Here is a 52674-nt window from a genome sequence, read left to right on the forward strand (position 1 = left end):
GGAGCACTCGCCGTCGCGGGAATCGCGGTGAGCACTGCCGCGGCGCGGCGGAAATCCGCGGACCAGCCGAACCGCTGGCTCGGCGTTACCGTCAACCTGCCACCCGACCAGGTCGAAAGCGACCCACGACTGCGGGATGCCTTCGCCGCTCTCGCCGAGGAGGCCGAGACGCGCGTGCGTCCGGCGCCCGGCGGCCGCGGGACGGAGCTTGCGGCCAGACCGCTGGAGCCGGCCCCGACCGGCTTGAGCGGCGCCGCGAAACGGCTGGCCGGCCGCGATCCGCGCCAACCCGTGCGCAGCGCGCTGCGGGACATCAAGTCGGTGCTGGAGACGGGCGAAGTGATCCGTCCGGACGCGCCGACCACCGGGCACTCCACGCCGGGCGGTGCGCTCGTCCGCCTGGCCACCCGGCGCGCCGGCGGGGAGGGACGGCTGTGAAGGCACTGTGCTGGGAGGGCGTGAACGAGCTTTCGGTCGAGCAGGTCCCCGACCCGGAGATCCGCAACGAGCAGGACGTGATCCTCAAGGTCACCGCGACCACTACGTGCGGCTCGGACCTGCACCTCATCGGCGGGTACATCCCGGCCATGGAGGCCGGGGACGTGCTCGGCCACGAGTTCCTCGGCGAGGTCGTCGAGGTCGGCTCGGCGGTGCGCAAGCACAAGGTGGGCGACCGCGTGGTCGTCTGCTCGTTCATCGGCTGCGGCCGGTGCTGGTACTGCACGCACGATCTGTGGGCGTTGTGCGACAACAGCAACACCAACCCCGGCATCGGCTCGGCGCTGTTCGGCTACGAGCCCGGTGGCATCTTCGGCTACTCCCACGCGATGGGCGGTTTCCGGGGCAGCCACGCCGAATACGTCCGCGTCCCCTTCGCCGACTACGGCGCGTTCCCCGTGCCCGAAGGCCTCGACGACGACAGCGCGCTGTTCGCGTCCGACTCGGTGCCGACCGGCTGGATGGGCGCCGACCTCGGCGGCGTGCAGCCCGGCGACACCGTGGCCGTGTGGGGTTGCGGCGCGGTCGGGCAGATGGCGGCCAAGGCCGCGATGCTGCTCGGCGCCGAGCGGGTGTTCTCCATCGACCGCTACCCCTACCGGCTGCGGGCGACCGAGCAGCACATCGGCTCGGAGACGATCGACTACTCGAGCACCGACGTCGGCGCCGAACTGCGTGAACGCACCGGTGGCCGTGGCCCGGACGTGTGCATCGAAGCCGTCGGAATGGAAGCCCACAGCGCCGGCGCGCACCACCTGTACGACCAGGTCAAGCAGCAGCTTCGCCTGGAGACCGACCGGCCGGACGCGGTCCGGGAAGCCATCTACTCGTGCCGTAAGGGCGGCACGGTGTTCGTCCTCGGCGTGTTCGCCGGCGTCGTCGACAAGTTCCCGCTCGGCGCGATCATCAACAAGGGCCTCACGATCCGCGGCTCGCAGCAGCACGGCCAGCGCTACGTCCCGATGCTGCTCGACCGGATGACTCGCGGTGAGCTGCCCACGGCCCACCTGGCCACGCACCGCCTGCCGCTGGAAGACGGTCCGCGCGCGTACGACCTGTTCAAGCACAAGAAGGACGACTGCCTGCGCGCCGTCCTGCACCCCTGAACCCCCAGGAAAGGAAAGAAAGTCATGTCAGCAACGAGTCCCACCCGCACCCGGACGCCGGTACAGGTGACCGCCATGGCCGTCTCCGTCGTCTTCCTGCTCGTCGGCGTGCTCGGTTTCGTCCCGGGCGTCACCACGGACTACGACCAGCTGAGCTTCGCCGGCCACGACTCGATGGCCATGCTGCTCGGCGTGTTCATGGTTTCGGTGCTGCACAACATCGTGCACCTGCTGTTCGGGATCGTCGGCCTCGCCTCGGCGCGCACCGCACGAGGTGCGCGGACGTTCCTCATCGGTGGTGGCGTCGTCTACCTCGTGCTCTGGCTCTACGGGCTGCTCATCGACCACGACAGTGACGCCAACTTCGTGCCGGTGAACACCGCGGACAACTGGCTGCACCTGGGTCTGGGCGTCGGCATGATCGCGCTCGGCCTGCTCACCGCCCGCGCCGGAGCGCGTTCGCGTGCGGCCCGCGGCCCGGGTCTCGGCTAGCCACCACGCATCGCGTGGTCACCAGGGACGTCGGCGGTCGCTCTCCACAGCCCGCCGACGTCCCGAGCGCGGTCAGGCCGGTTTCCGCGGTGCTTTCGGTCTTCTCCGACGAGTCAACCGCCGCGCTGGACGACGGCTGTGGTGAGCGTCGCCGCGATCAGCTCGAGCTCGTCGTCGGTGGGGTCCTCCCCATCCACCCTCGCCCGCAGGTCGGCGCGGGTGATGACGTCGCTCGCACCGGCGGTTCCGCCGTCGGCCGGCTCGATCTCCATGCGGCCGGCGGTCAGCACGAGTACCGGGTCCGGCAGCGAAGACCCGAGCAGGCGGCGCAGGTCGTCGATGGTCACCTTCAGCATGTCGTCCTCCTGTTTTGTCGGTCGAGGTGCAGGCAGGCGGCGAGGTTGCCGGCGACACAGCCGGCGAACAGCCACGGCAGGTCCACGAAGATCCCGGCGGCCACCAGCGCCACGGTGGTGGCGTCCAGGCCGGCGCGCAGCAGGCGCCCGGTGGTGCCGGACCTGCCGTCGAGACCGCGTTCGATCCCGCGCAGCTGACGGCGTTCCCGGGGCGTGAGCCGGACGGACTCGGGCAGGTCGGTCATGGCGTCACCGTCCCCGCGGATCCTGGCTCTCGCCTTGGTCGTCGGGTTGGAGGGCGCCCGCGGCCACCTCCGCGGGCGATGCCTTGCCTGCCGGGTGTCCCTTGGTGAGGTGCGCTTCGGCGCGCATCCGTTCGATCATGTGGGGGTAGTGCAGTTCGAACGCGGGTCGTTCGGAGCGGATCCGGGGCAGTTCCAGGAAGTTGTGCCGTGGCGGCGGGCTGGTGGTGGCCCATTCGAGGGAGTTGCCGAAACCCCAGGGGTCGTCGGCGTTGATGGGTTCGCCGTAGCGGTAGCTCTTGACGACGTTCCAGATGAACGGCAGCACCGAGAGCCCGAGCAGGAACGCGCCGATCGTCGACACCGAATGCATCCAGGTGAAGTTGTCGCTGGAGAGGTAGTCGGCGTAGCGGCGCGGCATGCCGGCGTCGCCGAGCCAGTGCTGGATGAGGAACGTGGTGTGGAAGCCGAGGAACGTGGTCCAGAAGTGCCACTTGGCCAAGCGCTCGTCGAGCATCCGGCCGGTGATCTTGGGGAACCAGAAGTAGATCCCCGCGAAGGTCGCGAACACGATCGTGCCGAACAGCACGTAGTGGAAGTGCGCGACGACGAAGTAGCTGTCGTGGACGTGGAAGTCCAGCGGGGGTGAGGCGAGGATGATGCCGGTCAGGCCGCCGAGCAGGAACGTCACCAGGAACCCGATCGACCACAGCATCGGGGACTCGAACGTGATCGAGCCTTTCCACATGGTGCCGATCCAGTTGAAGAACTTGATCCCGGTCGGCACGGCGATGAGGAAGGTCATGAAGGAGAAGAAGGGCAGCAGCACGGCGCCGGTGGCGAACATGTGGTGCGCCCACACCGCCACGGACAGCGCGGTGATCGCGATCGTCGCGAACACCATCGTTTTGTAGCCGAAGAGGGGTTTCCGGCTGAACACGGGGATGATTTCGGTGACGATCCCGAAGTAGGGCAGCGCGACGACGTAGACCTCGGGGTGCCCGAAGAACCAGAACAGGTGCTGCCACAGGATGGCGCCGCCGTTTTCGGGATCGAAGACGTGCGCGCCGAGGTGCCGGTCGGCGAGGAGCCCGAACAGTGCCGCGGTCAGGATCGGGAACGCGAGCAGGATCAGCACGGAGGTGAACAGGATGTTCCAGGTGAAGATCGGCATGCGCCACATGAGCATCCCGGGACAGCGCAGGCACACCACGGTCGTGATCATGTTGACCGCGCCGAGGATGGTGCCGAGGCCGGTGACGATCAGCCCGGTGATCCACAGGTCTCCGCCGACGCCGGGGGAGTGGATGGCGTTGGACAGCGGGGTGTAGGCGGTCCAGCCGAAGTCGGGTGGGCCGCCCGGGGTCAGGTAGCCGGAGAGGACGATCAGGCCGCCGAAGAGGTAGAGCCAGTAGGAGAAGGCGTTGAGGCGGGGGAAGGCGACGTCCGGGGAGCCGATCTGGAGGGGCAGGACGAAGTTGGCGAAGCCGAACAGGTTGGGGGTGGCGTAGAGCAGCAGCATGATCGTGCCGTGCATGGTGAACAGCTGGTTGTACTGCTCGGGGGAGAGGAACTGCAGGCCTGGCCGGGCGAGTTCGCCGCGCATGAGCAGTGCGGTCAGGCCACCGATGAGGAAGAAACCGAACGACGTCGAGAGGTACAGCACGCCGATCGTCTTGTGGTCGGTGGTGCGGAGTGTTTTCAGGATCACCGAGCCGCGTGGGGCGCGCCACGCCGGGCGGTGCGGGATCGGCTGGGGACGCGCCACTGTGTCGGTCATCGAACATGCACCTCGCCGAGGCCGCCGGAACAGGTCGGCGCCCGCATACCCGGGTCGACGCCGGATACACCGGACAGCTTCGGTCTCGCTTCCGCGCGAGCCGCGCCGCTGCGCGGGCGGAAGTCATGCTCGCTTTCGATTGCGCGTCGGGCGTGTGGATCAAGTGCCGGAATAATTGTCCACAGTGAGTACCTGGGCCAGGCCCGATGCGTCACCGTTTCGGGCGGCGTTGCCGCTGTCGTTTCAATCGGATGCCCGTCGTTTCGACGTTCCCTGCTCTAGGCCGTCTGGGTGACATGAGCGAATGGGGGCGTGTCGTGGGAGCCGTCGGGTAGCCGCCGCGCGATCGATGCCCACCAGGAGTGCCGCCTCATGCCGAATCGGATCGTCATCAGCCCCAACGCCAAACCCATTCCCTGCGACCAGTGCGGCTGGGAGACGCTGTACGTCGCGAGAGTGATTTCCCACGACGGGAACGTGCTCGGACGGACGATCGTCTGCACCGCTTGCCGTCCACAGCCTCATGCCCACCGCGCCCGGCGTGCCGCCTGAGGAGCGAGTCGACGGCCGGATCACGGTCCGGACTTCGAACCGTTCGTCGGTCACGAACCGGACGAGCAGGCGGACGCCTTCCGCGGCCCGGCGCGGGATTGCCGCCGGTTAGCGGGACATCGGCCGGGTACCCGAGCCGGAGGGATTCTCCGGGACCGGTTCGGAAGTGATGTCGCATGGGCACTGAGCAACCGCTTTTGGACGAACTCGCGGGGGTTTTCGCGCGGATGTCCGGTCTGTTGCTGTCGGGGGAGACCGCCGGGTCCGTGCTGCGGCTGGTGACGACCCTCGCGCAGGAGACGATTCCGGGCAGCGCCGGGTCCGGGCTGAGCATCCTGGACCCGGCTGGGAAGCGGACGACGACCGCGGCCACCGGTGATCTGGTCGAGCGAGCGGACCGGATCCAATACGAGAACGGCGCGGGTCCGTGCCTGACGGCGTGGGCGGACCGGACGACCGTACGGGTGGACGACCTGAACCAGGACCGGCGTTGGCCGGACTGGTCGCGCCGGGCATACGCACTCGGTCTGCGAGCGTCGTTGAGTGCGCCCTTGGTGGCGGGCGACAGCGCTCTGGGAGCGATGAAGGTCTACGCGAGCCGGACCGGCGCCTACGGTTCGCGAGAGGAGTCGCTGCTGCGGATGTTCGCGACGCAAGCCGCTGTGCTCGTCGCGAACGTCAAATCGTTCGAGGACGCGCGCCGGGTCAGTTCCCGGCTGCAAGCGTCACTGCGCGGACGCGACCTCGTGAATGTCGCGAAAGGGATCGTGATGGCCCGCGACCACGTCGACGAGCACACCGCCTTCCTGCATTTGGCGAACACGGCGCGGCAACGCCGCAAAGAGTTGCTCGAGACCGCCGAGGACTTGGCCAAGGCGACCCGTCGGCCTCGGCGGTGACATGGACGACAACGGTGCCCGGCAGCAGCAAGCGGCTTTCGCGTCCGCCTTCGCGCGTGCCGAACTGACACCCGAAGAGCTGTGGTTGCGGTACTTCGCGCTGGGCGGCAGCTACGGATTGCTGGAGGTCGAGGGCTACCTGCACGGACTGCTCGATCTTCCGGGGTTCGACCGGGACGTCGTGGCACACGCGGTGAACGAACGGCTGGACGAGCTGGCGTGGCACCGGCGCGCCTCCTACACCCGGACCTTGCGGGATTCGGTGCCGCTAGGTGCGCCACTCGCGGCGTTGACCTCCCTGCTGGAGGGTGCGGAACTCGCGCCTCCCGAACGGTTGCCCGCTTTGGTGGCGGCTGCCGGGAAGGAGCTGGGCATCCGGCTTACCGTCTACGTCGTCGATTACGAGCAGCGTCACCTGCGGCTGGTACCGCCCGCGGCCACTTCATTCGAAGCGACCAGCCTGGACCTGGAGACGACCTTGGCCGGCCGGGCGTTCCGCCGGCTGGAGATCCTGCCCGCCGAGAGCGATCCACCGCGGTTGTGGGTGCCGCTGCTGGACGGCGCGGAGCGGGTGGGCGTGCTGGCTGCCGACGTCGCCACCCACGACGACCTGTACGACCCCGGGCTGCGGACCCAGTGCCGCTGGCTGGCCATGCTGATCGGCCACCTCGTGGTGCTGATGGCGAGGTACGGCGACAGCGTCGATGTCGTTCGCCACCAGCGCGCCCGGACGGTCTCCGGCGAGCTGGTCTGGTCGATCCTGCCGCCGCTGACCGCGGGCGTCGACGGATTCGTCGTCAGCGGCGCTGTAGAGCCGCGCCACGCGGTGGCCGGCGACGCCTTCGACTACGCGTTGTCGGAGGACACCGCCCGGCTGCTGATCCTCGACGCGGTCGGCCACGACCTGCGCAGCGGCCTCATCGCGGCCACCGTGGTCGCCGCGTACCGGGCGGCCCGGCACGCCGGCGCCGGCCTTTACGAGCAGGCCCGGCTCATCGACGAGGTGGTCGAAGGGACCTTCGGCGATGCCGCCTACGCCACCGCGGTGCTGGCCGAGGTCGACCTGCGGAGCGGCTGGCTGAGGTACGTCAACGCGGGCCATCCGCCACCGTGGATCATGCGGGCCGGCCGCGTGGTCAAGCCACTGCCGGGTGGGCGGCGGCTGCCGCTCGGATTGGGGCAGAGCCGTGAGTTCCGCCTGGGCGAAGAGCGGTTGCAGCCCGAAGACTGGCTGGTGCTCCACACCGACGGGGTCACCGAAGCCCGGGACTCCGGGGGTGAGTTCTTCGGTGACGACAGGCTCGCTGACTTCTTGGAACGGGAGGCCGCGGCCGGCTACCCGCCTCCGGAGACGGTCCGCAGGCTCGTCAAGGCGGTGTCGGCGCACCAGAACGGCCGGTTCCAGGATGATGCCACCGTCCTGCTCGCTCGGTGGACGGATTCTTCGCAGATCTTGCCTTGACGAGAGGACGGTTGCCGGTGACCGCCCCCGGCCGTCAGCGCCCGTGGTGATGTCCCGGGTGTTCCGGAGCACGCCCAGACGACCTTCCCGCTGCCCCACGATCTGCGGCAACCCCGAGCCTGGGCGACCTGGGCGGGACTTCAGTCCTCGTTCCAAGCGGCTCGCGCGTGGCTTACGAACTCGGCGCGGGTGCCCGCGGCGATCGCGTCGATCCGGGTGCGGTAGCAGTCCAGCACCGCGTCCGAGCCGATGGTGTGGAGGAACTCGCACACGGCCCGCCGTTGACCGATGACGACGCGCAGGCGAGTGTCGCCGACAGCATCGTGTGCGGTGTGAATCGCCCGAACCCCGGCGACGGAGAGGAACGACAGCCCCGACAGGTCCAGGACCAGCACCTCCGGCCGGGGTTCGGCCGCCAGCACCTGGATGGTGGCGCGCGTCAGTTTCGGAGTGGTGACCATGTCGAGTTCGCCGTACAGCGCGATGACGACGACACCGGGCTTGCCGAGCGTCCGGATCACTTCGAGACGTTCCGATCGGGAGGAACCCACGTGTACCCCCTCCGCGCCACCGTCGCGGCTAAATACCCAGCACGCGTGAGCGGCAAACGCCGGCCGACCGGCGTTCGGCCTGGTGAACGGCAACATCTGTACGTCGCGATGACCCGTACACCGCGCGGTCGTCGATCCCCACGATCGGGAAAAGCCCCGATAGTGGGTCACCGATTGCGTCCCGTCGCCGATCAGTTTTAAGGTGGTTGACCTGGCGGTTCAGCCCGGAGCCGTGTCCGCGCACGTGGGTCGCACGGGGGGAGACTGGTGCCGGTGTCGATGTTTTCAGGCGAATACTCGCCCCCGGGTGGCCTCCGGGTCATCCGTGCCAACCGGAATCCGCCTGTTCTGGCGTTGAGCGGCGAACTCGACCTGGCGACCGTGCAACGACCGGTCGACGCGGTCGTGGCGGTGTTGACCCAGCCGGCGCCCGAGGTGCTCGTCCTGGACCTGACCGGACTGGCTTTCCTCGGCGCGGCCGGGATCCGGACGCTGCTGGCGACCCAGGACCACGCGTCCGCTCGTGGGGTCGGCCTGCGGATCGTGACCGGCGGGAACCCGGTCGTCGAGCGCTACTTGAGCGTGGCCGGGGTGCGACCGGTGTTCGATGTCTACCCGGACGTGCCTTCGGCGCTCGCGGTCGTGGACAAGGGAAGCTTCCTCGACGTGGCCGAAGGGGCCTGGACCGAGAATTCCTGAATCCGCTTCGCGGTCTCAACCGCTCGCGTCCCAAGCGGCTCGCGCGCGGCACGTCAGCGCGGCGGCGACAACAGCGCGCGGTCCCGGTTTCGTGACTGTCTCGGGCATGGCAACCCCCTTGTTCGCCCGAGTCTGGGGCACCACGACGGCCGAACAGGCGGAAGTCGTCCTGAAACCGGGGTGAAACCAGGGTCGCGCACCCTCGTCGCAGGTCGTGGTCATCGAGACCACGACAGGCGAGAGGAGCACCGTGACCACCCCCGCGATAGCGGCCACCGGGCTGCGCAAGTCCTTCGGCGGGCAAGCCGTGCTCGGCGGCATCGACCTGGCCGTCGCCGAAGGCACGATCTTCGCCCTGCTCGGGCCCAACGGCGCGGGCAAGACCACCGCCGTGCGGATCCTGTCCACGCTCATCCACGCCGACGGCGGGCAGGCGTCGGTCGCCGGGCACGACCTGGCCACCGACCCGGACGGGGTCCGCGCGGCGATCGGCGTCACCGGCCAGTTCTCCGCGGTCGACAACCTGCTGACCGGCCGGGAGAACCTGCTGCTGATGGCCGACCTGCACCACATCGGACGCGCCGAGGGCCGGCGGAAGTCGGCTGAGCTGCTGGAGCGGTTCGACCTCGGCGAATCCGCCGGGAAGCTCGTCTCCGCCTACTCCGGCGGGATGCGACGGCGGCTCGACCTGGCGATGACGCTCGTCGGCACGCCGCGGATCCTGTTCCTCGACGAGCCGACCACCGGTCTCGACCCGCGCAGCCGGCACACGATGTGGCGGATCATCCGCGACCTCGTCGCCGGTGGTGTCACCGTCTTCCTGACCACGCAGTACCTGGACGAGGCCGACGAGCTGGCCGGCCGGGTCGCCGTGCTCGACCACGGCCGCGTGGTCGCCGAAGGCACGCCCGACGAGCTCAAGCGCCGCGTCCCCGGCGGGCACGTCCGGCTGCAGTTCGCCGCCGCCGAAGACCTCGACGCCGCGGCACGCGCCCTCGGCGACGGCACCAGGGACGACTCCGCGCTGACCCTGCAGGTGCCCGGCGACGGCGGGATCCGGTCGCTGCGCGCCCTGCTCGACCGGCTGGACGGTGCGGCGGTCGAGGTCGGCAGCCTGTCGGTGCATACGCCGGACCTCGACGACGTCTTCTTCGCCCTCACGACCACCAAGGAATCCGTCCGATGAGCACCTTGTCCTTCGCCGCGCGCGACTCGGCGACCATGCTGCGCCGCAACCTCACGCACCTGCGCCGCTATCCCGGCATGATGATCATGTCCCTGGGCATGCCGGTGCTGCTCCTGCTGCTGTTCGTCAGCGTGTTCGGCGGCGCGATGCAGGTGGGGGTCGGAGGTGGGGCCTACATCGATTACGTGGTGTCCGGGATTCTGCTGATGACCGTGGGCTACGGCGCGTCGATGACGGCGCTCGCGGTCAACCGGGACATGACCGAGGGGGTCATCTCCCGGTTCCGGACGATGGCGATCGCCCGGGTTTCGGTACTGACCGGGCACGTCCTGGGCGCGCTGCTCCGCACGGTCGTCAGCGCCGTCCTGGTCGTCGCGGTGGCCTTCCTGTTCGGGTTCCGGCCCGCCGCGGGGCCGGGCGGCTGGTTCGCGGCGCTGGGGATGGTCGTCCTGCTGGCGCTCGCGCTGACCTGGCCGGCCGTCGCGGTCGGGTTGCTGGCGAAGAACGCCGAGGGCGCGAACCTGTTCATCCTGGTCGTGCAGGTGCTGCCGTTCGTGAGCAGCGCGTTCGTCCGGCCGGATTCGATGTCGGGAGCGGTGCGGTGGTTCGCCCGCAACGAACCGTTCACGCCGGTGATCGACACCGTGCGCGGGCTGATGCTGGGCACCCCGGTCGGCGGCAGCGCCTGGGTCGCCGTCGCCTGGTGTGGCGGGTTCGCGGTCGCCGGCTACCTCTGGTCGCGGGCCCTGTTCAGGCGGGATCCCGTGCGCTGAGCCGTTCGCGCGCTCGCAGGAGCGTCCGGGCGACCTCGAGCAATCCCACGCGGTCGAGTCCGGCGTAGGCCGCAACGGCTGCGGCGTAGGCCGGGCCGTCGGCCTGCTCGGCGTCCGTCCGGGCGCGGGCGCCGGACATCGTCGGCTGGAACCCGCGGGCGAACCGGAGCCGTTCCGCGAGCGCGCTCATCCGCACCGCGAACACCGTCCTCTCGGGATCACCGATGACGAGGTCTGCGGTCGCCAGCGCCAGCAGAAGCGCGCCGTAGACGGAAAGACCGGCCTGCTGAGCCGATTCGGCGGCCACTGTGGCGGGCAGGCTCGCGACGAGGTCGTCGATCAGGTCGAGCCGCCCGTGGCGGGCGTGGGCGATCACCGTGACGGCCTGGATCTCCCACGCCCAGGCTGCCGAGCCGGGCGCCGCGTCGCCGGCTCGGCGCTCCCGCAGCCGTTCGGCGGCGTGGCGCCACAGGCGCAGCCCGGCCTCGACGTCGCCGCGGGCGAGCCGGATCTCCGCGCGGACGCCGACGTCGACCATCGACGTCCCGTCCTGGTCGCCGTCCCCGCTGAGCATCGCCTGGTCCAGCCAGTGTTCCGCCTCGTCGGTGGCGCCGAGCAGCAGGTTGGCGAACACCAGCGCGCCGCGGACGCGGGCCGCGCCGGACCACGTCCCGAGCTCGTCCAGCACCGACAGCGCGGCGGTCAGCGCCCGCCGGGCCTCTTCACCCTGTTCCAGCTGCAGGCACAGTTCCCCGACCCGGGCGTGCGCGACGGCCAGCATCCACGGCGACCGGAGGTCCTCGAACGCCGCCACCATGCGCCGCGCGGCGACGAGCGCGCCCGGCAGGTCTTCGCTCTCGAGCAGGTAGCCGGCGACGCCGTTGGCCATCCCGGCGAGCACCGCGTCGCCGCTACCGCACAACTCGAACAGGCGGACGGGATCGGCCCCGGTCACCGCGCGCAGGACGACCTCGGCGGCGCCGGCCAAGGTGCCCGGCGGCGCCGGGGGCAGGCGCCGCAACGTCGCCAGCGCGCGCAGCGGACTCGGGCCCTGCAACAGGAAACTGTTCACCGCACACAGCACCGACGCGGTGCGGGTCGCTTCGACCAACGGCGGTTCCGGGTGGAAGTGCGAAAGCGTCCAGGCGGTGTCAGCGGCCAGCGATGCCATGCGGGTGAAGCTCGATTCGCAGGTCCACAGCCCGGCCAGCGCCGCGCACGTCGCAGCCACCGTCGCACCGTCCGGACGATCCAGGCCGAGCCGCAGAGCCAGGACGAGGTTGTCCTGTTCGGCGCGCACTCGCGCCATGGCCGTGGTGAGCCCGTCCCCGAAGAGCGCGTCGCTGTGCTGGACGCCGAAGTCGCGGGCCCAGGCCAGGAACCGGTCGGTGACCGATTCGGTCTCCCCGGCTTCTTCGCGGCGCCGGGTGCTGAACTCCCGCACGGTTTCGAGCATCCGGAAGCGCGTTCCGGTGTTCGTGTCCTGCACCTTGAGCAGCGAGTGGCCGGCAAGGTGCTCGAGCACGTCCAGGACGTCGTCGCCGAGCAGCCGTCGGGCCGCGTCCGCGGTGAAGCCGCCGGGGAAAACCGACAAGGCGCGCAGCGCGGTCTGGCCCCGGGGTTCGAGCAGGGCCCAGCTCCAGTCGATGACCGCGTGCAGGGTGTGGTGCCGCGCCGGCGTGTCCCGGGGCCCACCGCGCAGCAGCGCGAACCGGTCGTCGAGGTGGTGGGCGATCTCGGTGACGGACATGACGCGGACCCGGGCCGCCGCGAGCTCGACGGCCAGCGGCAGGCCGTCGAGGTGGGCGCACAGGTCGAGGATGACGCCCTCGGGCAGTTCGACGTCCGGCCGGGCCGCCCGCGCGCGGGCGCGGAACAGCTCGGCGGCGGTCTCCGGGCTCAGCTCGGGCAGCGGGTACACCGACTCCGACGACAGTCCCAGCGGCGCGCGGCTGGTGGTCAGCACCCGCAGCTCGGCGGTCGTCGCCACAAGCGCGCGGACCAGTTCCGCGACGCCGTCGACGACGTGCTCGCAGTTGTCCAGCACGAGCAGCCCGGGGCCGGGTTCGAAGGCCTTGGCGATCCCGTGCAGGACGCTGTCGCGGCCGGCGCTTTCGCGGAGCGTCTCGCCGGAGCCGACCGCCGAGGCGACCTCGGCGAGGACGTCGTCATCGCCGGAAACCCCGGCGAGTGAGACGAAGTGGACGATCCGCTGCTCCGCCCGGCGGCTGACGGTGTGGGCGAGCCGGGTCTTCCCGAGCCCGCCGGCGCCGACGATCGACGTCACCCGGGACGTGCGCACCAGCCCGGTCACCGCGGCGAGGTCCGCGTCCCGGCCGAGCAGCGGGTTCGGTTCCTGCGCGACGCCGTGTCGCGCCGGCGGTGTTTCGCCTTGCAGCAGCCGCTGGTATGCCTCCTGCAGCGCCGGACCGGGGTCCGTGCCGAGGTCGTCGCGCAAGGCTCGCCGGTAGGCCTCGTAGCGGGCGAGTGCGGCGGAGGGTCCGGTGGTCTCCGCTTCGCTGCGGAGCAGCTCGATCAGCAGTTCCTCGTCGTGCGGTCGATCGGCGGCCAGTTCGAGCAGGGTGTCGAGCGCCTCGGCCGCCCGGCCCAGCCGCGAGTGGCAGAGAGCCTGAGCGCGCACCAGCCACCGGCAGGTCGACGCGCGCGCCGCCCGCAGCGCGGCCAGCGGGTCGTCGCCTCCGGTCTCCACAAGCGCGTTCCCCAGCGCGAGGCCCCCTTCGGCATGGGCGAGTGCGGCTTCGTGGTCGCCGGCGCGGGAGAGCCGGGCGCACGCGGTGGCGCTGAGCAGCAGGGCGGAGGCGTCCACCTGGTCCTCGGCCAGCGCGAGCCGGTAACCGGCCGGGGTCGCTTCGATGACTCCGGGACCAAGCTGGGCCCGAGCGCGGGAAACCAGGATCTGCAACGCCTTGGCCGGGTGCTCCGGTTGCCGGTCGGACCAGATTCCTTCGATCAAGCGAGCGGTGCCGCAGCCGGTGCGCAGGTCGTCGGCGAGCAGGGCCAGCAGCCCACCGAGGCGGGGGCTGGTGATCTCCCGGCCCCGGTGGGCGACCCGCGGCAGCAGGACCAGCTCGATCGTCACCGGCCCAGGCTAGCCCGGGACCCGGAACCGCATCCGGCACACGACGGCGTCGGAACGCCGCCGCGGCGCCCGGGCGCGTCCGGCCGGGGCGGACTACGCACGACCGGGCCACGCCGACGCCGAACTGGTTGCCGACGTCGCCGATCGGGTGGTTCGCGTAGGCTGAGCGCGGCGCGCCGGGAAGTCTGGTCGGCATCCGGAATCCGGATCGGGAGGACCAGCTGTGCGCGGAGTGGAAACCGTCTTGTTCCTGGTGGTCGTGGCGACCGTCGTGGCCACGTTCGCGCGGCGGCTGCGCATTCCCGCGCCGTCGCTGCTGGTCGTCGTCGGCGTGGTCGTCGGGCTGCTGCCCGGTGTCCCGGCGGTCCAGGTGACCCCGGACGTGATCAGCCTGGTCGTCCTTCCCCCGTTGTTGTTCGCCGCGGGGGAGGAGCTGCCGTGGCGGGACCTGCGCGCGGTCGTCCGCCCGGTCGCGGTGCTGTCGGTCGGGCTGGTGCTGCTGTCGGCGGCCGCGGTGGTCGGGATCGCGGTGGCGGTGACGCCGCTGCCGGTGGGCATGGCGTTCGTGCTCGGCGCGGTGCTGGCGAGCACCGACCCGGTCGCGGTGACGGCCCTGGCGCGGCGGTTGGCGTTGCCGTCGCGGGTGCAGGCGCTGATTCAGGCCGAGAGCCTGTTCAACGACGCGACCAGCCTGTTGCTGTTCCGGGTGGCGCTGTTCCTCGCGGTCGCCGGCGGAGCCGCGTCGTGGGGCCGGACGGTGGCCGAGTTCGCGGTGCTCGCCGGGGGCGGTGTCGCGGTCGGGGTGCTGACGGCGATCGGGGCGTTCCTCATCCGCCGGCGTACCGAGGATCCGGTGCTGGAGACCGTGATCTCCCTCGTGACGCCGTACGCGGGATACGTGGTGGCGGAGTCGATCGGCGGCTCGGGCGTGACCGCGGTCGTCGTGGCGAGCGTGATCCTGGGGACCCAGGCCGAGCGGTTGACGACGGCGCGGATCCGGCTGCAGGTCGGCGCGGTCTCCCAGACCGTGGTGTTCCTGCTGGAGAGCGTCGTGTTCGGCCTGATCGGGTTGCAGCTGCCCGAACTGGTGCGCCGGGTCGCCGGCGGCGGTCCGTGGTGGCTGCTGCAAGCCCTGGCGATCGCGGCGACACTGGTGCTGGCGCGGCTGGCGCTGGTGTTCGTGCTGTCCGCGCTGCGCCAGCGCCGGCAAGACGGCCGGATCTCCTGGCAGGTGCCCGCGGTGGTGTCCTGGGCCGGTGCGCGCGGGGTGGTGCCGCTGCCCGTGGTCACCCTGGACGGTTCGGCGCTGCCCGGGCGCGACTTGGTGCTGCTGCTGACAACGGCGGTGATCGTGCTGACTCTCGTGGTCCAGGGCTTCACGCTCGCCCCGCTGGTGCGGCGGGCGGGCATCGCGCTCGACCCGGCCGACCTCAAGACCGAGTACGCCGACGCACGACGCAAGCTCGCCGAAGCCGGGCTGTCCCATTTGGACCACCTCGTCGAGACCGAGTCCGCGCCGGCGTTCGTCGTCGACCAGCTGCGGGCGGGCTGGCAGGCCCGCCTCGACCGCGTCCGGGCCGACACCGAGGAGCGCGGCACGGACCTGGTCCGCGGGATCGACTACCGGGCCCTGCGACAGGAGCTGATCGACATCGAGGCGGCCGAGCTGGCCCGGTTGTTCGAGGCGGGCGAGATCACCGACGGCACGCGCCGGCGCATCCAGCGGCTCCTCGACCTGGAACACGCCGGGCTCGAGGACTGAGCGCCCAGCGCGGCAAACGCGCGGCCGTCGTGCTCGCCGGGTCGGGGATCTTCGGCGCTGCCTTGTTCTTCGGCGACAGCATGATCACCCCGGCGATCTCCGTGTTGTCCGCGGTCGAGGGCCTCAAGGTCGTCTCGGACGACCTCGACGCCTGGATCGCGCCGAGCACCGCCGTGATCATCGTCGGGCTGTTCCTGGTGCAGCGGCGCGGAACAGCAACAGTCGGACGGGTGTTCGGGCCCGTCATGATCGCCTGGTTCGTGGTGATCGCGCCGGGATCGCCGGGCACCCGGAGATCCTCAAGGTGCCGATCAGTCATCCTGGTATCTCTTGTGAAGGAGTTGCGTTCGACCGAGTGACCATGGTCCGGGCCTGGCGCTGCAAGGCGCGACGACGTGCGTTACCCGAGGCCGGTCGTCTTGGTGCTTTCAGGTTAACCGGGCCGGTTCTGGTGCCGGGTTTCGGGAGGGTGGGCTTGGATGAGCCGATGTCGGTCGAAACCGCGCTGATCGCGCTCGGCACCGTCGCCGTGCGGACGGCCACCAAGCTTTGGCTCGGTGAGCACAAGATCGCCTCGGAGGTCGGGGGCGCCGTGGTCGACCAGCTGTCCGGGCAACTGGGGAAGGAGCGGGACCGGCGCAGGTTCGCGCGGCTGCTGGACAACTTCGCCGAGGCTGTCGTCGACCGCATCGAGCCCATCCTCGAAGTCGAGTTCCGAACGCTCGCCGAGAACGAGAAGCTCGCCTCGGTCGAGGCCGTGCGTAACACTTTCGACATGGCATCGCTCGACGATGCCGATCTGTTCGCGGCCGACCTCGATGCCGGGCACCTGGATCGCTCGATCCGGCGCCGCGTCTCGTCGCGGACTACGTTGCTGTCGGTGGACGGGACGGCGCTGTATGACCTGTTGCTGCGCGAGTGCTGTGGCTACGTCATCGAGATTTCGCGCGGGCTGCCCGCGTTCTCGGCGAACGCCTTGACCGAGGTACTGCGGCGCGACCGCGAAATGCTCGACGGCATCCGCGAGGTATTGGCCCGCCTGCCGCAGCGCGAACGCGACGCCGGCTTCGACTACGACTACCGCCAGCTCGTAGCCCGGAAGTTCGACCAGGTCGAGATGTTCGGCGTGACGCTGGGCGACGCGAGCCGCCGGTACCCGCTATCCGTGGCCTACATCGGGCTTACCGCGTCCAGTGGCGAACCCGGCCCGGTGCGACGGGTCGAGGGTCTGCTGGCCGGTGCGCAGCGGGTCTTCATCCGGGGCGAGGCGGGGCTGGGCAAGACGACCCTGTTGCAGTGGGTCGCCGTTCGCAGTGCTCTGGGCGACTTCCCGGACCAGCTGGCGGGTTGGAACGGGACAGTTCCCTTTTTCGTCCCACTGCGTCGTTACGCTGGCCGTGACCTGCCGGGACCAGCGCAGTTCCTTGACGAGGGCGGCAAGTACATCGCTGACTCGATGCCACCGGGGTACGTCCTGGAGAAGCTACGGGATGGCAGCGCCGTACTGCTGGTCGACGGCGTGGACGAGCTTGTCGCCGACCGCCGAGACGAGGCGCGCACATGGTTGTGTGACCTCGCTGCCGCGTTCCCGCGGGTCAGGATGATCGTCACTTCCCGTCCGGCCGGTGCCGATCCACGGTGGTTGACCGACGCCGGGTTCGCGGTCCTGGATCTGCAGCCGATGAGCCGCGATGATGTTCGCCGCTTCGTCGGACGCTGGCACAGCGCCATGCGGTCGACGCGCGCCGACGACGAGTCGCGCCAAGCTCTTGACGACTACGAGGTGCGGCTTCTCGAGCAACTGGAAAGCCGCAGCCACCTGCGCAAGCTGGCGGGGTACCCGCTGCTGTGCGCGTTGCTGTGCGCTCTGCACCAGGATCGCCGGGCGACCTTGCCCAGCAATCGCATGGAGTTGTACGACGTCGCGCTGCAGATGCTTCTGGAACGCCGCGATGTGGAGCGCCGGATCACGCCCATCGACGGGCTCGGCCGCACGGAGAAGACGTTGCTGCTGGCCGACCTCGCCTATTGGCTCATCCGCAACGGCTACACCGATGCCGAGGCGCCCCGCGTGCTCTATCGCATCTCTCAGCGGGTTCACCGGATGCCGCAGGTCAAGGCCGGTAACGAGGATGTCTACCGGCACCTGCTGGAACGGTCAGGCCTGCTTCGCGAGCCGGTGCAGGGCCGGGTCGACTTCATTCATCGGACGTTCCAGGAGTTTCTGGCGGCGCAGGACGCGATGAACACCGACGACGTCGGCACGGTCGTGCAGAACGCACACCTCGATCAGTGGCATGAGGTTGTGGTGATGGCGGTCGGGCACGCGTCCCAGAAGCAACGTGAGGAGTTGCTGACTCGCTTGCTCGGACGAGGTGACCTGAATTTGCTCGTGTTGGCGTCCCTGGAAACCGCGCCCGAACTGAGCGGTGACTTGCGGCGCGAGATCCAAGTCAAGACAGCACGGCTACTCCCGCCGGCTTCGATGCACCAGGCACAGAAGGTCGCGACGGCGGGTGAGTACGTCCTCGATCTGCTCGCGGCGTGCCAGCCGCAGACCATCGACGAGATCACCGCGACCATGCGGGCACTGGCCGAGACGAGGCTCGAAGAAGCGCTGCCGCTGATTGCGAAATTTGCTTCCGACCCACGCCATCGCGTGGTCGAAGAGGTCCTCCACTGCATGTCACGGTTCGACGAACGCGCGTTCGGCGAGGCGGTGCTGGCGAAGTCGTCCCGGACCAGTCTGCGGGTGACTGATACGCGCGATCTCGTTCCGGCGCAGTATATGAAGTCGCTCAAGCAGTTGGAGCTGGTCTACTTCGACGCCGACGATTCGCTCGCGGAAGGGTACAGCTGCTTGCAGCATGTGCCGGACCTGAGGCTCTACGGGTGGCCGCAGGACAAGCTGTGTCTGATCGGTACCAGGTTCCGCCTGGAAACCCTCAGCCTCCGCTTCATGGAGCTGACCGACCTCGCCTGCCTAACCTTCGTCGAATCGGTGGAAGAACTCAGGATCGAGGGCGGCGAGCTGCGCTCCTTTTCCGGCGCTGAGCGATGGCTGAAATCCCTCGATCGGGTTTCGATCGCAGGCTGTCCCACCGCGAAGGAGGCGCTCGACGTCTTCAAAGCGCGGCTGGCCGCGGAGGAGTGATCCGGGGCTCGCCGACCTGATCAAACTCGTCTTTGTGCGGTAGCCGGAAGCCCGCGATCGGCGAAGGGGGTGGTGGAGCTGAGCGCGAACCCTGACGTGTCGGATGGTGCGCGAGCCGAAAGCGTGTGGGCCGGCATCTTCTTCAGCCCGGCGTCAAGCCAGCGATGGCCGGATTGGCCCCACAGCCGCTCCGATATCGTCCGCAAGGCCGGGGCCACCTCTCGCTGCAGTGTTTCCTGCTCCCGGCCCTGTCCTGTCCCGGCGATCGCCGCGGCCAATTTCCTCGAGTGCGGTGGACATCGGTCCACCAGTGAAGCCGCCCTGCGCCGCTGCGCGAAGCGGGAAGGTCGTCGGCGCGCCGCGCTCATCCTGACGGCGACGCTCGCGTCGCCGGCCTCGGCGGGAACCGTGGCCACCGATCCTGAACCCAACGACTTCTACACCGATTGCACGGACTGGATCCCCTGTGAAGGTCAGGTCTTCTTTCCGTGGAGGCCTACGCCGGTACCACGAAGATCGCCGGCACGACGAGGACCGCATCCGACTTCGAGGACAAGTCTTTCAACTTCGTCATCGGTGACCCGAACCTGGTGGGCGGCATCAACCGGATCAAGCTCCAGGTCTGCTGGACGGGACCCTCGTACTGTTCGGTGCCCAGCACGCGCACCGTGACGGGGCACCCGAGACTCTGCCCTGGCCGAAGTAGGCAGGTCCGCCGGCGGGACCAGCGGGTTCGCTCGCATGATCGGCGCGAACCCGCTGGTACCGAAACCGAGGTCGACCCAGTCGGTCAAAGCAACCAGCCGATCAGCGGCCACGCCTGCGGGATCTCGCCGTTGATCAAGGCGGGCCAGTGCTGGTGGGCGTCCTTGGCGAACCGCTCCTCGTCGCCGAGCACCCGCTTCGCCAGTTCGAGGCTGGTGACGGACCAGGCGAGGACACCGCCGGGCAGTTCCACCCTGGTGACCGGACCTCTCGCGCGAATTCGGGCGCTCTCCGCATGGACGTCCGTGCCGGCTCTATCGAGCACGATCGGGCACTGATGCTCATCCATCGGATACCTCCGGCGTTTTTCGACAATGGCAGGCCACTCATTCACTTTAAGCAATCCGCCCGAAATTCTCTTCTTCGAGGTTGCTCCACCAGTACAACTCCGAGATTGCGCACTCGGCCGACGGAAACCTGCTCGACGGAATCCTCGGTACGCTGAGTTTCCATGGAGCGATTCCGCGTCGACATTCCCCAGGAAGACCTGGACGATCTGCACCGCAGGCTCGCTGCCGCCAGGTGGCCTGCCGAGATTCCGGGCTGCGGCTGGACTCGAGGCGTCCCTCCGGCTTACCTCAAGGATCTCGCCGAGTATTGGCGGACGAGCTTCGATTGGCGCAGCGCGGAGCGGCGGCTGAACTCTTTTCCGCAGTTCACCGCCGAGATCGACGGAACCGCAATACACTTCCTTCATGTGCGCTCGAAACACGCGAACGCGGTTCCGATCATCCTGACCCACGGCTGGCCGGGTTCCTTCGTGGAATTCGTCGAAATCATCGATTCGCTGACCAGTCCGGCGGACCACCGGGATGCCTTTCACGTGGTCATCCCGTCGATTCCGGGGTTCGGGTTCTCCGGCCGGCCCGCCGAACCGGGCTGGAACCTCGCCCGGACCGCCAGGGCGTGGTCCGAGCTCATGCGACGGCTCGGCTACGACCGCTACGCGGTCCAGGGCGGCGATTTCGGCGCGCTGATCTCGCTCGATCTGTGCCGGGCCGAGCCCGCCCACGTGCTGGGCGCACACGTGAACTTCCTGATCACCCGGCCGCACCCGGAGATGGGCGAGCTCGGCGAATCCGACCGGGACCGGTTGCGGGATGCGGTGCGCTTCGACACCGATCCACCCGCGTACATCAGGGTCCAGGCGACCAGGCCGCAGACCATCTCCTACGGACTGACCGATTCGCCTGTCGGGCTGCTCGCCTGGATCGTCGAGAAGTTCCAGGCGTGGACGGACTCGGCGGAGTTCCCCGAAGAAGCTGTCGACCGCGACCAGCTCCTCACCAACGTCGCGCTCTACTGGCTGACCGCGAGCGGTGCGTCGTCCGCGCACCTCTACTTCGAGGTGGCCGCGCAGTTCCGGCGCTCGCAGGACGCGGAACCGCCATGGCAGGTGCCGGTCGGGGTAGCTGTCTTCCCGCGTGACTTCGTCCTGCCGGTGCGCTCGCTGGCCGAGCGTGCCATCCCCACGATCACCCATTGGACGGAATTCGATCGCGGTGGCCACTTCGCCGCGATGGAGCAACCGCGGCTGTTCGTCGAGGACGTCCGCGCGTTCTTTCGCTCCTGCCGCTGACCTGATCATGGCGAAGTCGGTGGCCGGCCTCATCGCCGGCCACACGACACCGGTTCCCGGCGACTTCACCGACCCGGAACTCGAAGCCGCCCGCTCCAGCACGGACAGCCGCATCCGTGACGTCGTGTACCGCACGCTGAGACCCTGCGGGCGGTCCGCCACGCGCGGGTGCACTCGACAGCGGGGGAGATCCGACCTACTCTCGATACGAGACAGTCTCGTTTCGTATCGGAAGGGGCAGTGTGCCGGGAAGACCGCGGGACACCAGTCGCGACGCCGTCATCTTCGACGCGACGCTGGAGTTGCTGACCGGTGTCGGCTACGACAAGTTGTCCATGGACTCGATCGCGGCCATGGCCGGGGTGGGGAAGGCGACGATCTACCGCCGCTACTCCGGTAAAGCCGCGCTGGTCGCTGCGGCCGTCGACCACCGCGCGGGCGCGACCCCGCCCGCCGTCGAAGCCGCCGACCTGCGCGGCGCGCTGCTGGAGATCGTGCGGTGGCTCGCGCGGGAGATCGCCGAGCAGGAGATCGGGCTGCTCGGCGCGCTCTTCGCCGGGATGCGTGGCGATCCGGACCTCGCCGCGGCGATGCGCCGGATCGCCCACCGCGACCAGGCCGCGATGACCCGGCAGCCGCTCGACGACGGACTCCTGGACCCGCGCGGAGCTGCGCTCTTCGCCGAGATCGTTCCGGCGATGGTCGTCCACCGGCTGGTCATCGTCGGTGAGCCCTGCGACGAGCGCTTCCTCGAACACCTCGTCGACGACATCCTGTTGCGCTTGCTGAAGGAAGGCTCACGACCATGATCGTCATCACCGGTGCGACCGGCGCCCTCAACGGAGCCACCCTCGAACACCTGCTCAAGGTCGTCCCGGCCGAGGAGATCGGCCTCAGTGTGCGCGATGTCGTGAAGGCGCGGTCCTTCGCCGAACGTGGGGTGCGAGTGCGGCGCGGCTCCTACGACGACCAGGCTGCCCTGCGAGATTCGTTCGAAGGTGCGGACCAGGTCCTGCTGGTCTCGTCCAACGATCCGAACGCCGACGGAGTAGCCCTGCACCGCACCGCGATCGAGGCCGCCGTCGCCGCGGGCGCCCGGCGGATCCTCTACACCAGCCACCAGAACGTGCGCGGCGACAGTGCGTTCGCCCCGGCGCGGGACCACGCCGCTACCGAGGAGATCCTCGCCGGAACGGGTGTCGCGTGGACCTCGCTGCGTAACGGCTTCTACGCCCATAGCCTGGGCTGGCTGCTCGGCCCGTGGCGGGAAACCGGCGAGATCACCGCACCGGAAGACGGCCCGGTTTCCTGGACCCACCGTGCTGACGCCGCCGAAGCGGCCGCCGTCATCCTCGCCGGCGGGCAGTCCTTCGAGGGGCCCGTCACCCTCACCGCCGGCGCCGTCACCTTCGACGACATCGCCGCGATCGCCGTCGACCGCACCGGCCGCCAGGTGAAGCGCGTCGTCGTGGAGGACGAACGATGGCTCACCGACCGGATCGCGACCGGCACCCCCGAGCCCATGGCGCGCATGCTCCTGTCGTTCTTCCTCGCCGCGCGGCGAGGCGATTTCGCGGAAACCGGACCACGTCTCGGTGAACTCCTCGGCCGCGAGCCACTGACCGTCGCCGAGGCGATCACCGCAGGATGACGCCCTCGGCAGCGGCCCGTCCGGTCGCGCGCACAAGATCGTCACCCGGGACGGCAGCCGGAACACGTCGAGTGGGGTTGTGCCGAAGTCCATGTCACGCGTTCCCGACCGCGGCGGCCTCGCCCACGAGGAACACACTCCGGCCGTCGACACGTCAGCTGTATGAGCAACTGATCCGCGACTATCTGCAGCCGCGGTTGGGTGGGCTTGCGTTGTCGGAGCTGACGATCGGGAAGGTGCAGGCGGCGTTCACGGCGTTGCTGCGGGCGAACGCGGTGCGGTCGCGGCCGTTGTCGCCGGATGGCGCAGGACCGGGGAACGTCCTGCGGTCGCTGTGTGGACGCCGAACAGACCGCGAGGTTCCTTGAGCAAGTCCGCGATCATCAGCTGTACCCGCTCTATCACGTGGCCGCCCTGTTGGGGTTGCGCCGCGGGGAGGTGGTGGGGCTGCGGTGGTGCGATGTCGACCTCGCTCTTGGAGGTGGGCAGCATGACCGCGAGCAGCCCGAGCTGCTGGGGGCTGGTGCGCGAGGTCTTGGTCGCTTGGGCGATGTAGAGCCTCGCGAGGACAGGTAGAGGGCCACCAAGACGATCTCCGGAGGCGCACCGGGCTCCCGTTCCGAGCCGGATCGGGAGCCCGGCCTACCTCAGGAGACAGCCGGGCCTGATTCGGAACTGCCCGACAGTTCCTTGATGAATTCGTGGCATTGCCGGGCGCGCGCCGAGTCCTCGTCCATCACTTTCCGGAAGAAGTCGGCGATGTCCGTGCGGCCGGCGTTGTCGGCGTCGCGGACGTACTGGCCGTAGTCGTGCCCGGCCTTCAAGGCGTGGTACTGCACGGATACGAGGTCGAACGTGACGTCGTCGAATCCGGTTTCTCCGGTGGCCATGGGTGTTTCCTTTCGAGTCAGTTCTTCTTCTTGGCCTTGGCCTTGCCCTTGGCGGTGCCCTTCGCGTCCTGCAGCGGGGCGTAGGTGCCGTAGAGGGCGGGGTCGGGCTTCGGCGCGGTGCCGGGGCCGCCGAGCGGTTTCGGGTCCATGAGGTATTCGATGCCCGCGTCGGTGGTCCAGCTGGTGCCCTTGGCGCCGTCGGGGCCGTCGGAGAGGTGCCAGATGGTGTGGTTGTGGGTCTGGTCTTCTTCGTCGAGCAGGGCGTTCGGCACGATTTCGTCTTCGAGGCCGTCGGCTTTCAGCTCTTCGATGGCGGCGAGCCATTGCTTCTGGTGGACGGTGTCGCGGGCGAGGTTGAACTGCAGCATGGCCTTGACGCCGGGGTCGTCGGTCATGTTGTAGAGCCGGGCGGTCTGCAGGCGGCCTTGGGCTTCGGCGGCGACGTTGGCGCGGAAGTCGGCGAGCAGGTTGCCCGAGGCGACGATGTAGCGGCCGTTCCAGGGGTAGCCGTTGCTGTCCGCCGGGAGCGCGCCACCACCGGCGACGATGGCCTGCTGGACGTCCATGCCGCCGAGGGTGGCGGCCATGACCGGGTCTTTGACGGCTTCGGCGGTCATGGTGGCGGGTGCGCCTTCGAGGAGGCGGGCGACCATGGTGGCGAGCATTTCGACGTGCCCGATTTCTTCGGTCGCGGTGTCCATGAGGAGGTCTTTGTACTTGCCTTCGATGCGGCAGTTCCAGCCTTGGAACAGGTACTGCATGGTGACGCTCATCTCGCCGAACGCGCCGCCGATGAGTTCCTGCAGCTTGTGCGCGTAGACGGGGTCGGGCTTTTCGGGCTTGGCTTCGAACTGCAGCAGCTTGGTGTGACGGAACACGTCATCCCTCCGTGGTTACAGGTGGCGTAGAACGTTCTCCCGAGGAGGTGTGCCCGGTTAGCGGACGGTTAACCGTGCGGGGCGAAAGCGGCCGCACATCGTGTGAAAAGGGAGTACGGGGGTACCAGGGGGCAGTTCCCGCATCTGCCGACAAGGAGCCAGCCGTGTCCCAGCCCGCCCAGCAACAGAACCCGCCCGGCACGACCGCGCAGATGTCGCCGCGGCCCGACCACGGGGAACACACCTACCGCGGTTCCGGCAAGCTGACCGGGAAGGCGGCGCTGATCACCGGCGCCGACAGTGGCATCGGCCGCGCGGTGGCGATCGCCTATGCCCGTGAGGGCGCCGACGTCCTCATCTCCTACCTCGACGAGCACGACGACGCCGAGGAGACACGGCGCTGGGTGGAGGAGGCCGGGCGCAAGGCGGTCGTCGTGCCCGGCGACGTCGCCGACCCGGCGCACTGCCGGGCCCTGGTCGCCCGGGCGGTCGAGGAGTTCGGCCGGCTCGACGTGCTGGTGAACAACGCCGCGTTCCAGATGAGCCACGAGACGATCGAGGAAATCTCCGACGAGGAGTGGGACCGGACGCTCGCCATCAACCTGAGCGCGTTTTTCCACCTGGTCAAGGCGGCCGTTCCCCATCTGAAGCCCGGGGCGTCGATCATCGGCAGCTCGTCGGTGAACTCCGACAACCCGAAGCCGCAGCTGCTGCCCTACGACGTGACGAAGGCGGGCATCGCGAACATGACCGCGGCGCTGGCGCAGCTGCTGGGGCCCCGGGGGATTCGCGCGAACAGCGTGGCGCCGGGTCCGATTTGGACCCCGCTGATCCCGTCGACGATGCCCGAGGAAGAGGTGAAGTCGTTCGGGGAGCAGGTGCCGCTGGGCCGAGCCGGGCAGCCGGCGGAGCTGGCCCCGGTGTACGTCCTGCTCGCGTCCGGCGACGGCAGTTACGTGTCCGGGGCGCGCGTCGCGGTCACCGGCGGCACGCCGATCCTCTGAGCGGAGACCCACGATGGCCGAAGATCTCTACTCGACGGAGGCGACGTCGAGCCGTGGCAGCGTCCGGGTCGACGGACGTGGCGACCTGGCCTACGCGGTCGGAGAGCCGGGCGACGGAACGGCGGATCCGCTGAACCCGGAGCGCCTCTACACCGCGGCGCTGGCGACCTGCTTGCACCAGTCGCTGACGATAGCCGCGACCTCGCTGGGGGTGGAGACGGGCGAAAGCGTCGTCACCGTCAAGGTCACGTTGGCGGCGCGCGGCGACGGTGGCTACGAGCTGCGCGCGGCGGTCGAGGTGTACCTGCCCGGCGCGAGCACCGATTCCCTCTACGACGCCGTCACGCGCGAGGCGCTGCGGCTGTGCCCGCTCGTCGGCGACAAGGTCGCGGTGACGCTGGACCGAGAGCGCGGTCTGGCCCTCCAGCACCACCGTGGCCCCGCCGATCCCGGGCAGAACTGACCGTCGTGCTGGTAACCCGTCGGGTACGGCACGGGCTGGTGCGGGCTCTCGCCGCCGGCACCGACCGGACGGACCGGAAGCCGGTGGTGCTCCTGCCCGGCCTCGGCGCGCCGGGGTATCTGGTGGACACGCTGCACGGGTGCGCGGCGTCGGCGGCATCGTTCCTGCTCGACGTGCCCGGGTTCGGCGCGGGGCCGATGGCGTGCGAGCCGGAATTGGGGGCCCTGGTCGACGTCGTCACCGGGTGGCTGAGCGACGTGCTGGACCGGCCGGCCACCCTCTTCGGGCACTCGACCGCCGCGCAGGTGGCGATGACGGTCGCGGCGCGGCGGCCGGAACTCGTCGGCGCGCTGGTGCTCGCCGGCCCGACGTTCCCGCCGCCGCTTCGCCACCTCGGCCGGCTGTCGGTCGCTCTGCTCCGGGACCTGGTCCACGAATCGCCCGCGGCGCTGCCCGGCACCGTGCCGTACTACCTCCGGGCGGGACCTCGACGGCTGCTGCGGTTGATCGAATCCGCCCAGCAGGACGAACCCGAACGGGTCATGCCGTTCGTGCGGTGCCCCGTCTTGGTGCTGCGAGGCCGGCGCGACACGTTGAGCCCGCAGGGGTGGGCGCGGTCGCTGGCCGACGCGGCGGTGCACGGAAGCCTGGTCACGGTGCCCGGCGCGCACACGTTCCCCGCGATCGCCGGCGGCTTGACGTCCCGGTTGATCACGGAGTTCGGCGACTCCGGGTGACGCTCAGCCGCCACGCAGGCACCCGTTGTGCTTCGGGTCGGTACGGCGGACGATTGACTGCCCGCTCACCGGCCGCACGGCCGGCGCCGCGCCCGCTCTGTGCGGACTCCGCAGTGGACATCGTGCGGATCCGCTTTCCACCAACGGGGTAACCGGGGTTCACCGGGGTATCCCGCACGATGACGACGGCAACCGAGCGGCCGGCCTACGTCTTGCCGCTGCGCTGTGAGGACGACACCGACGGTCGCGCGGTGACCGCCCGCTGTGTGGACTCGTCACCATGAGCCGGGGCGGCACCGCGAACTCGCGGTGCCGCGCCGGTCAAGCGTGCGCGTGGTTCGACCTGATCCGGGCGTCGATCGTCGCCTGAAAGTGCGGGCATTCCGCGATGTCTTCGTGGTCGCAGTCGAGTGCGCAGTCGATGAGGTCCAGCGACGCCTGGGCCGCCGCGATCCGGGCGGCGAGTTCGGCTCGGTGGCGGCGCAGGATGGTCGTGCGGCCGGCCGGGTCTTGCGCGGCGAACATCTCGCGGATGTCCTCCAGTCCGAAGCCGGCCTCCTTCGCGCGCAGGATCACGGCGATGCGGTAGAGGTCCGCGGGCCCGTAGCGGCGGCGGGACGCGGTGACCCGCGCCGGAGTCAGCAGCCCCATCGACTCCCAGTGCCGCAGCACGTGCGTGGCGAGACCGAACCGCTGCGCGATCTCGCCGATGCTCATGGCCGCCTCGCTTGACTTCATGTCGACATTAAGTCGCAGCATGGCGATCATGTCCAGTACGAAGACCATTCAGCCCGACGACGCCACGGCGTCGCTGATCCGGCTGCTCGACGCCGTCGACGCACTGCCCGGCGCGGCCGACCTGCGCGCTCACACCTACGACCTGCTGCGAGTCTCACCCGGCCAGGTGGTCGTCGACGTCGGCTGCGGTGCCGGGCGCGCGGTTTCCGAGCTCGCCGACCGAGGCGCACACGCGATCGGCGTTGACCCGGATCCGCAGATGCTCGCAGCGGCGCGGGGCCGGTGGCCGGACCTCGACGTCCGCGAAGGCTTCGCAGGTGACCTGCCGTTGGACGACGGTGCCGTGGCCGGTTACCGCGCCGACAAGGTCTTCCACGAGATCGCCGATCCGGGCGCGGCGCTGGCCGAGGCGCGTCGGGTGCTCACCCCGGGCGGGCGGATCGTCCTCATCGGCCAGGACTGGGACACCGTCGTCATCGACACCGACGAACCGGAGCTGACCCGGACGATCGTGCACGCCCGCGCCAGCACGGTGCCCAGTCCGCGCGTCGCACGGGGCTACCGCTCGCTGCTGCTCGACGCCGGCTTCGACGACGTCGCCGTCGAGGTGCAGACCGCGATCTTCACCGACCGTCTGGTGCCGGCGATGCTGAGCGGGTTCGCCGCCGCGGCCTGCGAGGCCGGAGCCGTCGGACGTGAGGAGGCGGACGCGTGGCTGGCCGGGCAGGCTCAGCGTGCCGAGACGGACCGTCTGTTCGTGGCCGTGCCCCTGTTCATCGCCTCCGGCGTCGGCTGACCAACGGCGTCAGGCCGGGCGTCGCAGGCCGTCCAGGGTGAGGGCGGCCAGGCGGTGGGCCGCGGCGAGGGAAGGAAGGGTGCCCGCCGCGGTCAGGGCGTGGAGGCAGTAGGTCGCCAGCTCGTCGGCGGCCACGTCGTCGCGGATCTCGCCGGCCTCCGCCGCTTCCGCGACCAGTTCGCGGAACAGGGCGTGCAGGTGCTGCTGGGCGTGGGCGACGTGGTCGCCGCGGTGGAGGAGCGTCACCAGCTCGGTGCCGTGGTGGTGCCGGGCTCGTTCGTGGTGAATCACCGCGTAGGCGTCCAGCACCTTCTCGAGCCGTTCGCCCGCCGTGCCGTCCTGAGCGCGGATCTCGGTGAGCTGGGCGAGGTGGGCGCGGATCTGGCGTTCGTGCCAGGCGGACAGGATCGCCTCGACGTCGGGGAAGTACTTGTACAGCGTGGCCCGGCCGATGCCGGTCTTCGCGGCGATCTGCGACATCTTCACGCCGGTCAGTCCGTGCTCGGCCACGAGTTCCGCGGTGGCGTCCAACGTCGCGTCGCGCACCGCCTCCCGGTGCGCCTCGATCGTCTCGTTCCACAGCTTCGGCACGACCTGAGCATACATAACGACGCGCTAGAGACGTTATGCATTGACAGCGACAGACTGTCTCGATAAAACTGAGCACCTCCTGAAGAAGGGCTCATCCCGATGACCGCTGCGCCACACCACTCCCGCCGCCCAGGCGGTCCCGACGACCTCTATCGCACCCCGCCGCCCTGGGACATCGGCCGACCCCAGGGCGCGTTCCGCGCTCTCGCCGAGTCGGGCGCGATCCAGGGGCGGGTCCTCGACGCCGGGTGCGGAACCGGGGAACACGTGCTGATGTGCGCCGCGCTCGGCCTGGACGCCACCGGCATCGACCTGGCGTCCGCGGCCCTTCAACGCGCCGAAGAGAAAGCGCGCGAACGGGAGCGGACGGCGAGGTTCCTCCGTCGTGACGCCCGCGAGGTGGCCGAGCTGGCCGAGTCGTTCGACACCGTCCTGGACTGCGGCCTGTTCCACATCTTCGACGCGCAGGATCGCGCCGCCTACGTCGCCGGCCTCGGCACCGTACTGCGGCCCGGCGGCCGCTACTTCCTGCTCTGCTTCAGCGATCGCCAGCCGGCCGGCAACTGGCCGTGGGTACATCGCGTGAGTCAGGCGGACATCACCAGCGCCTTCGCCGACGGGTGGCACATCGACTCGATCGAACCCGCCACCATCGACATCACCACTGACCCCGACGGCATCCGCGCCTGGTTCGCCGCCATGACGAGGATTTGAACGATGCCGGTCGCCGAAGCGCACATCGTCACTCCCCGCGCCGAACGGTTCCTCGCCCAGCTGTGCCGCCACGCCGAGGCCATGGGCGGCAAAGCCCGGCACCTCCACGGCGGGGACGGGCAGGCGCGTCCCGAAGTGGTGAAGGTCGAGTACGCCGAGAAAGAAGGGAAGATCACCTTCAGCTGGGGCGAGTGCACCCTCCGATCCACTTCGGACACTTTGGCGGTGCACGTCGAGGCCGACGACGAGGACAAGCTGGCGCGGCTTCAGGGCATCCTCGCCGCAGACCTCGAGAGGTTCGGCCGGCGTGACGATCTCAAGGTGAGCTGGCAAGGCCACGCAGGCCACAGCGGCGAAATCGGCGTCGCCCGCCGGTCTCGCGGCACGACCATCGCGCTCGTCGTGGCCGTGGCGCTGGCCGTCGTCGCGCACGTGGTGTTCGGCGGCGCGGCCCTGGCGGCCTGGCGCTGGACGAGCGTGGTCGCCGACATCGTCCTCGGCCTCGTGATCCTGAAGATCGTCGTCGTGGCCTTGTTCGCCCGGCACCGGCTTCGGGGGCACGGCATCGGGTTGGCCGCGCTCACATCAGCGCGAGGTCGCCGCGGAACAGCGCCAGCAGAAGACCGGCGAGCGGACCCACCACGACCGACGCCGCAGCCGTGACATAGGCCGTGGTCTCCGACCACCGGTCGAGCTCGGGCGCGGTCTCGGTGGAAGCTGAGCGCAACGCGCCCACGATCCACCGCAAGTAGTAGAAGAGGCTGGCCACGGTGTTCACGGCGGCCACGACGACGAGCCAGGCGTACCCGCCGTCGAGGGCGGCGGTGAAAACCGTGAGCTTTCCGGCGAACACCGCGGTCGGCGGGGTGCCGACCAGGCCGAGCAGGCACACCGCGAGGCTGATCGCGAGCCACGGCTTGTGACGCAGCAGTCCGCGGTAGTCCTCGATCGTCTTCAGCCGAGGGAAGGCGCAGACGACGGCGAACGCGCCGAGATTCGTCAGCGCGTAGGCGGCCAGGTACAGCAGCATGCCGGGCAGGGCGAGGGAGCTGCGGGTCGCGACGGTGACGGCCATCAGCAGGTACCCGACCTGGCTGATCGTCGAGTAACCGAGCAGCCTGCGCACGTCCTGCTGGAAGAACGCGGCCAGGTTGCCGAGCGTCATCGTCGCCGCCGCGATGATCGCCAAGAGCAAGGGCCAGTCGACCGCGGTGTCGTCCATTGTGGACGCGACGAGGCGGTAGGCGGCGATGACCGCGCCGATCTTGGGCACCGTCGTGAGGAACGCGGCCGCGGGTGGCCGGGTGCCTTCGGTGACGTCCGGGACCCAGAAGTGCGCCGGAACCGCGCCCATCTTGAACAGCAGCCCGGCCAGCACGCCGACGAACCCGACGGCGACCGCGGCCGCGGGCGCGGCCTCGAGCGGCTTGGCGATCTCGGCGTACGCGCTGGCACCGCCGACGCCGAAAAGCACGGTCGCTCCGGCCAGCATCGTGATGCCCAGCAGTGCGCCGAGGAGGTAGAACTTGAGCGCGCCTTCGGTGCCGAGATCGTCCTTGGCGAACCCCGCGATGGCGTAGAGCGGGATGCTGGCGAGCAGGTATCCGGCCACAAGCAGCAGCAGGTCGTTGGCGCCGGTCAGCACGATGGTGCCGAGGGCGGCGAGCAGCACGAGGACGTACAGCTCGCTTTCCCGCGGCGAGGACCGGAACTCGCCGGTCAGCACCCCGAGCGTCAGCAGAACGGCGACCAGGACGATCGCTCGCCCGGCGTTGGTGGCCACGTCGATCGCGTACGTCGTGCCGAACACCGTCCGCGGCGCGTCGGACCAGACCGTGACGGTAGCGACGAGGGCGCCGATGCAGGCGAGGGCGGTCAGCAGCCGGACCGGCCATTGCCGCCGACGGGGGAGGTAGGACCCGAGCAGGAGCCCGGCGACCGCGGCCAGCGCGAGGATGATCTCGGGCAGCAGCGCGAGGGGGTCCTCGTTCATCATCTCCACGGCCGCGTCACCTGGCCAGCAGGTTCAGGACCGACCGCGACGCGGGTTCGATCAGGTCGAGCAGGAACCGCGGGAAGACTCCGATGACGACGGCCAGCGCCAGCAGCGGCGTGATCGACACGCCCTCGGCGACCGTGAGATCGGTGGCCGGTGTCCCCGGTTTGCCGAGGAACACCTTCTGGAAGGCCCGCAGGAACAGCGCGGCAGTGATGAGGATGCCGAGAAACGCCAGCACCGTGGCCACGGGGGCGGCGCCGAGCGATCCGGTGAAGATCTGGAACTCGGCGATGAAGCCGGAGAAGCCGGGCAGCCCCAGCGAGGCGAACGCCGCCGCGGCGGTCAGCCCGGCGAACCGCGGTGCGCTCCCGGCGAGCCCGCCGTAGTGGTCCATGTCGTAGGTGCCGCCGCGCTCGTACAGCACGCCCGCGAGGAGGAACAGCGCGCCGGTGATCAAGCCGTGGCTGACCATCTGGGTGACCGCGCCGGTCACGGCGAGCTGGCGCGCCTCGGCAGCGGAGTTCGCCACGAGCCCGGCCGCGCCGACGGCCAGCACGATGTAGCCCATGTGGTTGACCGAGGTGTAAGCGATCAGCCGCTTGAAGTCGCGCTGGCCCAGGGCGACGAGCGCGCCGTAGAGCACGCTGACGACGCCGACCACGACGAACACCAGCGCGTAGCGGCGCCAGGTGTCAGGCAGGATCGGCATGGCGATCCGTACAAAGCCGTAGGTGCCCATCTTCAGCAGGACACCGGCCAGGATCGCCGACCCGGCCGCGGGGGCCTCGGTATGCGCGGGCGGGAGCCAGGTGTGGAACGGCACGGTCGGCGTCTTGATCGCGAACCCGACGCCGACGGCCAGCAGCACCAGCCCGGCGGCCCACCCGCCACCGGCCAGCGGCATCTGCCGGGTCAGCTCGACGATGTCGAAGGTGTGCGGTGACGCGCTGACGTACAGCGCGATGAACCCGACCAGCAACGCCAGCGACCCGACGAAGGTGTAGAGGAAGAACTTCAGCGCGGCACGGGCGGCGTCGCGGTGGCCCCACCCGGCGATCACGAAGTACATGCCCACGATCGACAGATCGAAGAAGACGAAGAACAGGATCAGGTCGAGCGCGACGAACAGCCCGAGGCACACGGACTCGAGGAACAAGAACAGCACCGCGAAGGACCGGATGCGGTCGTCCTGCCGCAGCGAATACACCGCGCAGGCCAGGAAAAGGACGGCGGTCAAGGCGATCAGCGGGAGGCTCAGGCCGTCGACGCCGAGGTGGTAGCCGGAGCTGACGCTGGGGATCCACCGCAGGTTCACCTCGTAGGCGTAGCCTTCGCCGCCCTGGTAACCGGCCCACAACAAGACGATCAGCGCAAGCTCCACAGTGGACGCGCCGATCCACCACCAGCGGACGAACCCGCCGGCGGCGCGCGGCACCGCGAGCAGGACCACGGCTGCCACCACCGGCAGGAACACCACGACGCTGAGCACGCTCTACCTCACGTTCGTCAGAGAACCAGCAACAACACGGCGAGCACACCCAGCGCGACGGCGGCCTGGGCGTAGTAGTGGTGCAACTGCCCGGTCTGCAGGCGCGGCGCCTGCCTCCCGAGGGCACGCGCCCCGGCGGCGATCCCGCGAACGACGCCGTCGATCGACACCTCGACGCGCAGGGTCGCCAGCCGCCCGAGAGCTGCACCCGTGGCTGCGGCGGTGCGCACGCCGCCGTCGACGACCCGGTCGTCGAACCGGGCGAGCGCGCCGGCCAGCCACACCACGGGCCGCGCGATGCCCACCTGCGCGGCGCGCTCCAGGTGCAGCCAGTCGGCGAGCACGCCGCCGCTTTCCGGCGAGACCTGCCGCGAGCGTGCCCAGGCAGCTGCGGCCACCACACCGACCACGGCGATCAGGCCGGACGTGGCCAGCTCCCACCACGTTGGCGCGGGAACCGCAGGACCGCCGACGAGCCGCGAGAACCGGTCGGCCAAAACCGGCAGACCGCCGACCCCGAGCAACGCGGCCGCGGCCGCGAGCACCGGCAACGGCCACAGCAGCAGCCGGCTCAGCGGGCTCGCGGAAGCAGCGTCGGCCGGTCTCCACACGATCACCAGGACACGGCCGACGTACACGCCGCTCACGAGTGCGGCCGCCAAGCCGACGACGTACAACGCCGGTGAATCCGCCAGGGCCGTGGCGAGGACGGCGTCCTTGCTGACCCAGATCGACAGCGGCGGCACACCAGCCAGCGTTAGCGCTCCGAGGGTGAACACGATCCCGAGAAGCGGATAACGCCGGGCCGCGCCCTCGAGCCGCCGGAGGTCCTTGGTGCCGAGCCCGACGAGCCAGGCACCGGCACCGAGGAACAGCAGGCTCTTGGTCGCCGCATGCGCCACGAGCTGCCCGGCCCCGGCTACCGGACCACCTGCGCCTGCCGCCAGCAGCATGAACCCGATCTGGGAGCACGTCGACGCGGCCAGCACCTGCTTGAGGTCGCACTGCACCACCGCGACCGCGCCGAGCACGAGCGCGGTCAGCACGCCCAGCCACGCCACCACGGTGGACGCCCACGCCGTCGCGGCGAGCAGCGGCTCCAGCCGGAGCAGCAGGTACGCCCCGGCCGCGACCATGGTGGCCGAGTGCAGCAGCGCCGAGACCGGGCTCGGGCCGTCCATCGCCCGAGAGAGCCAGAAGCTGAACGGTAGCTGCGCGGACTTCCCGGCGGCCGCCAGCACGATCCCGGCCGCGACGACGTCGCGCCAACCGTCCGCCGCGGTCGGCAGGCCGGCCAGGGAAAGACCTGCGACGCCGCCCGCCAGCGCGGCCCCGGCCGCGAGGTACAGGCCGAGGTCGGCCGTGCGGGTGGTGAGGAAGGCGACGGCGCCGGAACCGACCCGGTGTTCCTCGCGCCACCAGAATCCGATCAGGGCATACGAACAGGCGCCCATGACTTCCCACGCCATCAGCAGCACCACGAGGTCGCGGGCGGTGACGGTGACGAGCATGGCGCCGGCGAAGACCAGCATCAGCCCGTGGAAGCGGGCCCGCGGCTCCTCAGCGCCGAACTCACCGGCTGCGAACACCAGCACGGCCACCAGCACCGCGGTCACGGTGAGCACCATGACCGCGGACAGCCCGTCGACAGCGAGCCCGATCCGCAGCCCCGCCAGCAACGGCGCGGAGACCTCCGGGCGGGTGATCGCGGCGACGATCGCGAGCACGACGGAGACGGCGGCGGCTGCGACACCTGCCGCGGGGGCGATGCGGTCGGCGGGGCGGCCGGTGACCAGCAAGGCGGTCCCGGCGACCAGGGGAAGTCCGATCAGCAGCCACAGCGTCATCGGCTCAGCCCTTGAGGTCCGTGGCGGAGTCGGTCAGGTCGACGTCGCGGCGGCGGAAGATCGCGGTTGTCACGGCGAACCCGATCGCCATGTCGACCGCCATCAGCGTCACCGCGACGAGGACGACGACCTGGCCGTCCGGACGGGCCGGGGAGGCGAAGTACCAGAACGCGGCCCCGCCGACGATCACGGCGTTGGCCATCAGCTCCAGCCCCATCATGATCATCACGATGGACTGCTGGGACAACGCGCCGTACAGGCCGACGCTGAACAGCGCCGCGGCCAGCAGCAGATACTCTTGCAGCGTCACCGGTCCAGGCCTCCTCGCACCGGGTCCTCCGGCCGTTTCGCGCGGAGGGTGTCGCCGTAGCGGTCGTACCGGCCGCGGTGGTGGGCCAGCACGACGGTGGCGACCATCGTCGCGAACAGGCACAGCCCGAGCACCATCATCACCAGCATCTTCGAGCCCATCAGCGCCTCGCCCAGCGCGCGCGTCGAGTCCACCGGGCGTGGCTGGTCCGACGTCGGCCAGGGGACGAGCAAGATGCCGGCGGCGAGCGCGGCGAACACCCCGCCCGCGATCGCCAGCGAACCCTTCTGGTTGTGCACCATCGTCATCGGCATCAACCCGGCCGGATTCATCATGTACATCAGCATGAACACGACCATCACGACCATCTCCATGATCATCATGAGGACGACGAGCACGCCGAGGTAGGCGAGGTTCAGCAGCAGGATCGTGCCCGCGGCGAAGAGGAACGAGGCCAGCAGCGCGAACGTCGCGCGCGCCATCGAGTCCACCCGGAACACAGCGATGCCGGTCACGACCGATCCTGCCGCGCACACCCAGAAGACGACTTGTGTCCACATGCGACGGTGCTCCTTCCTTCAGCGGGCGAGGACGACGACGGCGACCACGAGGGCCTGGACGAGGGTCAGCGGGATGAGCACGATCCAGGCGATCTCCTGGTAGCGCTCCAGTCGCAGCGTCGGCAGCCGCCGCTTCGCCCACACCAGCACCGCGAGCACGGCCAAGGTCTTCACCAGCGACCACAGCCACGCAGGCAGCACCGGGCCGGCACCGCCGCCGAGGAACAGCGGGACCGCGAACGCCGCTCCCGAGGTCAACAACAGCCAGCGGGCGGCGGTGAACACCAGCCGGTCCACTCCGGAGAGCTCGGCCGCGGCACCACCGGCCGCGTCGACGCCGACCGGTTGGTCGAAGGGGCCCCAGAAGGACATCGCGAGCACCGACAGCAGGTAGACGACGAACGCGATCGGCATCCACACCACGAACCACACCGAACTCTGTGCGGCCACGACGTCGGCCACCCGCAGGGAGCCCGCGCCGAGCGCCGCGGTGATCAAGGCGAACATGTGCGGCAGCTCGTAGGCCAGACCCTGCGCGATGAACCGATAGCCGCCGAGAAGGCCGTACGCCGAGTTCGCGCCCCAGCCGACCAGCCAGACCGCAGCCCAGGCGACGACCTCCATCGCGTTGAACCAGGCGACCCCGATCGACAGGTCCGCCACCGCCCAGTGCCCGAGCGGAGTCACGAGCGACGCGAGCACCGCGGCCAGCAGCAGCGCGAGGGCGCCGCCGCGGCCCAGGAGGACGTCCGCGGCGAGGGTCCGGCGGCGTTGCTGGACGAGCAGCCCGCCTGCCTCGCGCAGCGGAAGCGTCATGGCCGCTCGCCAACCGGGGCCACCGCTTGCCCGGTCGTGCAGGACCGCGTCCCACGAGGCCGTGGCCGTGGCCAGGACCGCGAGGACGACTGGCAGCAGAAGGCCGCCCCACCAGGGGAGTTCGTCAACCACGGGCCACCCGCACACGCTCGAGGTCGGGGTCGAAGCTGGCGACGATCAGGCGGGCGGTCGTGAACTCGGCGCCGGCCAGCAGGCCTGGCAAGGCGTCGAGGATCGCGGTCGGATCTTCGTTGACCGGGTTGGCGGCCTCGGCCTCGTCGATCCAGCGGGTCAGGCGATCCCACGCATCGCCGGCGCCGATCTGGACGCCGATACCGCCCAGGGACCACCGCAGGACTCGCGAGCGGCGGACCTGCTTCGCCCAGCGCGTGAACCGCGGGCCGGGTTCCTGGCCGGCGAGGAGGTCGTCCCGCAGCCGCGCGGCCGTGACCGCGGCGTGTTCCCAGCCCGCGACGGTCAGCAGCCGCGCGCAGCTGTCGAACCGGCGCGCCGCGATCCGACCGGATGCCACACTGTCCCAGAACGCGGGCGTCCCGTGCCGCGGAGTCATGACGGTCTCGACGATCGCCTCCTGCACGACATCGCCCTGCATGAGGGTGCGCACGAGCAGGCCGGCCGGCCACGCCGGGAGCACCGGTCCGAGCGGCACAGACAGCCGGTCGAGCTTCAAGCCGTCGCGGTCGTCGGCCCGGTCGGCCATCGGGATGCCGCCGGGCATCACCATGCCGCCCATGTCGTGCCCGTGGTGGTGGCCGTGCTCCTCGTGGCCGGAATGGTCCGCCTCGCCGTGCTCGTGGTGCGACGCATGTCCTTCGTGCTCGCCACTCGCCTGGCCCAGGTCGTGATGGGCTGCGGTGCGTTGCCCATCCCGCGATCGCAGCCGCCGCTCGGCGGCGGTCAGCGCAGCCGCGATCTCGGAGGTCGCCGCCAACTCGATTCGCACGCGAGGCGCCGGGATGAGCTGCCAGACCGCGTCGACGAACGGAGTCATCGCCGGGTCGGCCGGGCCCGCGACGACCAGCAGGTTCGCTTCCGCGGCGTTCAGTGCGGGTCGCCAGCCGCGCCGGCGGATTTCATACTCGACGGCCAGGCGGACGCCCGTCCCGCCGACCGTGGTGACGACCAGCGGCCGGACTGGCGTCCGGCCGAGCAGCCAGGTCGTCAGGTCCATCGGAAGACGCCTTCGCGCCAGGCGTACCAGACGCCGGCGAACAGCACGGCGAGGAAAGCGAACATCTCGACCACGGCGGGGGTACCGACCTCCGTCACGACGAGTGTCCACGGGTACATGAAGACCATCTCCATGTCGAAGGCCAGGAAGACCATCGTGATCGTGTACCAGCGGGCGTGGTAGCGGGAGACGGCGTGCTCGGCAGGGGAGCCGCCGGACAGGAAGGGCAGGACGTCCCGGGCCGCCGGCGCCAGCCGAACCAGCCTCGCGACGCCGTAGACCGCGGCGACCAGGGCGAGGACACCGACGAGCACTACGAGTGCACCTTGCACCGCACCTCCTCGGATTGCACCGGTCCACTACGGAGCCTAGGGGGCCGAACTGTTTCGAGCAGCTCGGAACGGGATCATACACATACCCTTGGGGGGTAAGTCGACGAAAGATGTCCCGGACGCGAAACCGGGGCGGCATCGCGAGAGTGCGATGCCGCCCCGACGTTGTCCTCCGAACTCAGGCCGTGGGCCGGGTCGCTCCGGCGTACTGGCTCTGCAGTGGCGAGATCTTCACGACGTCACCGCTGGTCGGAGCGTGGACCATCTTGCCGTCGCCGATGTACATGCCGATGTGGGAGACCGGTGAGTAGTACGCCACGAGGTCACCGGGCTGTAGCTGGTCGCGCGGTACCGGTGTGCCGTACTGGGCTTGGGCCGCGGAGTTGCGGGGGAGCGTGATCCCGGCCTTCTTGTACGCCCACAACAGGAGACCCGAGCAGTCGAACGAGCTCGGCCCGGTGGCGCCCCACACGTAAGGACTTCCGAGCCTGCCCAGGGCGGCGTCGACTGCGGTTTGTGCAGCCGCCGTCGGCGCCTTGACGTTGGGTGCCTTTCCGCCGGTGTCGCGCTGCGCGGCTTTGTCCGAGGCACTCAGGCTCTTGTCGGCCGCCTTGACCTGCTCGATCTGGTCGTTGAGAGTCTTCTGCTTGGCCTTGATGTCCTCGGTCAGCTTGGCTGCCGAGTCGCGAGCGTCCTGAGCCCGCTTCGCGGCGTCCGATGCTTTGTTTGTCGCGTCGGTCGCCTGCCGCACTGCGCCGGTGAGGTTGTTCATCGCGGCGTTCTTGTCCGTGGCCAGCACTTCGAGTGCCGAGGACCGATCGAGGAAGTCCTGTGTGGACGTGCCGGACAGGAGCGCCGACAGCTTGTTCAGCTGAACGCCGCTGGTGAACGACGCACCGGCGAACTTGTCCACCTCGGTCTGGTACTTCTTCTGATTTTCCGCGGCACTGGCGCCTTGGTCCTTCGCCGCGTTGACATCGGTGTTGGCCTTGTCGAGCTCGCCTTGCCTGGTTGTCAGGTCGTTCTGTGCCTTGAGCAGATCTTCGTTGAGCTTCTCGGCCTGCGCCGCGAGTTCGCGGTACTTGGTGAGGGCGTCCGAAGAGCTGGGTGGGGCTTGGGGTGCGGGGACAGGGGCGGCGGTGGCCTGAGGCTGGGCGACGGTGATCACGAGGATCACCGAGGTCGCCGCGAGAATGCCTGAGACCACCCGCCGGATGGGCTGCGACTGCACGGTCGCGCAGGTCTCCTTCGTTCGTCGCCCGCCGGCCGTAACCACGGACGAAGAGGCCGGGATCTCTGCTCGTCGTCCCACCGCGTCAGGCCCTGCCGCCCTCTTGGGCAGCGCGGGCCGCACCAGGTGATGCTCGCGGTGTGGTTCCGGTTCCCGGCTTCCCGACAAAGCCGTCCCGGCGGTGATCCCGCGTTGCCGTCCAGTCGACGGCAGCAGCCGCGAGATCTCGGCCAGGCTACGAAAAGACTTCGATGGTGTCCACCTTCTGTCGGAAGAAAGTCGTTACGAGCAGCCAAGTCACGCTGTGCTATCGGTCATAGTACTGTCTGCTATAGTGGATAGTAGGTCGGCTGACCGGACCTCGGCTCGCCGGCCACGCGGGAGTGGATCGGATGCCCGCGTGGCCTCGCTGCGCACGGCGACGCCGCCCGTTCATCGCTCTGGCTGTCCGGCTGCTCGTCGAGCCGTCGTCGATCGACGACGCCGATGTCGCCTCGATCCGCGAGCACGGCTGGAGCGACCGCGTCCTTGGCGACCTTGTGGTCCTGGTCGCGCTCAATCAGCTGACCGGCAGCTTCAACCTGATGGCCGGGCTCGGGGCGGACGAGAGCCAGCTCACTTGAAACCCATACCCCCTAGGGGTACCGTGAAGGTATGAACGGCTACAGCGGCGACAAGGACGGCTTCCTGCAGCGCATGCGCCGCGTCGAAGGTCAAGTCCGCGGCATCGCCAAGATGATCGAGGACGACAAGTACTGCATCGACGTGCTGACCCAGGTGTCCGCGGCGACGAAGGCTCTCGAAGCCGTCGCGCTCGGGCTGCTCGAAGACCACCTGCGGCACTGCGTCGCCGAGGCGGCCGCGGAAGGCGGCGAGCTTGCCGAAACCAAAGTCGCCGAGGCCGGCGCGGCCATCGCGCGCCTCGTCAAGTCCTGACCCGTCATCCGCGAAGGAGAACGCCAATGAGCACCAGCACCTACACCGTCACCGGCATGACCTGCTCGCACTGCGTGGCTTCGGTCAGCGAAGAGGTCGGTGGCCTCGACGGTGTCACTGACGTCGCTGTCGATCTGCCCACCGGGGCCGTCACCGTCACCAGCAACCGGCCGGTCGACGACGCGCAGGTCCGCGCAGCCGTCGAGGAGGCCGGCTACCGGCTTGCCGGGTAGACCCGGCCTCACACGAGGGAAGCAGACATGAACACCACTACACGACTCGCCGCGTTCGGCGGAGCAATCGTCTTGCTGGCAGCCGGGGGGTTCGCTTTAGGGAATGCGGTCAGTCCGGTTTCGGCCGCGACCAGTGAAAACGCGGGTCACGGCGACATGGGCGGCGAGCACGCCGGCATGACCGCTCCCGTGGACGACCTACCAGGCGGGCTGGCGTCGAGCAAGGACGGCTACACGTTCACTGTCGCCGACACGACTCCTGACCGCGGCCGGTTCTCCTTCACGATCACCGGCCCGGACGGCAGGCCGGTGACGGGTTTCGACGTCGAGCACGAGAAGAAGCTGCACCTGATCGTGGTTCGCCGCGACACCTCGGGCTTCCAGCACATCCACCCGGAGATGGCGCCGGACGGCACGTGGAGCGTCCCGCTCACCCTGCCGGCGGCCGGTTCCTACCGCGCGTTCGCCGACTTCGCCCCCACCGGCGGCAAGGCGATGACCCTCGGTACCGACCTGTCCATCGCGGGGAACTACCAGCCGGTGGCGCACGCGCCCAGCCGCACGGCCGAGGTCGACGGATACACCGTCGAGCTCGCCGGGGACCTGACGGCCGGGAAGACGTCACCGCTCACGCTGACCGTCAGCCGCGACGGCGTCCCGGTGACCGATCTGCAGCCCTACCTCGGCGCCTACGGGCACCTGGTCGCGCTGCGCGAAGGCGACCTCGCCTACCTGCACGTCCACCCCGAAGGCGAACCCGGTGACGGGAAGACAGCCGCCGGACCGCAGGTGAAGTTCGCCGCCGAAGTCCCCAGCGCGGGGACCTACCGGCTGTTCCTCGACTTCCAGCACGGCGGCGTCGTGCGGACCGCCGAGTTCACTCTCCCGACCGCCGGGACTCCGCCGGCACCGGCGCCCGCCGACGGCCACGGCCACTGAACCGCGAAAGGAGCCGATCATGACCAGCACCACCGCCCCGACCGGCGGACCGGTCACCGAGATCGAACTCGCGATCGGTGGCATGACCTGTGCCTCATGCGCCAACCGCATCGAACGCAAGCTCAACAAGCTCGACGGCGTCACCGCATCGGTCAACTACGCCACGGAAAAGGCGCGCGTCCACGCGCCCGAGGGCGTCGACCCGGAGACGCTGGTCGCCCAGGTCGAAGCCGCGGGCTACCACGCGACCGTGCCGCAGCCGGAGAAGCCCGAACAAGCCGAGGACGCCGACGACCCCACGCGGACGCTGCGGCAGCGCCTCGTCACCAGCGCTGTGCTCGCGGTCCCGGTGATTTTGCTGGCGATGGTGCCGGCGCTGCAGTTCACCTACTGGCAGTGGATCTCGCTGACGCTGGCCGCGCCGGTCATCACCTGGGGTGCCTGGCCCTTCCACCGGGCGGCGTGGACGAACCTCCGCCACGGCGCGGCCACCATGGACACCCTGGTGTCGATGGGCGTGCTCGCGGCGTCCGTGTGGTCGTTGTGGGCGCTGCTGTTCGGCACCGCCGGCACCCCGGGCATGGTGCACCCGTTCGAGCTGACGATCGCCCCCTCCGACGGCGCGGGCAACATCTACCTCGAAGTCGCCGCCGGCGTCACCACGTTCATCCTCGCCGGCCGCTACTTCGAAGCGCGGTCCAAGCGCCGCGCGGGCGCCGCGCTGCGCGCCCTGCTGGAGCTGGGCGCGAAAGAGGTTGCCGTCCTGCGTGACGGCGCCGAGGTTCGCCTCCCCACGTCCGACCTGGTGGTCGGGGACCGGTTCGTCGTGCGCCCGGGCGAGAAGATCGCCACCGACGGCGTCGTCGAGGAAGGCAAGTCCGCGGTCGACGCCTCGATGCTCACCGGCGAGTCCGTTCCCGTCGAGGTCGGCGAAGGCGACCCCGTCACCGGCGCGACCGTCAACGTCGGCGGCCGGCTCGTCGTGCGCGCCACCCGCGTCGGCGCCGACACCCAGCTGGCCCAGATGGCCAAGCTGGTCGAGGACGCCCAGAGCGGCAAAGCCGAGGTCCAGCGCCTGGCCGACCGGATCTCCGGCGTGTTCGTGCCGATCGTGATCGCGCTGGCGGCCGCCACGCTCGGCTTCTGGCTCGGCACCGACGTCGGCACGGCGGCCGCGTTCACCGCGGCGGTCGCGGTGCTGATCATCGCCTGCCCCTGCGCGCTCGGCCTGGCCACGCCGACGGCGCTGCTCGTCGGCACCGGCCGCGGCGCCCAGCTGGGTGTGCTGATCAAGGGCCCGGAGGTCCTGGAGTCGACCCGGCGGGTCGACACGGTCGTACTCGACAAGACCGGCACGGTCACCGCCGGCCGGATGACGCTCACCGGCGTGCACGTCGCCGAGGGCGTCGACGAGGCCGAGCTGCTGCGGTTGGCCGGCGCGCTCGAGGACGCGTCCGAGCACCCGATCGCCACGGCGATCGCCCGCGGGGCGCGGGACCGTGTCGGCACCCTGCCCGCGGTCGAGGACTTCACGAACGTGGAAGGGCTCGGAGTGCAGGGAGTCGTTGACGGGCACGCGGTCTTGGTGGGCCGCACGGCGCTGCTGGAGGACTGGAGTCAGCCGCTGCCGGATGACCTCGCTACCGCGAAAGTGGCAGCGGAGGAGCGCGGGCAGACCGCGGTGGCGGTGGCCTGGGACGGCGCGGCCCGTGGCGTGCTGCTGGTCGCCGACACCGTGAAGCCGACGTCGGCCGAGGCCGTCGCCCAACTGCGTGAGCTGGGGCTGACCCCGGTGCTGCTCACCGGCGACAACACGGCCGTCGCGCGGGCGGTGGCCGCGGAGGTCGGGATCGACGAGGTGATCGCCGAGGTGCTGCCCGCCGACAAGCTCGACGTCGTCAAGCGGCTGCAGGACCAGGGCAAGGTCGTCGCGATGGTCGGGGACGGCGTGAACGACGCGCCGGCGCTGGCCCAGGCCGACCTGGGGCTGGCGATGGGCACGGGCACGGACGTCGCGATCGAGGCCAGCGACATCACCCTCGTCCGCGGTGACCTGCGTGCGGTCGCCGACGCGATCCGGCTGTCCCGCCGGACGCTGCGGACGATCAAGGGCAACCTGTTCTGGGCGTTCGCGTACAACCTGGCGGCGTTGCCGCTGGCCGCGGCCGGGCTGCTGAACCCGATGATCGCGGGCGCGGCGATGGCGTTCAGCTCGGTGTTCGTGGTGGGCAACAGCCTCCGGTTGCGTGGCTTCACGTCCCGATCGACGGCTCAGCCGAACCGGACCTGAGCGCTGCGCGGTCCGGCTGCAGTCCGCGGATCTGGCTTCCGAAGCGTATCCCTCATTTCAAAGGAGGGCACATGAGCACTGCCGTGACCGCGGTCGACGGGGTGACTGACGTCGACGTCGACATCAGCAACGGTGAGCTGACGGTGTTCAGCGACGCGGAACTCGACGCCGACAAAGTGCGGGCAGCCGATTAGCGGCAGGCTATGAACCCGGCGATCAGCACCAGCGCCACCGCGATCACCTGTGGGGCGAGGAATGCGGCGATGCTGCCCGCGACCGTCCTCAACGCCATCGGCCGCGGTGGCGACGAGGGGGTGTCGAGTCGGCTCAACCGGATCGCCGTGTCGCCGCCGGCCATCGCGAGGGCGCGTCGGGGACCGTTTACCGCCTTGATCGTCCGGAGTGCGGAACGGAGCGGCTCGCGTCCGCACTGCGCGGCCGCCGTCCGGTCGGCGGCCAGTTCCACCAGCAGCCGCGTCGCGCCAGGCAGTTCCCGCATCAGCGGCATGAACCGCAGCGTCCGGCCGAGTACTTCCGACCAGCCGATGAGCAGGTGATGGTGCCCGTGGACGTGGGCTCGTTCATGCGCCAGCACCGCGCCCAGTTCGCGTTTCGTCAGCCGTGCCGCGAGGCCGTCGCTGGCGACCACCAGCGCCCGGCGGCCGCCGAGGCTGTACGCGATCGGTTGCTCTTCCGGCAGCCACAACGTGGGCAACGGCCTGGTGTCGCGGGTGCCGGCGAGCCGGAGCGCGGTCAGGTGGCGCCGGTGCAGAACGTGTCGCCGTCGGCGGCGACGTAGTGAAGCCAGCGCCAGCCGACCGAGCGCGGTGGCCAGGACGGCGCCCGCGACGGTTCCGACCAGCGGGTCGAGGCCGGGAACGTCGTCGTGGTTCAGCGCTGACCAGCAGTCGTGGAGCACTCCGATGACCGCGTCGGCGGGGCCGTGTCCCGGCAGCACGAGCAGCAGCACCCCGGCGATCGTCCCGGCGACCACGCCGGCAGCGGTCAGCAGCCACCAGACGATCGCCGTTCCCGGGTCGATCCTCGCAGCCAGCCTGCTCAACAGCACCGGAGACCACCAGCCGACCGTGATGGTTCCGAGCAGCAGAGCAGCCGCGAGGATCACTGCTTTCTCGGCTTCCGGCGCAGCGCCCGGCGGAGGACGTCCGACTCCTCCTCGGTGACGGTGCTGATGAAGTGCAGCAGCACGGACTCGCGGTCGTCGACGGAGTCGAGCACCTCCCGCAGGCTCTGCGCGGTGGCTTCCGCCCGCGTGGTGACGGGGCGGTAGTGGTAGGCGCGGTTTTCCAGGTCTCGAGTGACCCGGCCTTTCCGGTGCAGGTTGTCCAAGACGGTCATCACCGTCGTGTATGCCAGGTCCCGATGCTGGTTGAGCTCGTCGAGCACCTGGCGGACCCGCATGGGTTCCGTCGCCTTCCAGAGCACGTCCATCACCGACGCTTCGAGCTCGCCCAGACCCAGCATGACACCTCCGCGAGCCAGGATACTTCCTGCACGCCGGGCTGCCGATGATCGCCGGAGCGACGCCTGCCGCCCCGGCGATCGGTGATCAGCTCTGCGTGAGCAAGCCCTGCATCTCGGTGATCTCCGCCTGCTGGGCGTCGATAATCTTCTGGGCGAGAGCCTTGGCATCGGCGTTGCTGCCCTTGGACAGCTCGGTCTTGGCCATGTCGATCGCACCCTGGTGGTGCTTGATCATCATGTCCAGCCACATCTTGTCGAACTCGGTGCCCTTCGCGGCCTCGAGCTGCTTCATGTCATCGGCGGACATCATGCCGGGCATGTCGTGGTCCATGCCGGGCATCGACTCGTGGGTCATGCCCGGCATGCCGGACGTGCCGGCGCCCCAGGTGGTCAGCCAGCTCTGCATCTGCTGGATCTCTGGGTCCTGGGCCTTCGCGATCCGGCTCGCGAGGTCGACCACCTTCGGGTTCGTGCTGCGCGACGGGACGAGCTTCGCCATGTCGAGCGCCTGGCTGTGGTGCGGGACCATCTGCTGGGCGAACGTGACGTCGTCGGCGTTGTGCTCGCCCGCCGTCTGCGCGGAGGGCGATGGCGCCGGTGCCGACGAGCTGTGGTCCGTTCCGGACAGGGAGTCGTTGCTGCTGCAGGCGCCGAGCAACACGGTGGAAGCCAGGGCGATGCCACTGATGAGGACGGTTTTGCGCATGACAAATCCTTCTTTGTGCTTGTTGGTACGTGAATCGACGGGGCCGTGTAGGCGGGTCGATCACGTACGCAATACGCACAAAGAAGTCAGGATGCTCCGGCCGGATCTGTCAGGCGGACGCCCTCGACGTGGTGAGCCGCGAAGCTTGGTCACCTGAAAGAGCAATGCCTTGCGATGTGACATCGCCAGGAAGGCGACGACGGCCGCGAGGAGGGCGCCCGCCGCGGCCAACACGGCCAGACAGAGATGCAGGATGTCGTGCATCTCACTAGGCATGCCCGGTCCGTGTTCACCGGAGGCGGCGACCTGCGGAGCGGCGACCGCCTCCATCCCGGCGACGGGCATGGCGTGTGTGGTTGCCGCCGCGGTATCCGACATCCCGGAGGTCGAGCTGACGTGATGCATCGCGACGACGCAGAAAGCCAGCACGCACAGCAGAACGACCCGCTGCCCGTTGCTGAACCGGTTCGTCGTCACTACCTCACCGTATCAACTGTTGTTCGGCCGGCGGCCGGTTACTGCGGCCTGAGGCTAGGGCTCACACCGTTGCACGAGGAATCGTGCGAGCCGGTTCACTGCGCTCCTTTGGGAGCGTTTTTCTCGGAGAACTGCTGCCCGCCGACGCCGTCGGGAAACCGGATGAACGTGACCGGCCGGCCCGCGAGGTGCGGCAGGAGCACTTCGGCGATGTGGGAGTAGTAGTTGATGACTTCGCCTTTGGTGAAGCCGTCCGGGTACAGCTGCTTGTCCAGGGCGGTCTCGTTCAGCGGCCACGACACTCATTCGTCCGCCTGGATGTAGCGCGCCGGGCGAAGATCAGCGGGACGCCGGGCACCACCGTCACGCCACCGCGGCCAGGATCAACCGGCTCCGCCGCCAATTCACGAAGCCGGCGACGACCTGCGTCGCAACCGCGAGGGCCGCATACCCCATCAGCCACGGGGTGTACCCCGGCGGCTGCGCGTTGTCGGTCATCGGATCGAAGAGCACGGGCACCGCGTAGACCGCGGGCATCGCGATGAGGAGGTCCTGGAGCCGCACGGCGGCGTCCACCGCCAAGGACGTCTCGTCCTCGGCGATGACCGGGCGCCGGAGGATGCCGGTCAGGATCATCGCCGTGACGACGCCGCCCAGCGCCAGGAGACCGAGCCAGCTCCACGCGTACGTCCGGAACGGTGTCGTCACGAGGATCGTGACGGCGAGTGCGGTGCCGCCGCCGAACGTGACCAGCAGCGCCGCGATGTCCCAGCCGCCCATTGCGAAGCCCGGCCGGCGCTCGATCGCTCGTGTCCCGGGCAGCGCCCGCGCCTGGCGGTCGCGTACTCGCACCGGCAGCCAGTTGGACAGCTGCAAGAAGATCATGAGGAAGAACAGGTACCCGCCGCCGGTCAGTTCCTCGCCGCGGACGCCGGGCAGGAACGCCAGACACAGGTAACCGACGTTGGCGGCGCACATCACCAGGATCGCCGGGACGATCCACCGCCACCACCCTGGCGGCCGGGCGCCACCTCGGAAGCCGAGGCGCAGCACCAGCAGGTCAGTCAGCGTCGGCACCTCGACGCCGTGCTTGACCAGCCAGCGGCCGGCCGCCGCGCGCTCCGCGTCCGTCACCGCCGGGGCGCTCACCGGGCCACCGTCCCGTCGCTGCTCGACGGCACGTGGCGGTACCGGCGCCGGAACGAGAACGCGGCGGCGGCCAGCGTCGCGAACGCCAGGACGACGTACCCCACCCGCAGCGGAAACCACGGCGGCACGGACGGCCAGGTGGTGGCGAAGTCGATCCAGGCGAGGAGCGTGAACCCCGCGGGTTGCGCGAACAGCAGGGCAGCCTGGGCGCGCAAGGCCGCGTCGACGCCGAGCGACGTCTCGTCCTCGGCGATCACCGGCGCACGCAGCGCCGGAACGAGGACCAGCGCCACGCTGCCGGCCCCGAGCGCCAAGGCCGCCGCCCAGCCCGCGCCGGCCGCCGGGCTGGAGACGAACGTCGCGGCGCACAGCACCGCGCCGCCGCCGAACGTGATCACCACCGACGCCAGGTACCACCAGCCCACCTGGGCGGCCGCTGCCCGCAACGACGGCCGGGCTCCTGCGGGTACCAGCCGGGCGGCGGCGCGTTCGCGCGGGCGGACCCGGCCCCACTGCAGCACCGGGAAGGCGGCGTAGACCGCGCCGACCACCACGAACCGGGCCGGCGCCGGAACCGGCGGCAGGATCACGATGCCCCAGACCGCGCCCAGGAGCAGGCCGTAAACGGGGTACGACCGCCGGGCCTGCAAACGGGACCCGACGCGCAGCGCCAGCAGCCGCGTCAGCCGGTCCATCGCGACGCCGCGCCGGGCCAGCCACGTCCGCGCCGCCTGTACTTCGGCGACCGTCGGCTGGTCCGGCGTCACCGATCTCGCCGGTCCTTCCACCACCATCGAACCTCCCCTGTCCCGCCGTACACGCCCGGAGCGCCAAAAAGGTTTACCTGCCGCAGAAAAACGCAGGCAGCGGACGGACGGCAGCCGGCCGGTCAGCTGCACGCCGGCCACGCACCACCCCAGCGGGTCGGGCACCGCCCAGTGCTCACCAGGGTGAACTGGCGACGAACCTGGTTCTGGACACGGTCCGCTACGGCATCGGCAGCATCGTGGCGGTCGGGTCCTTCGCGATCTCCTACGGCCACATCCACGCGGTCCTCATCGCGTGGTGACGGCACTGAACGGGGTGGGCCGGTCCAGGTACTGCAGTGAGGCGACGCGGCGGCGGACCTCGTCCAGCGGCGTGGGGACAGATACCGACACGATCATGCGGGTGCGTGGCATGACGGCGCGCCGCAGGCGAAGCTCTTCGGCTTCGGTGACGTGCCGTGGCGAGAACCTCTGCGACGATGGCGAGCAGTGCGTTATGGCGCTTCTGCAGCGGGTGGTTCGCCAGTTCCCGACCGCTCGCCGTCGGCACCACCCTAACGACCCGCTTCCCGTGCGGAACAGACCAACAGAACGGCCAGCCTGTTGGTTGAACTTTGCCCGATTCGCCGCTAAGCTCCCTTGCGCACTGGGAGCGCTCCCACATGGATCAGCACCGCTCATCGCCGAGAATGGAGGCCCATCCATGGGCAAGTGCAGCAGCTCCAGGTCCGTCACCCGACGGCGGAGCGTCCTCGCACTGATCATCGCCACGCTCGCCGGACTCTTCGTCGGGGTCCCGGCCGCGTCGGCGCACGGCACCATCGTCAGCCCCGCCACCCGCGCCTACCAGTGCTGGACGGATTGGGGCAGCCAGCACACGAACCCGGCCATGCAGCAGCAGGACCCCATGTGCTGGCAGGCCTTCCAGGCCAACGCCGACACCATGTGGAACTGGATGAGCGCGCTGCGGGACGGGCTCGGCGGCAACTTCCAGGGCCTGACCCCCGACGGGCAGCTCTGCAGTAACGCCTTGTCCCGCAACAACTCCCTCAACACCCCAGGTGCGTGGAAGGCGACCAGCCTCGGCAGCAGCTTCGCCATGCACCTGTACGACCAGGCCAGCCACGGCGCCGACTACTTCCGGGTCTACATCAGCAAGAACGGGTTCGACCCCACCACGCAGCGCCTCGGCTGGGGCAACCTCGACTTCATCACCCAGACCGGGAAGTACGCGCCGGCCAAGGACATCACGTTCGACGTCCAGACGTCCGGGGCCTACCGGGGCCGACACGTGGTGTTCACGATCTGGCAGGCCTCACACCTGGACCAGACGTACATGTGGTGCAGCGACGTGAACTTCGGCTAGCGAAGCGCGGCGAGGTAGGCCGAAACTGCCTCGCCGTCACCCGCGTCGGAGATCAGGCCGACGTAGCCGTCGGGGCGGATCAGCACGAGCGTGCGGTCGGTCGCGCCGTAGGCGGCGGCGAGGTGACCGGCGGTGTCGGCGAGTTCGCCGGCACCGGCCGGTCGCGCCACGACGCGGGAGGTCTTCAGACCGGGCGGGAGGGCCGCGGTCCCGAAGTCCAGCGCGGTGAAGCGGGCGCCGCGGGTCAGATCGAACAACCGGCGGGCACCGTCCATTGTCGACAGACCGGTCGCGTCGGGAGCCCGGTCGCCGGCGCGGAGCGCGGCCGTCTCGTCGCGGTCGTCACGCGTCAACGCTGAACCGCGGTAGTTCACGGCGAGCTGCGTCGTCTTGGCGTCCCGGCGGATCGGGATGCCCTTCTGTTCGATCGCCTGCTTCAGGCGGGCGTCGGACAGCGCGAGCACGTCCGCGGCGACCGGCCGCCGCTCGGCCTCGTAACTGTCGAGCAGCACCGGCGAGGCGCCTGCCGCGAACTTCCAGCCGAGGTTGTGCGCGTCCTGGATGCCGGTGTTCATCCCCTGCCCGCCGGCCGGCGAGTGGATGTGCGCGGCGTCGCCGGCGAGGAACACGCGCCCCTCGCGGTAACGGCCGGCGAGCCGGACGTTGGCGCGCCACAGCGAAACCCACTCCGGTCCGCCGAGGCGGATGTCGGCGCGGCCGGTCCGCCGCTCGAGGATCCCTTGCAGGTCCACGAGTCCGAGCCCGGGATCCTGCCCCGGCGCGATGGATGCCTGGTACTGGAAGAGGTCGGTCGAGGGCAGTGGGCAGAGGTTGACGAGCCCTTCGTCGTGCCGCCACATGTGCCAGGCGTCGCGGCCGAGGCCGTCGACACCGACGTCGGCGACGATCATCCGCACCTCGTCTCGCGTCTCGCCCTCGAACGGGATTCCGGCCCGCTTGCGGACGACGCTGTGGCCGCCGTCGCACCCGACCAGCCACCGCGCGGCGACCGTTTCCGTCCGGCCGTCCTTGACGAGCACTGCCGACACGCCGTCGTCCGACTGCTCGAAGCTCTCGAGCGCGGTGCCGAACTCGACGGCACCGCCGAGTTCCGCCAGCCGCAGCCGCAGTGCTTCCTCGACCCGCCATTCGGGCGTGATCAGGCCGGCCGGATAAGGGATGTCGGGGCGCTCTTCCAGCGGTTCGGCGCCACTCGTCGTCACCTGGCCGTCGGGCGCGGTCGACCGGATCGGCATCGCGAGCCGGCCGTGCGCGAGCGCGCGGCCGACGACGCCGAGGTCGTCGAACACCTCGAGCGTGCGCGGCTGGACCCCCTTGCCGCGCGAGCCGGGCCGCGGGCCGAGAGTGGCCTCGACCAGGCGGAACGGGACGCCGCCGCGGGCGAGTTCGCAGGCCAGCGTGAGCCCCGTCGGGCCCGCGCCGGCGATCAGCACTTCGGTCGACATCTCCCACCCCCAAGAAAGTCTTTCCTTTCTTATCAGAGTAGCCCCGGTTGTCAAGAAAGGAAAGGCTTTCTATCGTGGGCGCGTGGCCCCCGAACCCGTCCGCCGTCGTCGGCACGGCAAGCAGCTCGAAGCCGAACTCCTCGCGGCCGGGTGGGACGAGCTGGTCGAGACCGGGTACGCCCGCCTGACGATGGAGTCGATCGCCGTCCGCGCGCGCACCAGCGAAGCCGTGTTGTACCGCCGCTGGGCCCACAAGGACGACGTCGTGATGGCCGCGATCGAGCACTACCGGGCCACCCACCCGGTCGTCGTCCCCGACACCGGCACCCTGCGCGGCGACCTGCTCGCCGAGCTGACGGCGGTGAGTGAAACCCGCGCCACGTTCTTCGCCATCGCCGCGGCCACCGCGTTCTCGGGCCTGCTGGCCGGCACCGGCCTGACCCCGGCGCAGGTCCGCGCCCGGGTGATGGGCGAGGCGGCACTCCCGCGCGAGCGGGCCCTCTACCGGCGCGCCCACGACCGCGGCGAGCTCGATCTCGAGCGCGTTCCCGCCACGCTGCTCGAAATGCCGTTCGACCTGGTGCGCCACGACCTGCTGATGGAGCTCAAGGCGCCGTCGCCCGCCCGCATCCGGGCGATCGTCGACGACCTGTTCCTGCCCCTGCTCGACCGGATCTAGAGGGTGAACCCGAACCGCGCGATCACCGGGCCCCAGCGCTGGTAGGTGGCGCACTCGGGTTCGTCCGGGGTGCCACGACGGACTACGACCAGCCGAGCTTCGCCGGGTACGACTCGATGGCGATGCTGCCGGCGTATTCATGGTGTCGGTCCTGCACAACTTCGCCACCAGCGGTGCCGCTGTCGGCCCGTTGTCGACGGCGTCGTGCTCGCAGTCCTACTTGCCGTTGCCGGACCCGGCCTGCACGCCTGGGGTGAAGAACCCGGATGTCACCCAGTCCACGATCGGCTCGACGATCTGCGTGTCGGGCTGGACGGCCACGATCCGCCCGTCGACGACCTGCCAACGGGTTGAAGAAACAGGGCATCATCGACTACGACTACGGCTACGGCGACACGAGCCTGTCCGACTACGGCAACGAGAACTCCTCCAGCAAGGACTCGGTTGAGAACGCCGTGAAGAAGGCCGTGTGCCTTAAGCAGGACACTCTGCCCGCCACCCAGACCTCACTGGGAATCCAGAATCCCCGACGCGTCCAGCCGGAGCCTGGCGGCCAGATACACGCGTTGGGCAGGTCGGCATGGCCCTGCACCCCGTCGGCCTGCAGCGACGCGACCAACCCGCCTAGCCCGATCCGGATCGCGACGCCGAGGGGCTCCGACACGCTGCAGCGTGTTGAGCCCCGGCTCGTCACGTCCCTCACCCCGACGCCCGCGGCAGACGAGAAGACCGGCACATCCCCTCAGTCGTTGTTCGTCTGCCGTGCAAATTGAGGGCGGCCGACCAGCCGACGATCAGACCGACTTACCGCCGTTCAGGTGAAACGAGCCTGGAGCTCGCCTCCGACCCAGCTCGCCCAGCAGGCTCCGAGCGAGTCAGCTTGCGCAACTGAGGTAACTGTTCAGGGCATTTCGGTGTTCGTTGGCAGCCAGGGGTTTCCGGTGATGGCGTCGCGTAGCGCGGTGATGATGTGGAGGCCGTTCTTGC

The 52674-nt window shown here is 69.9% G+C and carries 56 protein-coding genes and 1 pseudogene (1 of these 57 running past the window's edge); 29 read left to right on the plus strand and 28 right to left on the minus strand.

The annotated features are described in order from the left end of the window. From AB0N03_RS21000 to AB0N03_RS21010, 3 genes are all read left to right on the plus strand, one after another. Nucleotides 1-438, plus strand: partial view of a hypothetical protein gene (locus AB0N03_RS21000; protein ID WP_364374045.1) — the 3' portion only. The gene continues 15 nt to the left of window position 1, outside the view; only the last 438 of its 453 coding nucleotides appear in the window; its start codon lies beyond the left edge, outside the window; the stop codon is at nucleotides 436-438. After that, the gene (locus AB0N03_RS21005) at nucleotides 435-1604 is read left to right on the plus strand and encodes a zinc-dependent alcohol dehydrogenase (RefSeq protein WP_364374048.1); all 1170 of its coding nucleotides are present in this window, start codon (nucleotides 435-437) and stop codon (nucleotides 1602-1604) included. Before AB0N03_RS21000 ends, AB0N03_RS21005 begins: the two co-directional genes overlap by 4 nt. 75 nt (nucleotides 1605-1679) lie before the next feature. Next, nucleotides 1680-2096, plus strand: coding sequence for a DUF4383 domain-containing protein (locus AB0N03_RS21010; protein ID WP_364374051.1), 417 nt, complete (start codon nucleotides 1680-1682; stop codon nucleotides 2094-2096). Between the two features lie 113 nt (nucleotides 2097-2209). Here AB0N03_RS21010 and AB0N03_RS21015 read toward each other — a convergent pair whose 3' ends face one another. Genes AB0N03_RS21015 through ctaD form a run of 3 tightly spaced genes read right to left on the minus strand, consistent with a single transcriptional unit; the run spans nucleotide 2210 to nucleotide 4474 of the window. Continuing rightward, on the minus strand, nucleotides 2210-2452 hold the full coding sequence (locus tag AB0N03_RS21015; protein WP_364374054.1) for a hypothetical protein: 243 nt from the start codon (nucleotides 2450-2452) through the stop codon (nucleotides 2210-2212). After that, a complete protein-coding gene (locus AB0N03_RS21020) occupies nucleotides 2446-2697 on the minus strand; it encodes a hypothetical protein (protein ID WP_364374057.1) in 252 nt (83 codons plus the stop codon). The genes AB0N03_RS21015 and AB0N03_RS21020 overlap by 7 nt, the downstream gene beginning before the upstream one ends. 4 nt (nucleotides 2698-2701) lie before the next feature. Next, a complete protein-coding gene (gene ctaD / locus AB0N03_RS21025) occupies nucleotides 2702-4474 on the minus strand; it encodes a cytochrome c oxidase subunit I (protein WP_364374060.1) in 1773 nt (590 codons plus the stop codon). A gap of 728 nt (nucleotides 4475-5202) precedes the next feature. Between ctaD and AB0N03_RS21030 the strand changes: the two genes are divergently transcribed. Beyond that, nucleotides 5203-5925 carry a GAF and ANTAR domain-containing protein gene (locus tag AB0N03_RS21030; protein WP_364374062.1) on the plus strand — a complete coding sequence of 241 codons (723 nt, stop codon included), beginning with the start codon at nucleotides 5203-5205 and terminating at the stop codon, nucleotides 5923-5925. Nucleotide 5926: 1 nt separating this feature from the next. Then, nucleotides 5927-7387, plus strand: a complete 1461-nt coding sequence (locus tag AB0N03_RS21035; protein WP_364374064.1) for a PP2C family protein-serine/threonine phosphatase — start codon at nucleotides 5927-5929, stop codon at nucleotides 7385-7387. Nucleotides 7388-7527: 140 nt separating this feature from the next. On the opposite strand, the gene AB0N03_RS21040 is transcribed toward AB0N03_RS21035, so the two are convergent. Further along, nucleotides 7528-7938: an STAS domain-containing protein gene (locus AB0N03_RS21040; protein ID WP_364374067.1), complete on the minus strand. Its 411-nt coding sequence runs from the start codon at nucleotides 7936-7938 to the stop codon at nucleotides 7528-7530. A gap of 279 nt (nucleotides 7939-8217) precedes the next feature. Here AB0N03_RS21040 and AB0N03_RS21045 point away from each other — a divergent pair, with 279 nt between their 5' ends. The 3 genes from AB0N03_RS21045 (at nucleotide 8218) to AB0N03_RS21055 (ending at nucleotide 10596) form a co-directional block, all read left to right on the plus strand. Next, nucleotides 8218-8637: an STAS domain-containing protein gene (locus tag AB0N03_RS21045; RefSeq protein WP_364374211.1), complete on the plus strand. Its 420-nt coding sequence runs from the start codon at nucleotides 8218-8220 to the stop codon at nucleotides 8635-8637. A 250-nt stretch (nucleotides 8638-8887) separates the two neighbouring features. Next, nucleotides 8888-9823 carry an ATP-binding cassette domain-containing protein gene (locus tag AB0N03_RS21050; protein WP_364374070.1) on the plus strand — a complete coding sequence of 312 codons (936 nt, stop codon included), beginning with the start codon at nucleotides 8888-8890 and terminating at the stop codon, nucleotides 9821-9823. Then, on the plus strand, nucleotides 9820-10596 hold the full coding sequence (locus AB0N03_RS21055; protein WP_364374073.1) for an ABC transporter permease: 777 nt from the start codon (nucleotides 9820-9822) through the stop codon (nucleotides 10594-10596). The genes AB0N03_RS21050 and AB0N03_RS21055 overlap by 4 nt, the downstream gene beginning before the upstream one ends. Here the strand turns inward: AB0N03_RS21055 and AB0N03_RS21060 are convergent. Next, nucleotides 10574-13696, minus strand: coding sequence for a BTAD domain-containing putative transcriptional regulator (locus AB0N03_RS21060; RefSeq protein WP_364374076.1), 3123 nt, complete (start codon nucleotides 13694-13696; stop codon nucleotides 10574-10576). The genes AB0N03_RS21055 and AB0N03_RS21060 overlap by 23 nt on opposite strands. A gap of 223 nt (nucleotides 13697-13919) precedes the next feature. Between AB0N03_RS21060 and AB0N03_RS21065 the strand changes: the two genes are divergently transcribed. From AB0N03_RS21065 to AB0N03_RS21075, 3 genes are all read left to right on the plus strand, one after another. Then, a complete protein-coding gene (locus tag AB0N03_RS21065; protein ID WP_364374079.1) occupies nucleotides 13920-15458 on the plus strand; it encodes a Na+/H+ antiporter in 1539 nt (512 codons plus the stop codon). A gap of 62 nt (nucleotides 15459-15520) precedes the next feature. Beyond that, nucleotides 15521-15817 carry a KUP/HAK/KT family potassium transporter gene (locus AB0N03_RS21070; RefSeq protein WP_364374081.1) on the plus strand — a complete coding sequence of 99 codons (297 nt, stop codon included), beginning with the start codon at nucleotides 15521-15523 and terminating at the stop codon, nucleotides 15815-15817. Between the two features lie 116 nt (nucleotides 15818-15933). After that, nucleotides 15934-18612: an NACHT domain-containing protein gene (locus AB0N03_RS21075; protein ID WP_364374084.1), complete on the plus strand. Its 2679-nt coding sequence runs from the start codon at nucleotides 15934-15936 to the stop codon at nucleotides 18610-18612. A 790-nt stretch (nucleotides 18613-19402) separates the two neighbouring features. On the opposite strand, the gene AB0N03_RS21080 is transcribed toward AB0N03_RS21075, so the two are convergent. Beyond that, nucleotides 19403-19570, minus strand: a complete 168-nt coding sequence (locus tag AB0N03_RS21080; RefSeq protein ID WP_364374086.1) for a hypothetical protein — start codon at nucleotides 19568-19570, stop codon at nucleotides 19403-19405. A gap of 258 nt (nucleotides 19571-19828) precedes the next feature. On the opposite strand from AB0N03_RS21080, the gene AB0N03_RS21085 reads away from it, so the two are divergent. The 3 genes from AB0N03_RS21085 (at nucleotide 19829) to AB0N03_RS21095 (ending at nucleotide 22607) form a co-directional block, all read left to right on the plus strand. Further along, a complete protein-coding gene (locus AB0N03_RS21085) occupies nucleotides 19829-20956 on the plus strand; it encodes an epoxide hydrolase family protein (RefSeq protein ID WP_364374089.1) in 1128 nt (375 codons plus the stop codon). A gap of 242 nt (nucleotides 20957-21198) precedes the next feature. After that, nucleotides 21199-21765 (plus strand): TetR/AcrR family transcriptional regulator, encoded by a 567-nt coding sequence (locus tag AB0N03_RS21090; RefSeq protein WP_364374092.1) that lies wholly within the window; start codon nucleotides 21199-21201, stop codon nucleotides 21763-21765. Next, nucleotides 21762-22607, plus strand: coding sequence for an NAD(P)H-binding protein (locus tag AB0N03_RS21095; RefSeq protein WP_364374095.1), 846 nt, complete (start codon nucleotides 21762-21764; stop codon nucleotides 22605-22607). Before AB0N03_RS21090 ends, AB0N03_RS21095 begins: the two co-directional genes overlap by 4 nt. A gap of 647 nt (nucleotides 22608-23254) precedes the next feature. Here AB0N03_RS21095 and AB0N03_RS21100 read toward each other — a convergent pair. After that, on the minus strand, nucleotides 23255-23497 hold the full coding sequence (locus AB0N03_RS21100) for an acyl carrier protein (protein ID WP_093951203.1): 243 nt from the start codon (nucleotides 23495-23497) through the stop codon (nucleotides 23255-23257). A 17-nt stretch (nucleotides 23498-23514) separates the two neighbouring features. After that, nucleotides 23515-24375: a manganese catalase family protein gene (locus AB0N03_RS21105; RefSeq protein ID WP_364374099.1), complete on the minus strand. Its 861-nt coding sequence runs from the start codon at nucleotides 24373-24375 to the stop codon at nucleotides 23515-23517. A 212-nt stretch (nucleotides 24376-24587) separates the two neighbouring features. On the opposite strand from AB0N03_RS21105, the gene AB0N03_RS21110 reads away from it, so the two are divergent. Genes AB0N03_RS21110 through AB0N03_RS21120 form a run of 3 tightly spaced genes read left to right on the plus strand, consistent with a single transcriptional unit; the run spans nucleotide 24588 to nucleotide 26579 of the window. Then, entirely contained in the window at nucleotides 24588-25379 is a 792-nt protein-coding gene (locus AB0N03_RS21110) for an SDR family oxidoreductase (protein WP_364374214.1), read from the plus strand. A 13-nt stretch (nucleotides 25380-25392) separates the two neighbouring features. After that, complete coding sequence (locus AB0N03_RS21115; RefSeq protein ID WP_364374102.1) at nucleotides 25393-25842, plus strand: OsmC family protein; 450 nt, start codon at nucleotides 25393-25395, stop codon at nucleotides 25840-25842. A 5-nt stretch (nucleotides 25843-25847) separates the two neighbouring features. Beyond that, nucleotides 25848-26579 carry an alpha/beta hydrolase gene (locus tag AB0N03_RS21120; protein ID WP_364374105.1) on the plus strand — a complete coding sequence of 244 codons (732 nt, stop codon included), beginning with the start codon at nucleotides 25848-25850 and terminating at the stop codon, nucleotides 26577-26579. Nucleotides 26580-26900: 321 nt separating this feature from the next. Here AB0N03_RS21120 and AB0N03_RS21125 read toward each other — a convergent pair whose 3' ends face one another. Next, the gene (locus AB0N03_RS21125) at nucleotides 26901-27317 is read right to left on the minus strand and encodes a MerR family transcriptional regulator (RefSeq protein ID WP_364374108.1); all 417 of its coding nucleotides are present in this window, start codon (nucleotides 27315-27317) and stop codon (nucleotides 26901-26903) included. Between the two features lie 28 nt (nucleotides 27318-27345). On the opposite strand from AB0N03_RS21125, the gene AB0N03_RS21130 reads away from it, so the two are divergent. Next, nucleotides 27346-28113, plus strand: a complete 768-nt coding sequence (locus AB0N03_RS21130) for a methyltransferase domain-containing protein (protein WP_364374111.1) — start codon at nucleotides 27346-27348, stop codon at nucleotides 28111-28113. Nucleotides 28114-28122: 9 nt separating this feature from the next. On the opposite strand, the gene AB0N03_RS21135 is transcribed toward AB0N03_RS21130, so the two are convergent. Then, nucleotides 28123-28704 (minus strand): TetR/AcrR family transcriptional regulator, encoded by a 582-nt coding sequence (locus AB0N03_RS21135; protein WP_364374114.1) that lies wholly within the window; start codon nucleotides 28702-28704, stop codon nucleotides 28123-28125. A gap of 99 nt (nucleotides 28705-28803) precedes the next feature. Here AB0N03_RS21135 and AB0N03_RS21140 point away from each other — a divergent pair, with 99 nt between their 5' ends. Together AB0N03_RS21140 and AB0N03_RS21145 are read left to right on the plus strand one after the other, a co-directional pair. Continuing rightward, the gene (locus AB0N03_RS21140) at nucleotides 28804-29418 is read left to right on the plus strand and encodes a class I SAM-dependent methyltransferase (RefSeq protein ID WP_364374117.1); all 615 of its coding nucleotides are present in this window, start codon (nucleotides 28804-28806) and stop codon (nucleotides 29416-29418) included. Between the two features lie 3 nt (nucleotides 29419-29421). After that, complete coding sequence (locus AB0N03_RS21145) at nucleotides 29422-30081, plus strand: DUF2218 domain-containing protein (RefSeq protein ID WP_364374120.1); 660 nt, start codon at nucleotides 29422-29424, stop codon at nucleotides 30079-30081. Here AB0N03_RS21145 and AB0N03_RS21150 read toward each other — a convergent pair. The 9 genes from AB0N03_RS21150 to AB0N03_RS21190 form a co-directional block, all read right to left on the minus strand. Next, nucleotides 29999-31414 (minus strand): NADH-quinone oxidoreductase subunit N, encoded by a 1416-nt coding sequence (locus tag AB0N03_RS21150; RefSeq protein WP_364374217.1) that lies wholly within the window; start codon nucleotides 31412-31414, stop codon nucleotides 29999-30001. The two genes, AB0N03_RS21145 and AB0N03_RS21150, sit on opposite strands and share 83 nt — an antisense overlap. 13 nt (nucleotides 31415-31427) lie before the next feature. Next, nucleotides 31428-32906, minus strand: coding sequence for an NADH-quinone oxidoreductase subunit M (locus tag AB0N03_RS21155; RefSeq protein ID WP_364374123.1), 1479 nt, complete (start codon nucleotides 32904-32906; stop codon nucleotides 31428-31430). A gap of 17 nt (nucleotides 32907-32923) precedes the next feature. Then, nucleotides 32924-34753 carry a proton-conducting transporter membrane subunit gene (locus AB0N03_RS21160; RefSeq protein ID WP_364374126.1) on the minus strand — a complete coding sequence of 610 codons (1830 nt, stop codon included), beginning with the start codon at nucleotides 34751-34753 and terminating at the stop codon, nucleotides 32924-32926. A gap of 4 nt (nucleotides 34754-34757) precedes the next feature. Beyond that, nucleotides 34758-35063 carry an NADH-quinone oxidoreductase subunit NuoK gene (gene nuoK, locus AB0N03_RS21165; RefSeq protein ID WP_364374129.1) on the minus strand — a complete coding sequence of 102 codons (306 nt, stop codon included), beginning with the start codon at nucleotides 35061-35063 and terminating at the stop codon, nucleotides 34758-34760. Then, the gene (locus AB0N03_RS21170; RefSeq protein WP_364374132.1) at nucleotides 35060-35623 is read right to left on the minus strand and encodes an NADH-quinone oxidoreductase subunit J; all 564 of its coding nucleotides are present in this window, start codon (nucleotides 35621-35623) and stop codon (nucleotides 35060-35062) included. The genes nuoK and AB0N03_RS21170 overlap by 4 nt, the downstream gene beginning before the upstream one ends. Before the next feature lie 18 nt (nucleotides 35624-35641). Continuing rightward, complete coding sequence (locus AB0N03_RS21175; protein ID WP_364374135.1) at nucleotides 35642-36571, minus strand: complex I subunit 1 family protein; 930 nt, start codon at nucleotides 36569-36571, stop codon at nucleotides 35642-35644. After that, nucleotides 36564-37631, minus strand: a complete 1068-nt coding sequence (locus AB0N03_RS21180; protein ID WP_364374138.1) for a hypothetical protein — start codon at nucleotides 37629-37631, stop codon at nucleotides 36564-36566. Before AB0N03_RS21180 ends, AB0N03_RS21175 begins: the two co-directional genes overlap by 8 nt. Then, entirely contained in the window at nucleotides 37622-37963 is a 342-nt protein-coding gene (locus AB0N03_RS21185; protein ID WP_364374141.1) for an NADH-quinone oxidoreductase subunit A, read from the minus strand. Before AB0N03_RS21185 ends, AB0N03_RS21180 begins: the two co-directional genes overlap by 10 nt. Before the next feature lie 178 nt (nucleotides 37964-38141). Continuing rightward, entirely contained in the window at nucleotides 38142-39194 is a 1053-nt protein-coding gene (locus AB0N03_RS21190) for an NlpC/P60 family protein (RefSeq protein ID WP_364374220.1), read from the minus strand. Between the two features lie 392 nt (nucleotides 39195-39586). On the opposite strand from AB0N03_RS21190, the gene AB0N03_RS21195 reads away from it, so the two are divergent. The 6 genes from AB0N03_RS21195 to AB0N03_RS21220 all read left to right on the plus strand — a co-directional run bounded on the left by AB0N03_RS21195 (nucleotide 39587) and on the right by AB0N03_RS21220 (nucleotide 43786). Further along, nucleotides 39587-39817: a hypothetical protein gene (locus AB0N03_RS21195; protein WP_364374144.1), complete on the plus strand. Its 231-nt coding sequence runs from the start codon at nucleotides 39587-39589 to the stop codon at nucleotides 39815-39817. Between the two features lie 31 nt (nucleotides 39818-39848). Further along, nucleotides 39849-40130, plus strand: coding sequence for a metal-sensitive transcriptional regulator (locus tag AB0N03_RS21200; RefSeq protein ID WP_364374147.1), 282 nt, complete (start codon nucleotides 39849-39851; stop codon nucleotides 40128-40130). 26 nt (nucleotides 40131-40156) lie between these two features. Continuing rightward, complete coding sequence (locus AB0N03_RS21205) at nucleotides 40157-40363, plus strand: heavy-metal-associated domain-containing protein (RefSeq protein WP_364374150.1); 207 nt, start codon at nucleotides 40157-40159, stop codon at nucleotides 40361-40363. 27 nt (nucleotides 40364-40390) lie between these two features. Then, the gene (locus AB0N03_RS21210) at nucleotides 40391-41302 is read left to right on the plus strand and encodes a hypothetical protein (protein ID WP_364374153.1); all 912 of its coding nucleotides are present in this window, start codon (nucleotides 40391-40393) and stop codon (nucleotides 41300-41302) included. A gap of 19 nt (nucleotides 41303-41321) precedes the next feature. Continuing rightward, on the plus strand, nucleotides 41322-43592 hold the full coding sequence (locus tag AB0N03_RS21215) for a heavy metal translocating P-type ATPase (RefSeq protein ID WP_364374156.1): 2271 nt from the start codon (nucleotides 41322-41324) through the stop codon (nucleotides 43590-43592). Between the two features lie 71 nt (nucleotides 43593-43663). After that, complete coding sequence (locus AB0N03_RS21220) at nucleotides 43664-43786, plus strand: hypothetical protein (RefSeq protein ID WP_364374159.1); 123 nt, start codon at nucleotides 43664-43666, stop codon at nucleotides 43784-43786. Here the strand turns inward: AB0N03_RS21220 and AB0N03_RS21225 are convergent. The 8 genes and pseudogenes from AB0N03_RS21225 to AB0N03_RS21260 all read right to left on the minus strand — a co-directional run bounded on the left by AB0N03_RS21225 (nucleotide 43783) and on the right by AB0N03_RS21260 (nucleotide 48590). Further along, nucleotides 43783-44718, minus strand: a complete 936-nt coding sequence (locus AB0N03_RS21225; protein ID WP_364374161.1) for a M56 family metallopeptidase — start codon at nucleotides 44716-44718, stop codon at nucleotides 43783-43785. The genes AB0N03_RS21220 and AB0N03_RS21225 overlap by 4 nt on opposite strands. Further along, the gene (locus tag AB0N03_RS21230; protein ID WP_364374164.1) at nucleotides 44715-45077 is read right to left on the minus strand and encodes a BlaI/MecI/CopY family transcriptional regulator; all 363 of its coding nucleotides are present in this window, start codon (nucleotides 45075-45077) and stop codon (nucleotides 44715-44717) included. Before AB0N03_RS21230 ends, AB0N03_RS21225 begins: the two co-directional genes overlap by 4 nt. Before the next feature lie 85 nt (nucleotides 45078-45162). Continuing rightward, nucleotides 45163-45783 (minus strand): DUF305 domain-containing protein, encoded by a 621-nt coding sequence (locus AB0N03_RS21235; RefSeq protein WP_364374167.1) that lies wholly within the window; start codon nucleotides 45781-45783, stop codon nucleotides 45163-45165. Between the two features lie 60 nt (nucleotides 45784-45843). After that, nucleotides 45844-46260 (minus strand): DUF6153 family protein, encoded by a 417-nt coding sequence (locus AB0N03_RS21240; RefSeq protein ID WP_364374170.1) that lies wholly within the window; start codon nucleotides 46258-46260, stop codon nucleotides 45844-45846. A gap of 101 nt (nucleotides 46261-46361) precedes the next feature. Then, nucleotides 46362-46541, minus strand: a pseudogene (locus AB0N03_RS21245) (ATP-dependent DNA ligase); the annotation flags it as partial. 82 nt (nucleotides 46542-46623) lie between these two features. After that, on the minus strand, nucleotides 46624-47409 hold the full coding sequence (locus AB0N03_RS21250; protein WP_364374173.1) for a hypothetical protein: 786 nt from the start codon (nucleotides 47407-47409) through the stop codon (nucleotides 46624-46626). Beyond that, entirely contained in the window at nucleotides 47406-48203 is a 798-nt protein-coding gene (locus AB0N03_RS21255; RefSeq protein WP_364374176.1) for a hypothetical protein, read from the minus strand. The genes AB0N03_RS21250 and AB0N03_RS21255 overlap by 4 nt, the downstream gene beginning before the upstream one ends. 261 nt (nucleotides 48204-48464) lie before the next feature. Further along, nucleotides 48465-48590 carry a hypothetical protein gene (locus AB0N03_RS21260; RefSeq protein ID WP_364374179.1) on the minus strand — a complete coding sequence of 42 codons (126 nt, stop codon included), beginning with the start codon at nucleotides 48588-48590 and terminating at the stop codon, nucleotides 48465-48467. Between the two features lie 289 nt (nucleotides 48591-48879). Here AB0N03_RS21260 and AB0N03_RS21265 point away from each other — a divergent pair, with 289 nt between their 5' ends. Next, a complete protein-coding gene (locus AB0N03_RS21265) occupies nucleotides 48880-49542 on the plus strand; it encodes a lytic polysaccharide monooxygenase (protein ID WP_364374182.1) in 663 nt (220 codons plus the stop codon). Here AB0N03_RS21265 and AB0N03_RS21270 read toward each other — a convergent pair. Next, nucleotides 49539-51008 (minus strand): FAD-dependent oxidoreductase, encoded by a 1470-nt coding sequence (locus AB0N03_RS21270; RefSeq protein ID WP_364374185.1) that lies wholly within the window; start codon nucleotides 51006-51008, stop codon nucleotides 49539-49541. The genes AB0N03_RS21265 and AB0N03_RS21270 overlap by 4 nt on opposite strands. An 82-nt stretch (nucleotides 51009-51090) precedes the next feature. Between AB0N03_RS21270 and AB0N03_RS21275 the strand changes: the two genes are divergently transcribed. Both AB0N03_RS21275 and AB0N03_RS21280 read left to right on the plus strand, forming a co-directional pair. Then, on the plus strand, nucleotides 51091-51687 hold the full coding sequence (locus AB0N03_RS21275) for a TetR/AcrR family transcriptional regulator (protein WP_364374188.1): 597 nt from the start codon (nucleotides 51091-51093) through the stop codon (nucleotides 51685-51687). Between the two features lie 350 nt (nucleotides 51688-52037). Next, the gene (locus tag AB0N03_RS21280; RefSeq protein ID WP_364374191.1) at nucleotides 52038-52460 is read left to right on the plus strand and encodes a hypothetical protein; all 423 of its coding nucleotides are present in this window, start codon (nucleotides 52038-52040) and stop codon (nucleotides 52458-52460) included. Nucleotides 52461-52674 lie beyond the last annotated feature (214 nt).

This window comes from Amycolatopsis sp. NPDC051061 (assembly GCF_040682935.1).
Taxonomy (GTDB): domain Bacteria; phylum Actinomycetota; class Actinomycetes; order Mycobacteriales; family Pseudonocardiaceae; genus Amycolatopsis.

Excerpts from the sequence above, each read along its gene's own strand:
- AB0N03_RS21010 (WP_364374051.1), top strand. The coding sequence starts at position 1,680 with ATGGCCGTCTCCGTCGTCTTCCTGCTCGTCGGCGTGCTCGGTTTCGTC.
- AB0N03_RS21015 (WP_364374054.1), bottom strand. The coding sequence starts at position 2,452 with ATGCTGAAGGTGACCATCGACGACCTGCGCCGCCTGCTCGGGTCTTCG.
- AB0N03_RS21020 (WP_364374057.1), bottom strand. The coding sequence starts at position 2,697 with ATGACCGACCTGCCCGAGTCCGTCCGGCTCACGCCCCGGGAACGCCGT.
- ctaD (WP_364374060.1), bottom strand. The coding sequence starts at position 4,474 with ATGACCGACACAGTGGCGCGTCCCCAGCCGATCCCGCACCGCCCGGCG.
- AB0N03_RS21030 (WP_364374062.1), top strand. The coding sequence starts at position 5,203 with ATGGGCACTGAGCAACCGCTTTTGGACGAACTCGCGGGGGTTTTCGCG.
- AB0N03_RS21035 (WP_364374064.1), top strand. The coding sequence starts at position 5,927 with ATGGACGACAACGGTGCCCGGCAGCAGCAAGCGGCTTTCGCGTCCGCC.
- AB0N03_RS21045 (WP_364374211.1), top strand. The coding sequence starts at position 8,218 with ATGTTTTCAGGCGAATACTCGCCCCCGGGTGGCCTCCGGGTCATCCGT.
- AB0N03_RS21055 (WP_364374073.1), top strand. The coding sequence starts at position 9,820 with ATGAGCACCTTGTCCTTCGCCGCGCGCGACTCGGCGACCATGCTGCGC.
- AB0N03_RS21085 (WP_364374089.1), top strand. The coding sequence starts at position 19,829 with ATGGAGCGATTCCGCGTCGACATTCCCCAGGAAGACCTGGACGATCTG.
- AB0N03_RS21095 (WP_364374095.1), top strand. The coding sequence starts at position 21,762 with ATGATCGTCATCACCGGTGCGACCGGCGCCCTCAACGGAGCCACCCTC.
- AB0N03_RS21100 (WP_093951203.1), bottom strand. The coding sequence starts at position 23,497 with ATGGCCACCGGAGAAACCGGATTCGACGACGTCACGTTCGACCTCGTA.
- AB0N03_RS21110 (WP_364374214.1), top strand. The coding sequence starts at position 24,588 with ATGTCGCCGCGGCCCGACCACGGGGAACACACCTACCGCGGTTCCGGC.
- AB0N03_RS21115 (WP_364374102.1), top strand. The coding sequence starts at position 25,393 with ATGGCCGAAGATCTCTACTCGACGGAGGCGACGTCGAGCCGTGGCAGC.
- AB0N03_RS21125 (WP_364374108.1), bottom strand. The coding sequence starts at position 27,317 with ATGAAGTCAAGCGAGGCGGCCATGAGCATCGGCGAGATCGCGCAGCGG.
- AB0N03_RS21130 (WP_364374111.1), top strand. The coding sequence starts at position 27,346 with ATGTCCAGTACGAAGACCATTCAGCCCGACGACGCCACGGCGTCGCTG.
- AB0N03_RS21140 (WP_364374117.1), top strand. The coding sequence starts at position 28,804 with ATGACCGCTGCGCCACACCACTCCCGCCGCCCAGGCGGTCCCGACGAC.
- AB0N03_RS21145 (WP_364374120.1), top strand. The coding sequence starts at position 29,422 with ATGCCGGTCGCCGAAGCGCACATCGTCACTCCCCGCGCCGAACGGTTC.
- AB0N03_RS21150 (WP_364374217.1), bottom strand. The coding sequence starts at position 31,414 with ATGATGAACGAGGACCCCCTCGCGCTGCTGCCCGAGATCATCCTCGCG.
- AB0N03_RS21160 (WP_364374126.1), bottom strand. The coding sequence starts at position 34,753 with ATGACGCTGTGGCTGCTGATCGGACTTCCCCTGGTCGCCGGGACCGCC.
- AB0N03_RS21170 (WP_364374132.1), bottom strand. The coding sequence starts at position 35,623 with ATGTGGACACAAGTCGTCTTCTGGGTGTGCGCGGCAGGATCGGTCGTG.
- AB0N03_RS21180 (WP_364374138.1), bottom strand. The coding sequence starts at position 37,631 with ATGGACCTGACGACCTGGCTGCTCGGCCGGACGCCAGTCCGGCCGCTG.
- AB0N03_RS21195 (WP_364374144.1), top strand. The coding sequence starts at position 39,587 with ATGCCCGCGTGGCCTCGCTGCGCACGGCGACGCCGCCCGTTCATCGCT.
- AB0N03_RS21200 (WP_364374147.1), top strand. The coding sequence starts at position 39,849 with ATGAACGGCTACAGCGGCGACAAGGACGGCTTCCTGCAGCGCATGCGC.
- AB0N03_RS21205 (WP_364374150.1), top strand. The coding sequence starts at position 40,157 with ATGAGCACCAGCACCTACACCGTCACCGGCATGACCTGCTCGCACTGC.
- AB0N03_RS21210 (WP_364374153.1), top strand. The coding sequence starts at position 40,391 with ATGAACACCACTACACGACTCGCCGCGTTCGGCGGAGCAATCGTCTTG.
- AB0N03_RS21215 (WP_364374156.1), top strand. The coding sequence starts at position 41,322 with ATGACCAGCACCACCGCCCCGACCGGCGGACCGGTCACCGAGATCGAA.
- AB0N03_RS21220 (WP_364374159.1), top strand. The coding sequence starts at position 43,664 with ATGAGCACTGCCGTGACCGCGGTCGACGGGGTGACTGACGTCGACGTC.
- AB0N03_RS21230 (WP_364374164.1), bottom strand. The coding sequence starts at position 45,077 with ATGCTGGGTCTGGGCGAGCTCGAAGCGTCGGTGATGGACGTGCTCTGG.
- AB0N03_RS21235 (WP_364374167.1), bottom strand. The coding sequence starts at position 45,783 with ATGCGCAAAACCGTCCTCATCAGTGGCATCGCCCTGGCTTCCACCGTG.
- AB0N03_RS21255 (WP_364374176.1), bottom strand. The coding sequence starts at position 48,203 with ATGGTGGTGGAAGGACCGGCGAGATCGGTGACGCCGGACCAGCCGACG.
- AB0N03_RS21260 (WP_364374179.1), bottom strand. The coding sequence starts at position 48,590 with ATGCCACGCACCCGCATGATCGTGTCGGTATCTGTCCCCACGCCGCTG.
- AB0N03_RS21265 (WP_364374182.1), top strand. The coding sequence starts at position 48,880 with ATGGGCAAGTGCAGCAGCTCCAGGTCCGTCACCCGACGGCGGAGCGTC.
- AB0N03_RS21270 (WP_364374185.1), bottom strand. The coding sequence starts at position 51,008 with ATGTCGACCGAAGTGCTGATCGCCGGCGCGGGCCCGACGGGGCTCACG.